This window comes from Mycoplasma aquilae ATCC BAA-1896 (assembly GCF_048074525.1).
GTDB lineage: Bacteria > Bacillota_I > Bacilli_A > Mycoplasmatales > Metamycoplasmataceae > Mycoplasmopsis > Mycoplasmopsis aquilae.
In genome coordinates this window covers 115,343-173,013 of sequence record NZ_CP182208.1, presented here as the reverse complement: position 1 = coordinate 173,013, position 57,671 = coordinate 115,343, and the positions used below count along the sequence as shown (strand labels likewise).

The 57,671-nt window shown below is 30.5% G+C and carries 66 protein-coding genes, 2 tRNA genes and 3 pseudogenes (2 of these 71 running past the window's edge); 12 read left to right on the top strand and 59 right to left on the bottom strand.

The window, feature by feature from the left end:
- On the top strand, positions 1 to 162 hold the 3' portion of the coding sequence (gene rpsO, locus ACM0IS_RS00840) for a 30S ribosomal protein S15 (RefSeq protein ID WP_416741809.1). Its footprint begins 105 nt before the window's first position; the window shows 162 of its 267 coding nt (coding positions 106–267); its start codon lies beyond the left edge, outside the window; it ends in the stop codon at positions 160 to 162.
- A 43-nt stretch (positions 163 to 205) separates the two neighbouring features.
- On the opposite strand, the gene ACM0IS_RS00835 is transcribed toward rpsO, so the two are convergent.
- Both ACM0IS_RS00835 and ACM0IS_RS00830 read right to left on the bottom strand, forming a co-directional pair.
- Complete coding sequence (locus ACM0IS_RS00835; RefSeq protein ID WP_416756384.1) at positions 206 to 1,054, bottom strand: ABC transporter permease; 849 nt, start codon at positions 1,052 to 1,054, stop codon at positions 206 to 208.
- Positions 1,055 to 1,990: an ATP-binding cassette domain-containing protein gene (locus ACM0IS_RS00830; protein ID WP_416756383.1), complete on the bottom strand. Its 936-nt coding sequence runs from the start codon at positions 1,988 to 1,990 to the stop codon at positions 1,055 to 1,057.
- Positions 1,991 to 2,272: 282 nt separating this feature from the next.
- Between ACM0IS_RS00830 and ACM0IS_RS00825 the strand changes: the two genes are divergently transcribed.
- Entirely contained in the window at positions 2,273 to 3,400 is a 1,128-nt protein-coding gene (locus ACM0IS_RS00825) for a DnaJ C-terminal domain-containing protein (RefSeq protein WP_416756381.1), read from the top strand.
- A 27-nt stretch (positions 3,401 to 3,427) separates the two neighbouring features.
- On the opposite strand, the gene rsmG is transcribed toward ACM0IS_RS00825, so the two are convergent.
- The 3 genes from rsmG to ACM0IS_RS00810 form a co-directional block, all read right to left on the bottom strand.
- Positions 3,428 to 4,120, bottom strand: a complete 693-nt coding sequence (gene rsmG / locus ACM0IS_RS00820) for a 16S rRNA (guanine(527)-N(7))-methyltransferase RsmG (protein WP_416756380.1) — start codon at positions 4,118 to 4,120, stop codon at positions 3,428 to 3,430.
- Positions 4,104 to 5,090 (bottom strand): ribose-phosphate pyrophosphokinase, encoded by a 987-nt coding sequence (locus tag ACM0IS_RS00815; RefSeq protein ID WP_416756378.1) that lies wholly within the window; start codon positions 5,088 to 5,090, stop codon positions 4,104 to 4,106. The genes rsmG and ACM0IS_RS00815 overlap by 17 nt, the downstream gene beginning before the upstream one ends.
- Before the next feature lie 97 nt (positions 5,091 to 5,187).
- Complete coding sequence (locus ACM0IS_RS00810) at positions 5,188 to 7,485, bottom strand: SGNH/GDSL hydrolase family protein (RefSeq protein ID WP_416756377.1); 2,298 nt, start codon at positions 7,483 to 7,485, stop codon at positions 5,188 to 5,190.
- 104 nt (positions 7,486 to 7,589) lie between these two features.
- On the opposite strand from ACM0IS_RS00810, the gene ACM0IS_RS00805 reads away from it, so the two are divergent.
- Positions 7,590 to 7,919 carry a transposase gene (locus ACM0IS_RS00805; RefSeq protein ID WP_416756376.1) on the top strand — a complete coding sequence of 110 codons (330 nt, stop codon included), beginning with the start codon at positions 7,590 to 7,592 and terminating at the stop codon, positions 7,917 to 7,919.
- Between the two features lie 209 nt (positions 7,920 to 8,128).
- On the opposite strand, the gene ACM0IS_RS00800 is transcribed toward ACM0IS_RS00805, so the two are convergent.
- The 8 genes from ACM0IS_RS00800 to rpmF form a co-directional block, all read right to left on the bottom strand.
- The gene (locus ACM0IS_RS00800) at positions 8,129 to 9,055 is read right to left on the bottom strand and encodes an NAD(P)/FAD-dependent oxidoreductase (protein ID WP_416756375.1); all 927 of its coding nucleotides are present in this window, start codon (positions 9,053 to 9,055) and stop codon (positions 8,129 to 8,131) included.
- A 50-nt stretch (positions 9,056 to 9,105) separates the two neighbouring features.
- On the bottom strand, positions 9,106 to 10,089 hold the full coding sequence (lgt, locus tag ACM0IS_RS00795; protein WP_416756374.1) for a prolipoprotein diacylglyceryl transferase: 984 nt from the start codon (positions 10,087 to 10,089) through the stop codon (positions 9,106 to 9,108).
- A complete protein-coding gene (gene hprK / locus ACM0IS_RS00790) occupies positions 10,082 to 11,023 on the bottom strand; it encodes an HPr(Ser) kinase/phosphatase (RefSeq protein WP_416756371.1) in 942 nt (313 codons plus the stop codon). The genes lgt and hprK overlap by 8 nt, the downstream gene beginning before the upstream one ends.
- Positions 11,024 to 11,086: 63 nt before the next feature.
- Positions 11,087 to 13,933, bottom strand: coding sequence for an excinuclease ABC subunit UvrA (gene uvrA, locus ACM0IS_RS00785; protein WP_416756370.1), 2,847 nt, complete (start codon positions 13,931 to 13,933; stop codon positions 11,087 to 11,089).
- A complete protein-coding gene (gene uvrB / locus ACM0IS_RS00780) occupies positions 13,926 to 15,941 on the bottom strand; it encodes an excinuclease ABC subunit UvrB (protein WP_416756369.1) in 2,016 nt (671 codons plus the stop codon). Before uvrB ends, uvrA begins: the two co-directional genes overlap by 8 nt.
- A 97-nt stretch (positions 15,942 to 16,038) precedes the next feature.
- Positions 16,039 to 16,992: a Holliday junction branch migration DNA helicase RuvB gene (gene ruvB / locus ACM0IS_RS00775; RefSeq protein WP_416756368.1), complete on the bottom strand. Its 954-nt coding sequence runs from the start codon at positions 16,990 to 16,992 to the stop codon at positions 16,039 to 16,041.
- Complete coding sequence (ruvA, locus tag ACM0IS_RS00770; protein ID WP_416756366.1) at positions 16,967 to 17,566, bottom strand: Holliday junction branch migration protein RuvA; 600 nt, start codon at positions 17,564 to 17,566, stop codon at positions 16,967 to 16,969. The genes ruvB and ruvA overlap by 26 nt, the downstream gene beginning before the upstream one ends.
- A 125-nt stretch (positions 17,567 to 17,691) precedes the next feature.
- The gene (gene rpmF / locus ACM0IS_RS00765; protein ID WP_416741824.1) at positions 17,692 to 17,892 is read right to left on the bottom strand and encodes a 50S ribosomal protein L32; all 201 of its coding nucleotides are present in this window, start codon (positions 17,890 to 17,892) and stop codon (positions 17,692 to 17,694) included.
- A gap of 147 nt (positions 17,893 to 18,039) precedes the next feature.
- Here rpmF and ACM0IS_RS00760 point away from each other — a divergent pair, with 147 nt between their 5' ends.
- The 7 genes and pseudogenes from ACM0IS_RS00760 (at position 18,040) to ACM0IS_RS00730 (ending at position 21,659) form a co-directional block, all read left to right on the top strand.
- Entirely contained in the window at positions 18,040 to 18,963 is a 924-nt protein-coding gene (locus ACM0IS_RS00760; RefSeq protein WP_416756365.1) for a nucleotidyltransferase, read from the top strand.
- 17 nt (positions 18,964 to 18,980) lie between these two features.
- Positions 18,981 to 19,496: a transposase gene (locus ACM0IS_RS00755; RefSeq protein ID WP_416756364.1), complete on the top strand. Its 516-nt coding sequence runs from the start codon at positions 18,981 to 18,983 to the stop codon at positions 19,494 to 19,496.
- Positions 19,427 to 19,794: pseudogene (locus tag ACM0IS_RS00750) on the top strand (transposase). Before ACM0IS_RS00755 ends, ACM0IS_RS00750 begins: the two are co-directional and overlap by 70 nt.
- The gene (locus ACM0IS_RS00745) at positions 19,694 to 20,155 is read left to right on the top strand and encodes an IS256 family transposase (protein WP_416755871.1); all 462 of its coding nucleotides are present in this window, start codon (positions 19,694 to 19,696) and stop codon (positions 20,153 to 20,155) included. The pseudogene ACM0IS_RS00750 and the gene ACM0IS_RS00745 overlap by 101 nt, the downstream one beginning before the upstream one ends.
- A 285-nt stretch (positions 20,156 to 20,440) precedes the next feature.
- Positions 20,441 to 21,160: a hypothetical protein gene (locus ACM0IS_RS00740; RefSeq protein WP_416756102.1), complete on the top strand. Its 720-nt coding sequence runs from the start codon at positions 20,441 to 20,443 to the stop codon at positions 21,158 to 21,160.
- Positions 21,055 to 21,354 carry a hypothetical protein gene (locus ACM0IS_RS00735; RefSeq protein ID WP_416756363.1) on the top strand — a complete coding sequence of 100 codons (300 nt, stop codon included), beginning with the start codon at positions 21,055 to 21,057 and terminating at the stop codon, positions 21,352 to 21,354. Before ACM0IS_RS00740 ends, ACM0IS_RS00735 begins: the two co-directional genes overlap by 106 nt.
- Before the next feature lie 29 nt (positions 21,355 to 21,383).
- Positions 21,384 to 21,659, top strand: a complete 276-nt coding sequence (locus tag ACM0IS_RS00730) for a hypothetical protein (protein WP_416756361.1) — start codon at positions 21,384 to 21,386, stop codon at positions 21,657 to 21,659.
- A gap of 281 nt (positions 21,660 to 21,940) precedes the next feature.
- On the opposite strand, the gene ACM0IS_RS00725 is transcribed toward ACM0IS_RS00730, so the two are convergent.
- The 19 genes from ACM0IS_RS00725 to upp all read right to left on the bottom strand — a co-directional run bounded on the left by ACM0IS_RS00725 (position 21,941) and on the right by upp (position 37,604).
- Positions 21,941 to 23,182 (bottom strand): hypothetical protein, encoded by a 1,242-nt coding sequence (locus ACM0IS_RS00725; RefSeq protein ID WP_416756360.1) that lies wholly within the window; start codon positions 23,180 to 23,182, stop codon positions 21,941 to 21,943.
- Entirely contained in the window at positions 23,139 to 24,074 is a 936-nt protein-coding gene (gene holA / locus ACM0IS_RS00720; protein ID WP_416756359.1) for a DNA polymerase III subunit delta, read from the bottom strand. The genes ACM0IS_RS00725 and holA overlap by 44 nt, the downstream gene beginning before the upstream one ends.
- A 3-nt stretch (positions 24,075 to 24,077) precedes the next feature.
- Positions 24,078 to 25,031 carry a ComEC/Rec2 family competence protein gene (locus tag ACM0IS_RS00715; RefSeq protein WP_416756358.1) on the bottom strand — a complete coding sequence of 318 codons (954 nt, stop codon included), beginning with the start codon at positions 25,029 to 25,031 and terminating at the stop codon, positions 24,078 to 24,080.
- Between the two features lie 365 nt (positions 25,032 to 25,396).
- Complete coding sequence (locus ACM0IS_RS00710; protein ID WP_416756357.1) at positions 25,397 to 25,906, bottom strand: MAG0490 family ComEA-like DNA-binding protein; 510 nt, start codon at positions 25,904 to 25,906, stop codon at positions 25,397 to 25,399.
- Positions 25,907 to 26,343: 437 nt separating this feature from the next.
- The gene (locus ACM0IS_RS00705) at positions 26,344 to 27,417 is read right to left on the bottom strand and encodes a YhjD/YihY/BrkB family envelope integrity protein (RefSeq protein ID WP_416756356.1); all 1,074 of its coding nucleotides are present in this window, start codon (positions 27,415 to 27,417) and stop codon (positions 26,344 to 26,346) included.
- A complete protein-coding gene (gene gatB, locus ACM0IS_RS00700) occupies positions 27,401 to 28,822 on the bottom strand; it encodes an Asp-tRNA(Asn)/Glu-tRNA(Gln) amidotransferase subunit GatB (protein WP_416756355.1) in 1,422 nt (473 codons plus the stop codon). The genes ACM0IS_RS00705 and gatB overlap by 17 nt, the downstream gene beginning before the upstream one ends.
- Positions 28,815 to 30,140 carry an amidase family protein gene (locus tag ACM0IS_RS00695; RefSeq protein WP_416756354.1) on the bottom strand — a complete coding sequence of 442 codons (1,326 nt, stop codon included), beginning with the start codon at positions 30,138 to 30,140 and terminating at the stop codon, positions 28,815 to 28,817. Before ACM0IS_RS00695 ends, gatB begins: the two co-directional genes overlap by 8 nt.
- Positions 30,140 to 30,442, bottom strand: coding sequence for a glutamyl-tRNA amidotransferase (locus ACM0IS_RS00690; RefSeq protein ID WP_416756353.1), 303 nt, complete (start codon positions 30,440 to 30,442; stop codon positions 30,140 to 30,142). The genes ACM0IS_RS00695 and ACM0IS_RS00690 overlap by 1 nt, the downstream gene beginning before the upstream one ends.
- Positions 30,443 to 30,450: 8 nt before the next feature.
- Positions 30,451 to 31,326, bottom strand: coding sequence for a pseudouridine synthase family protein (locus tag ACM0IS_RS00685; RefSeq protein WP_416756352.1), 876 nt, complete (start codon positions 31,324 to 31,326; stop codon positions 30,451 to 30,453).
- A 55-nt stretch (positions 31,327 to 31,381) separates the two neighbouring features.
- Positions 31,382 to 31,954 carry an SMC-Scp complex subunit ScpB gene (scpB, locus tag ACM0IS_RS00680; protein ID WP_416755614.1) on the bottom strand — a complete coding sequence of 191 codons (573 nt, stop codon included), beginning with the start codon at positions 31,952 to 31,954 and terminating at the stop codon, positions 31,382 to 31,384.
- Positions 31,944 to 32,708, bottom strand: coding sequence for a segregation/condensation protein A (locus ACM0IS_RS00675; RefSeq protein ID WP_416755616.1), 765 nt, complete (start codon positions 32,706 to 32,708; stop codon positions 31,944 to 31,946). The genes scpB and ACM0IS_RS00675 overlap by 11 nt, the downstream gene beginning before the upstream one ends.
- Complete coding sequence (locus tag ACM0IS_RS00670; protein WP_416756351.1) at positions 32,692 to 33,465, bottom strand: lysophospholipid acyltransferase family protein; 774 nt, start codon at positions 33,463 to 33,465, stop codon at positions 32,692 to 32,694. Before ACM0IS_RS00670 ends, ACM0IS_RS00675 begins: the two co-directional genes overlap by 17 nt.
- A gap of 10 nt (positions 33,466 to 33,475) precedes the next feature.
- Entirely contained in the window at positions 33,476 to 33,790 is a 315-nt protein-coding gene (locus ACM0IS_RS00665) for a 4'-phosphopantetheinyl transferase superfamily protein (protein ID WP_416756350.1), read from the bottom strand.
- A gap of 19 nt (positions 33,791 to 33,809) precedes the next feature.
- Positions 33,810 to 35,180 (bottom strand): hypothetical protein, encoded by a 1,371-nt coding sequence (locus tag ACM0IS_RS00660; protein ID WP_416756349.1) that lies wholly within the window; start codon positions 35,178 to 35,180, stop codon positions 33,810 to 33,812.
- Between the two features lie 373 nt (positions 35,181 to 35,553).
- A complete protein-coding gene (locus ACM0IS_RS00655) occupies positions 35,554 to 35,913 on the bottom strand; it encodes a DDE-type integrase/transposase/recombinase (RefSeq protein ID WP_416756348.1) in 360 nt (119 codons plus the stop codon).
- Positions 35,914 to 36,141: 228 nt separating this feature from the next.
- Positions 36,142 to 36,585 (bottom strand): hypothetical protein, encoded by a 444-nt coding sequence (locus ACM0IS_RS00650; protein ID WP_416756347.1) that lies wholly within the window; start codon positions 36,583 to 36,585, stop codon positions 36,142 to 36,144.
- A 170-nt stretch (positions 36,586 to 36,755) separates the two neighbouring features.
- Positions 36,756 to 36,830, bottom strand: a tRNA-Gln gene (locus ACM0IS_RS00645).
- A gap of 5 nt (positions 36,831 to 36,835) precedes the next feature.
- Positions 36,836 to 36,919 (bottom strand) — tRNA-Tyr (locus ACM0IS_RS00640).
- Positions 36,920 to 36,980: 61 nt separating this feature from the next.
- Positions 36,981 to 37,604 carry a uracil phosphoribosyltransferase gene (upp, locus tag ACM0IS_RS00635; RefSeq protein WP_416756346.1) on the bottom strand — a complete coding sequence of 208 codons (624 nt, stop codon included), beginning with the start codon at positions 37,602 to 37,604 and terminating at the stop codon, positions 36,981 to 36,983.
- A 199-nt stretch (positions 37,605 to 37,803) separates the two neighbouring features.
- Between upp and ACM0IS_RS00630 the strand changes: the two are divergent.
- Both ACM0IS_RS00630 and ACM0IS_RS00625 read left to right on the top strand, forming a co-directional pair.
- Positions 37,804 to 39,399 (top strand): annotated as a pseudogene (locus tag ACM0IS_RS00630) (IS1634 family transposase).
- Between the two features lie 346 nt (positions 39,400 to 39,745).
- Positions 39,746 to 41,395, top strand: a complete 1,650-nt coding sequence (locus tag ACM0IS_RS00625) for an IS1634 family transposase (protein ID WP_416756345.1) — start codon at positions 39,746 to 39,748, stop codon at positions 41,393 to 41,395.
- Between the two features lie 278 nt (positions 41,396 to 41,673).
- On the opposite strand, the gene rplO is transcribed toward ACM0IS_RS00625, so the two are convergent.
- From rplO to ACM0IS_RS00490, 27 genes and pseudogenes are all read right to left on the bottom strand, one after another.
- Positions 41,674 to 42,108 (bottom strand): 50S ribosomal protein L15, encoded by a 435-nt coding sequence (gene rplO, locus ACM0IS_RS00620; RefSeq protein ID WP_416756647.1) that lies wholly within the window; start codon positions 42,106 to 42,108, stop codon positions 41,674 to 41,676.
- A gap of 9 nt (positions 42,109 to 42,117) precedes the next feature.
- Complete coding sequence (gene rpsE / locus ACM0IS_RS00615) at positions 42,118 to 42,753, bottom strand: 30S ribosomal protein S5 (protein WP_416754687.1); 636 nt, start codon at positions 42,751 to 42,753, stop codon at positions 42,118 to 42,120.
- A gap of 2 nt (positions 42,754 to 42,755) precedes the next feature.
- A complete protein-coding gene (gene rplR / locus ACM0IS_RS00610; RefSeq protein WP_416741790.1) occupies positions 42,756 to 43,106 on the bottom strand; it encodes a 50S ribosomal protein L18 in 351 nt (116 codons plus the stop codon).
- A 24-nt stretch (positions 43,107 to 43,130) separates the two neighbouring features.
- Positions 43,131 to 43,670: a 50S ribosomal protein L6 gene (rplF, locus tag ACM0IS_RS00605; protein WP_416756344.1), complete on the bottom strand. Its 540-nt coding sequence runs from the start codon at positions 43,668 to 43,670 to the stop codon at positions 43,131 to 43,133.
- A gap of 12 nt (positions 43,671 to 43,682) precedes the next feature.
- Positions 43,683 to 44,078, bottom strand: a complete 396-nt coding sequence (rpsH, locus tag ACM0IS_RS00600; protein ID WP_416738626.1) for a 30S ribosomal protein S8 — start codon at positions 44,076 to 44,078, stop codon at positions 43,683 to 43,685.
- A 2-nt stretch (positions 44,079 to 44,080) separates the two neighbouring features.
- Positions 44,081 to 44,266 carry a type Z 30S ribosomal protein S14 gene (locus ACM0IS_RS00595; protein WP_078746939.1) on the bottom strand — a complete coding sequence of 62 codons (186 nt, stop codon included), beginning with the start codon at positions 44,264 to 44,266 and terminating at the stop codon, positions 44,081 to 44,083.
- Positions 44,266 to 44,811 (bottom strand): 50S ribosomal protein L5, encoded by a 546-nt coding sequence (gene rplE / locus ACM0IS_RS00590; RefSeq protein ID WP_416741787.1) that lies wholly within the window; start codon positions 44,809 to 44,811, stop codon positions 44,266 to 44,268. Before rplE ends, ACM0IS_RS00595 begins: the two co-directional genes overlap by 1 nt.
- A 1-nt stretch (position 44,812) precedes the next feature.
- Positions 44,813 to 45,145 carry a 50S ribosomal protein L24 gene (gene rplX, locus ACM0IS_RS00585; protein ID WP_416741786.1) on the bottom strand — a complete coding sequence of 111 codons (333 nt, stop codon included), beginning with the start codon at positions 45,143 to 45,145 and terminating at the stop codon, positions 44,813 to 44,815.
- Between the two features lie 19 nt (positions 45,146 to 45,164).
- Positions 45,165 to 45,530: a 50S ribosomal protein L14 gene (rplN, locus tag ACM0IS_RS00580; protein ID WP_416754682.1), complete on the bottom strand. Its 366-nt coding sequence runs from the start codon at positions 45,528 to 45,530 to the stop codon at positions 45,165 to 45,167.
- Positions 45,530 to 45,799 (bottom strand): 30S ribosomal protein S17, encoded by a 270-nt coding sequence (rpsQ, locus tag ACM0IS_RS00575; RefSeq protein ID WP_416741784.1) that lies wholly within the window; start codon positions 45,797 to 45,799, stop codon positions 45,530 to 45,532. Before rpsQ ends, rplN begins: the two co-directional genes overlap by 1 nt.
- Before the next feature lie 2 nt (positions 45,800 to 45,801).
- Positions 45,802 to 45,996: a 50S ribosomal protein L29 gene (rpmC, locus tag ACM0IS_RS00570; protein WP_416755536.1), complete on the bottom strand. Its 195-nt coding sequence runs from the start codon at positions 45,994 to 45,996 to the stop codon at positions 45,802 to 45,804.
- On the bottom strand, positions 45,996 to 46,418 hold the full coding sequence (gene rplP / locus ACM0IS_RS00565; protein ID WP_416754680.1) for a 50S ribosomal protein L16: 423 nt from the start codon (positions 46,416 to 46,418) through the stop codon (positions 45,996 to 45,998). Before rplP ends, rpmC begins: the two co-directional genes overlap by 1 nt.
- Positions 46,418 to 47,071, bottom strand: a complete 654-nt coding sequence (gene rpsC / locus ACM0IS_RS00560) for a 30S ribosomal protein S3 (RefSeq protein ID WP_416741781.1) — start codon at positions 47,069 to 47,071, stop codon at positions 46,418 to 46,420. Before rpsC ends, rplP begins: the two co-directional genes overlap by 1 nt.
- 1 nt (position 47,072) lies before the next feature.
- The gene (gene rplV, locus ACM0IS_RS00555; protein ID WP_416756342.1) at positions 47,073 to 47,414 is read right to left on the bottom strand and encodes a 50S ribosomal protein L22; all 342 of its coding nucleotides are present in this window, start codon (positions 47,412 to 47,414) and stop codon (positions 47,073 to 47,075) included.
- Positions 47,414 to 47,692 carry a 30S ribosomal protein S19 gene (gene rpsS, locus ACM0IS_RS00550; protein ID WP_416738616.1) on the bottom strand — a complete coding sequence of 93 codons (279 nt, stop codon included), beginning with the start codon at positions 47,690 to 47,692 and terminating at the stop codon, positions 47,414 to 47,416. The genes rplV and rpsS overlap by 1 nt, the downstream gene beginning before the upstream one ends.
- Positions 47,692 to 48,537 (bottom strand): 50S ribosomal protein L2, encoded by an 846-nt coding sequence (rplB, locus tag ACM0IS_RS00545; protein WP_416756341.1) that lies wholly within the window; start codon positions 48,535 to 48,537, stop codon positions 47,692 to 47,694. Before rplB ends, rpsS begins: the two co-directional genes overlap by 1 nt.
- Positions 48,538 to 48,643: 106 nt before the next feature.
- Positions 48,644 to 49,117 carry a 50S ribosomal protein L23 gene (gene rplW / locus ACM0IS_RS00540; RefSeq protein WP_416756340.1) on the bottom strand — a complete coding sequence of 158 codons (474 nt, stop codon included), beginning with the start codon at positions 49,115 to 49,117 and terminating at the stop codon, positions 48,644 to 48,646.
- Positions 49,117 to 49,812: a 50S ribosomal protein L4 gene (gene rplD / locus ACM0IS_RS00535; RefSeq protein ID WP_416756338.1), complete on the bottom strand. Its 696-nt coding sequence runs from the start codon at positions 49,810 to 49,812 to the stop codon at positions 49,117 to 49,119. Before rplD ends, rplW begins: the two co-directional genes overlap by 1 nt.
- Positions 49,813 to 49,982: 170 nt before the next feature.
- A pseudogene (rplC, locus tag ACM0IS_RS00530) lies at positions 49,983 to 50,606 on the bottom strand (50S ribosomal protein L3); the annotation flags it as partial.
- 27 nt (positions 50,607 to 50,633) lie between these two features.
- Positions 50,634 to 50,942: a 30S ribosomal protein S10 gene (gene rpsJ, locus ACM0IS_RS00525; RefSeq protein WP_416754667.1), complete on the bottom strand. Its 309-nt coding sequence runs from the start codon at positions 50,940 to 50,942 to the stop codon at positions 50,634 to 50,636.
- 201 nt (positions 50,943 to 51,143) lie between these two features.
- Positions 51,144 to 51,485 (bottom strand): thioredoxin family protein, encoded by a 342-nt coding sequence (locus ACM0IS_RS00520; protein WP_416756337.1) that lies wholly within the window; start codon positions 51,483 to 51,485, stop codon positions 51,144 to 51,146.
- A 70-nt stretch (positions 51,486 to 51,555) separates the two neighbouring features.
- Positions 51,556 to 53,208, bottom strand: a complete 1,653-nt coding sequence (locus ACM0IS_RS00515) for a ribonuclease J (RefSeq protein ID WP_416756336.1) — start codon at positions 53,206 to 53,208, stop codon at positions 51,556 to 51,558.
- Positions 53,209 to 53,331: 123 nt separating this feature from the next.
- Entirely contained in the window at positions 53,332 to 54,765 is a 1,434-nt protein-coding gene (gene pyk, locus ACM0IS_RS00510; protein WP_416754661.1) for a pyruvate kinase, read from the bottom strand.
- Between the two features lie 180 nt (positions 54,766 to 54,945).
- On the bottom strand, positions 54,946 to 55,881 hold the full coding sequence (locus ACM0IS_RS00505; protein WP_416756335.1) for an MAG1430 family protein: 936 nt from the start codon (positions 55,879 to 55,881) through the stop codon (positions 54,946 to 54,948).
- Positions 55,868 to 56,461, bottom strand: a complete 594-nt coding sequence (yihA, locus tag ACM0IS_RS00500; protein ID WP_416756334.1) for a ribosome biogenesis GTP-binding protein YihA/YsxC — start codon at positions 56,459 to 56,461, stop codon at positions 55,868 to 55,870. The genes ACM0IS_RS00505 and yihA overlap by 14 nt, the downstream gene beginning before the upstream one ends.
- Positions 56,454 to 56,885 carry a pantetheine-phosphate adenylyltransferase gene (gene coaD, locus ACM0IS_RS00495; protein WP_416756332.1) on the bottom strand — a complete coding sequence of 144 codons (432 nt, stop codon included), beginning with the start codon at positions 56,883 to 56,885 and terminating at the stop codon, positions 56,454 to 56,456. The genes yihA and coaD overlap by 8 nt, the downstream gene beginning before the upstream one ends.
- On the bottom strand, positions 56,875 to 57,671 hold the 3' portion of the coding sequence (locus ACM0IS_RS00490; RefSeq protein WP_416756331.1) for an acetate/propionate family kinase. 397 nt of this gene lie beyond the right edge of the window; the window shows 797 of its 1,194 coding nt (coding positions 398–1,194); the start codon falls outside the window, past its right edge; the stop codon is at positions 56,875 to 56,877. Before ACM0IS_RS00490 ends, coaD begins: the two co-directional genes overlap by 11 nt.

Genomic DNA, 57,671 nt, shown 5'->3' with positions numbered 1-57,671 from the left:
GAGTTATTAAAACCACACTTCTTAAACAACCCTAAAGACAACCACTCAAGAAGAGGTTTCTTAGCTAAAATTTCTCAACGTAAAGTGTTATTAAAACACTTAAAAGAAAATGACTTTGACGAATACAGCAAAGTTATTGAAGCTCTAAACATTCGTAAATAATGAGTGTTTTAAAAAACAACAAGCTAAAACTTGTTGTTTTTTCTTATCTTGATTTCTTAGCATTGAATCTAAAAACGTATGAGAAAGCAATTGAAACTACCGCAAATATTGAAACATAGACGAATGCAATTCAAGGTTCGATTATTTTTCCAACTAGTGCAATTTCATAGTATGATGGTGAATGTGACATAAAAGTCATTCCTGACATTGCGTAATATCTAAGTAGGTTTGTAATTTGTGTCCCTGGTAATACAGATAAGACGTATTTTAAACCTGTTGGGAATAATTCAAGTGGTACAAAGGCTCCAATAAAGAATCCTGACATTGAAGAAATCATTCCCATTAATGCTGAATAAATTGCAACATTTTTAACAAAGCTGAAGATAAATGTGAAAATTGCTGAATTTAAGATGGCTCCTAAAATCACTACACCAAAAACATTAAATGCTGAAATGACTGTAAATAATTTAATTGTTCCATTTATAGCCATATAAGCAATAAATAGTAGATAAAGCACAATGCAAATTAGTACATTTAAGAGAATGTTAACCATTAAGTAACTAAAACGAATTAGTGAGGGCTTAATTGGTGTAATAGCAAGATCGTTGAAAATTTTCTTTTCAGCATCTTGCACAATAAAGACAGCTAAAGATAGTGCAGTTGTAATAGTTGATAAACTTAATAAACCAGTGAGCATGGAAGCATCAACAAACATATCTTTTTCTAAACTAGATATAGGTAGTTGCTCTACTTGTTGAGAAAATAGATATTTACCAAATAATATGAAACAAAAGACAGTGATAATTGGCGAAATAAAAGTTGTTAAAATTTTTCTCGGATCTTTAAAGAAGAGTAAAAAGTTTCTTCTAACTAATCAATGAAGTTGAAACATTTATTTTTCCTCCTTGTTACTTTTAGTTACATTTAAAAATACATCATCCATAGAACCTTTAATCAATTCAAAATCGCTTAGGATTGGGCCATATTTCATAACAAATGATTGAGCAGCTTGGTTTGAAGGAAATTCAACAATATATCTGTTGTTTATATATGAAATCGTCCCACTATTATCTGCAATGATTTTTTCTAAAACTGAATTTTGTTCTTGATAAATAATAACTTTGGTTTTACTATATTGATTTTTTAATTCGGCTGGAGTACCTTCGGCTAGCTTGTGACCTTTTTGCAGTATTATTGCATAATTACAGAAGTTTGCTTCTTCCATATAGTGAGTGGTTAAAAGAATAGTTAAGTGTCTTTCAGCTTGAATTTTCTTCAAAATTGATCAAACTAATTCACGAGAATTAGGATCCAGTCCAGTAGTGGGCTCATCTAAAAATAAGATTTCAGGCTTATGTACAAGTGAACGTGCAATATCCACCCTTCTTCTTTGACCACCTGATAGAGATGCATAACTTTTCTTTAATAAATCTTGCAATTGAAAATCATTAATTACGTCTTGAACTAAATTTTCAACTGGAGTATCTTTAAAATATTTTTTGTACATTGCTGCACGTGACATTAAGTTATCGTAAACAGTCAGTTTACCATCTAAAATTGACTCTTGGAAGACAATTCCGATTTTACGGTTAATTTCATGTGCATTAGATTTATCAAGATCGTGCCCGTCAACAATAATTTGACCTGAATCTTTCTTAGTAATCCCTAAAATAATGCTTAATGTAGTAGTTTTACCAGCACCATTTAGTCCTAAAAATCCAAATAGTTCTCCTTTTTTAACTTTAAAACTTAAGTCATTTAAAGCTTTATTTTTCTTAAAGGATTTATTTAACTTCTTAATTTCTAATGTATATTCATTTGATTCCATAAATTGTTTTCTCCTTTTTATAAATTTTAATATTAAAGCAAAAAAATCTAACTTATTTTTGAAAATATTAGTTAATCATTGAATCAATGTAGAATTTTGCACTTTTTAGTGCAAATTAGGTTAGTTACAAATACTCCTCTAAATATTAATACTGATAATTTAATCTTTTTATAGTTATTATTATAGGCGTTAGATAACTATTTTTAGATTTTATATCAGGCTCAACTTATTTTTATAAAAAATTAGCAAATGAAGTAAAAATATGCTAAAATATAAAACATTATGGAAAAAGATTATTACAAAGTACTTGGAGTAGAAAAAACAGCTACTGAAAAAGAAATTAAAACAGCTTATAGAAAACTTGCTATGCAATACCACCCTGACAAACTTAAAGATGGATCAGGTGATGAAAAAATGAAAGAGTTAAACGAAGCTTATCAAATCCTTTCTGATCCTGAAAAAAGAAAGATATATGATATGCATGGTGCAGATGCAGCCAATGGAAAAGGATATGCAGGTGCAGGTGGATTTAATGGTCAATATCAATCAGGTGGATTTAATGCTGGTGATTTTCAAGATATTTTTGAAAACATTTTTGGTGGCTTTGGTGGTGGAAGAAGAAGTAGAGCTTCTTCTCGCACAATGAGACAAAAAGGAGATAACTATAACTCAGTGTTAAATGTTTCGTTCATGGATGCAATTCATGGGACAACATTAAAACAAAAACTTGATAAATGGGAATTATGCTTACATTGTGGTGGAAGTGGTGCTGAAAGTGCAAGCGATATCTCAACATGTAATGACTGTAAAGGGGAAGGTTATACAACAAAAGTTGTAAATGGCTTCTTTGGCCAACAAATGGTGCAAGAACCATGTCGTACATGTTCTGGGACAGGAAAAATAATTAAAAATAAATGTATTCACTGCCGTGGTGAAAAATATTTAAAAGTTCAAAAGACTGTTACAATCAAGGTTCCTGAGGGCGCTGATTCTGGACTAACACTAAAACTTGCAGGATATGGTGCTCCCGGAACTAATGGTGGAGAACCTGGTGATATGATGATTCATGTTCAAGTACAAGGACACCCATATTATCACAGAGAAGGACTCGATCTAGAACTAGATTTTCCAGTTTCATTTATTGATATAATGCTTGAAAATAGTGTGAAAGTTCCAACACCTTGAGGCGATGTTTCAATCAAACTTAAAAAGAGCTACACTGATGAGAAAACTATTAAAATTCCTCAAAAAGGTGTTAGATATAAAGGATCACAAGGTGATTTACGTCTTAAATTAAGAGTTATAATTCCAGATCTTGATCGCAAGGATCGCAAAGCTATAGTAGAAACTATTGTTAATACAAACGATACTTCAAATGAAAAATTTGTAAACAAAGTAAATATGGCTTAAAATAATACAAAAAATAGAGGGTGGCCTCTATTTTTTCTTTATATCTTTTCATAAATAAGGAAATTCTTTTGGTGTTGAACGGTGTTTTGTAATTGTAAGAATGAAATTATCACGTTTCACATCAGGCTTAATGAATTCTTTTAAGTCTATAGTGTAGTCAAGTTTGCTTAGAATTTCACTAGCTTCTTTTAATTCATCATGAACTTTTATTCCTTTTAGAAGTGCCATATTGCCTTTAACTTTTACTAAATGAAATGAAGACATTAATAATGCTCTAACGTCAGCTACAGCACGGGCTGTAACAACATCAAATAAATTCTTTTGTTCTTGTTCTTCGGAACGCATTTTTAAGACTGTGGCATAGTCTTGTAAGTTAAGGTTGCTAATTACTTCGTTTAAAAAGTTAACTCTTTTTCCAATTGGCTCATAGATAGTTACATGATTATCAGGTTTAGTAAGCACATAAGGTATCGATGGGAAACCAGCTCCTGCACCAATATCTAAGATTTGGCCATTATGTAGCCCTTTGGTAATTTCTTCCATAAAATAAAGCGATTCTAAGATTCCCTCTTCTCACAAGCGATCTCCTGTAAAGCCAGTTAGATTCATAACTTTATTTTTTTCTTCAATTAAATTTGCATATTGTTCAAATAATGAAAAATCTCACCCATGTTCATTACATAATTGTTGGACTTTTTCTTTTTTAGTCATTTTGTCCATATTTATTTATTTCTTCTTTCATTTGTTGATATACACTAGTAATTGAGCTACCTTCTAGTGTTGCGTTAATTACTCTTCCTAAAAAGTCTCCAAGTGAAACAATTTCTAGCTTAGTGTATTTTTCAACTAATTCAGCATTATCAATACTATCAGTAACAATAACTTTTTCTATATTAGGATTATTTTCAAAAACATCAAACCCTTTAGTAAAAATACCATGGGTTGCCATAACAATAATACGTTTTGCACCATGTTCTTTTAAAGTATCCGCTGCTTTAATGATTGTACCACCGGTATCTATAATATCATCAACAATAACAGCATTTTGACCTTCTATATTACCAATAATTCCCATAACTTCTGTTTGGTTAACACCAGTACGTCTTTTATCAATAATACAAATTTTTATAGTATTTGCAATTAATTCTGCAAGTTTTCTTGCTCTAACTGTTCCACCATGGTCTGGAGAAACAACTGTAAATGATGTATTAAGTTTTTTAAGAGCCATAGCAAGAGGATATTGACCTCTTAAATCATCAACTGGTATATCAAAGAACCCTTGAATAGAAGGATTGTGTAAGTCAACACAAGTTAATTTTGTAACACCGGCCGTTTGCAATAAGTTAGCTACTAATTTAGCTCCAATTGGTTGTCTTCCACTTACTTTTCTATCTTGACGTGCATATCCGTAGTAACTTAAACAAACATTTATAGTTCTAGCACTAGCACGTTTAAGTGAATCAATAAATAATAATAATTCCATTATATTGTCATTTACAGGACGTGATGTGCTAGCAATAATAAAAACATCTTTGTCTCTAACGGTGTCAGCAGCCCCAATCATAACTTCTCCGTCAGCATAAACTGTACGGTTAATTTCAGATAGTGGAATTCCAATTAGATCTGAAATTGTTTGTGCTAATTTTTGGGCATTTTTCATTCCAAAAATAACAGTTTCTTTTTTGTTCATTTAAAACCTCTTTAATTTAATTCACTTGAATTTTACAGTTTTTTTTAGGCTATTTTTTAAATAAATGAAAAATCCAGTCAAAACTGACTGGATGATGTTACCTAATGTATCATAAGATTTTGAGCAATGATTTCTTGTCTTTTCAATTGAGTTTGGTAAAGATAAATAATAAGTATCTTCTAATTTTATGATTGTATAAAAGCTTGCGCTTGAGACTAGAGATAAATTGTTGATAATCCTTGCTTGATAAGATATCTTTAAAAACAACTTTAATAGTAGAGTTAATAAAGTCTAAAGCTTTTAATAAGTTTTCATCAGCTAACATAAGATGTAAAACATTTTCAAATAGCTGATTAAATTCTATACTAGTAATTTTATCACTTGTGCTATTGAGCACTCATTTATCAGCTAAGGTAAATGTAATTTTCTTTAAAGGTTTTTGTGCAAACCATAATCTTACTCATTTTAAAATATATCATGATAGATCTGTGTATAAACGCATATAGTGCTTATTGCTAGAACTATTAGTTAGTACATATATTAATTTATCATATGATGTTAATTGATTACTGTGTCTTATTAGTTGCTCTAGCACAATTAGAATCAAGGTCGGAATATCATTGGTAAATACATTAATTTGTGGCTCTTCTTTTAACTCTTTTTTCAATTGTGCTATTTCTGCTTCATAATTTCAATTAAATTCTTTGGATGTTGAAATAGCTAAGTTAGATATCAGGTTAATAACTTTTGGAGCAATATAGGTGGCTAGATTATAAATAATAACCTTAGTAATTTTAATAAATTGTTCTTTATCATACTGTACTAGACTTGAATTAAGCAATGTATAAATGGCTTTGAGAATTAGATTTTTATTTCTAAAAATGCTAAAAACAACTTTCAATATATCATCGCCGGTAATGGTTTGTGTATGAATTAAATTATCTAAGCCTTCTTGCAGGTTATTAAGCACATCAGAAAGTAGGTCTGATTTAATTCCTGATTGCATAATTTGATTAATTAAACTATCTATGTCAGTATATTGTTCAATATATTTAATTAGTAGTTTATCAGGATCTAATTCAGCATATAAATCAGTATTAAATATGTTACGTGAAATTTTAGTCGAGCTAGCTAGGATTCAACCTGTAAATTGAGATAGACGTAGAGGATAATTTTTATAATTTCTACGTGGAATCATATTTCTATCAAATTCATTAATATTATCTAAATAATCCTGTGTGCTAGTCCCAAAGATATCTAATAAGTTAGGATATTGCTCAAGTTGATATTGATAAAAACTATAATCTGATAGCCAATAAGTTTTATTAAAATCATATTCTGTTAAATTGTGAATTGTTACTTGTTGAGTAGATAATTTAATATATAAGTCCATAGCCATCTTTTTATAAGCAATATAACTTGGATGAATATCATAATAGATAGCACTCATTTGGCTAGCGTGTGCATGTCAATAATCGTTATTATAAAGTGAAACATAGTTGAGCCCTGAGCGATAGCTAATTGTCTTTAAGTTATTATTTAAAAGACCAATTAGGCTTTCAAGTACATTAGTTCCTGAAGAAGAGATATTATCAAGCTTAAAGATATGTTCTTGTAAAGCGTTTTGTAGCATTAGAAATGGTACAGGATAAGCAATAATATTAATGTTTGCATCGGGAGCTGCTAATTCTTTGATACGGTTAACAAATTCTTGCAGTGAATTTGTCGCTATACCCATAATGTTGTTATAGCCATCTTTTAAATAATTGCTAAAGATTTGATATCCATCTTGAGAATCAATACTATCCAAGAGTTCTTGAGTTTTGTTATTAAAAATGTATCAAAAAACTAAATAAAAGAAATCCATAGCTCCTATTGTAATGGTAATTAAATTAGCTTGCTTAATATCTAAAAGCACTTGCTTATGGGCATATCCTTCTTTTTCGAGTGCATCTTGAACAATATTATTTGTTTCAATTTTACTTTCATCATCTTCTAAATAATTTATTCAATCTGTAATACTGGTACCTGAAACTGCATAATTTGCAAAATGTGCTAAATTATTTGTTTTAGCCAATATTTCAGCAAAATATGATCCAAGTGAGCAACCATTAACAACTTTACCATCAACAAATTGTCCGGGGTAATCTTTATCGATAAACCCATCGAATCCTGCTGAAATTGAATCGCCTAATGCAACATACCGTATAGGCTTATCAAGTGATATAACATTAGGTGAATATTGTTTATTCAGCTCATTTATATCAAGCTCCAAGCCATTTAAGTATTTGTAACTTATTTCGTTCCGGAGTTGACTTTTGTCACTTTCGATCTTGTCAGAAAGAACTTTTGCCATCATTTCTAATAATCTAGCTATTAAATCTTTTTTGATCATCTCTATCCCTTAATTAAATTATACAAAAAGTAGCCCATAAGGCCACTTTGTAATTTATTTTTTCAATCGGAACTTCAAGACATGACTTATCACCAGAAGAAGTGGTGAATATTTATGCAAAACAATGACAAATAGAAGAAAACTTTAGAACAATGAAGTCATCACTTCAAGTTAGACCTATGTATGTATGAACTGATGATCACATTAATGCGCATTTAATTTTGTGCTTCATATCTCTTGTTATTATAAAATTTCTACTTCACAAGATCAATACAGTTCTTGCAAGCACAGGAGTTATTGATAAATTTTCTAATGATAGACTTATCACAGCAATAAAATCAGATGAAAAGGTAGTGAAAGTTGTGAATAGTGAAGTTAAAGAAGAAATTTATATTAAAAACGCTCAAAACTCAGACCATATTTCGGATTATTAAACAATCGAAACGATATTTATAAAAATGTACAAGTAATTTAATGTGTGAAAAAACGAATAGCCCAATAATATAGGATTATTCGTTTTTTTGGTCCTTAAAACTTCGAAACTCAGGAAAAGTTATTCATACTATTATTTAATTATTTCATATATAGATTTAATAAAAAGAAAGAAAAAATGTGGAAATTTCCACATTTATGAAAAAAGTTCTTATTTTTCAGTATTTACGAGGTCAACGATTTTCTTAGCTGCAATAGCACCATCACTTGCAGCTGTAACAATTTGACGTATTTCCTTAACTCTAATATCTCCAGCAGCAAAGATGCCAGGAACTTTAGTTTGCATATTTTCATCAGTTATAATAAAACCTTTAGAATCAAGAATATCTAAATCTTGCAAGAATCAGGCTGTTGATTCCATACCGATGTAAGGGAAGAAAGAAGAAATTTTTATTTCTTGTTCATTTCCATCTTCATCCTTGATAAGAGCACTTTCTAATGCATCTTCTCCTCTAAGCTCAAGCACTTGTGAGAAACGATGAATTTTAACATTAGGAATCCTATATAAGTCTTGTACAAGACGTCTTTCAGCTGTAAAGTCTCCGCCTTTTATTACTAGGTGCACTTCTGAAGCTATACTTGAAAGATAAGCTGATTCTTCAACAGCTGAGTTACCAGCCCCTAGTACCATAGTTGGATTCTTGCCAAATAATGGCCCATCACAGATAGCACAAAAACTAACACCTCTATTCATAAATTTATCTATGTTCTTAATAAAGGTTGGTATTTTATTTTTCATACCAGTAGCAATTAGAATAGTTTTCGCTTGTATCATTTGTCCACTAGCTAGATAAATTTCTTTGTGAGTAGTATCTATGTTTTTAACTTCTACTACATCACCATAGATATATTTGGCTCCATATTTTTGTGAGTGATCAAAGAATTCTTGAGCCAATTGCCATCCTTCAATCATTTCTGTTCCTATTCAATTTTCAACTTTGCTTGTGGCAGAAAGTTTTCCACCAGGAGTGCTTTTTTCCACAAAAGCAACAGAGAGATTTGCTCTAGAGGCGTATAGGGCTGCATTTAACCCAGCTGGTCCACCTCCAATAATTACTAAATCATATGATTCGTTCATATATACTCCTTTGTTTTTCTTATAAAAAAAGCATTTAGATAAATGCATTTTTATTTATGAATTAATTTTGTTTTTATTTGACATACTAAGTATTTAAAACTTGTTCTGTATACATAGTTGTTGTATTGTTCTTTATTTTTGATTTCGTATGTTCATTTATATTTAGCAAAAGTTTTATTGTATTTAACTAAGCCAAAGAATTGGAAGTAGATAAATAGGATTACTCCTAAGATAATAAATACTAATGCTACATATGAGTAAAGATTATATGATTCTTCTCTTAAAGGTTCCATAGCAGCACGAGTTACACCATATCATAATAAGTATAATGCACCAGTTGCTCCTGGTTTAAAGACACCAAAATAGTTGAATACTCAACAAAGAAGAATATAACCAACTAAGTTAGCTAGTCCTTCATATAAGAAGAGTGGATATCTATAAGCCCCTACAAGTCCTAATGCATCAGTTGTAGCATCTGAAATGTACATGTTTGAGGCAAAAGTAGAGCCTAAAGAAATTACGCTGTAGCCACTTCAGTCAATTCTTCCATAAACTTCATGGTTAGCATAATTACCAAAACGACCAACAAATTGCCCAACTAAAACAGCAGGTAGAATATAGCTAAAAGCTTTTCTTAAATCAACATATTGACGTTTTGAATATAAGTAAGCAATATCTAGAAGAGCAGCTAGAATAACTCCCCCTTGAATACTTAGACCCCCTTCTCAAATCGCATATCAATGTGAGTTGGGGAATGGATTACTTGGATTATAAATTAAACGTTCAATTATAAATCCAAGACGTCCTCCAAAGATTCCGGCAGGAACTGTGATTATGATGACTACAAATAAGATATTTAAATCTCATTGTTCTTTATACCAATAAAATAATACTGTAAGGATAGCAAATAAGAATCCAAACATTATCATTAAAGAATACAGGTGCATCTGATAAGAACCAATATTAAATAAAATTGTAGGGGTTCCTTCTCTGATTGCAGCTGACGGTAAAAATGAAGGTAAATTACTATTCATTATTCTCCTTTTCTGCTCTTTCATATAACATGTCAACTACGTTCATACCAGCATTTCTAGCTAAATATGTATTGACAGCAGCTTTAATTAAGGAAGCAGCTGAGCCCCCTTCTTTAATTGGGATTTGCATTTTCTTAATTGATCTACCAAAAACTGGATATTCTAAATAATCTGTCCCTAAGCGATCGAAGTCATTTTTGCCTTCTTGACGTACTAATTCAATAACTAAATCAATAATTGAAGATTTAGCTACTGAAGAGACTCCATATAGCTGGGTTATATCAACTAGCCCAATCCCTCTAATTTCAAGGAAGTTACGAGTCATTTCTGGTGAAGAACCTATAAAAATGTTACCATTGTCTTTAATTAACACAGCATCATCAGAAATAAGCACACTACCTTGTTGCACTAATTGTAATGCAGCTTCCGATTTTCCAATCCCTGATTCACCAGTGATAAGTACTCCAGTACCACCAATTAGAACTAATGTTCCGTGTACTTGTGTAACTTCACCAAAATAATTATTTAAATATGAGCCAATGTTAGTTGAAATATACGAAGTTGACATGCGAGCCAACGCCACAGGAATTTTGTATTTGTTTGCAACATCTATTACTCAGTTAATAGCTGGCTTGTTAAATCCTTTTGAAAGAATGACAATGGGTGGCTTGCGAGAAAACACTCATTCTAATGATTCATAAGACTTAGTCTTACCTATCAAACTAAATCAAGTTGATTCTGCTGTCCCCCAAGCAATAACATTTTTTGAAATACGATCATTTTCAAAGTGTTCTGCTAACTCTAAACCTACACGTTTAATTGCTGGCAAATAAATATCATTATATTCAAGTTCGACATCTTTGTCATTAACTATATTTAGGCCAAAAAACTCAATAATTTTTTTGACGTTCATTTTCTTTTTATCTTTACTCATAAACTTCCTTAAATAAAATCTATTAAATTATATATAGTTATTATCTTATTTTTAATAAGATAATTAATTTTTTAAAATTTTAGCTAAGAATTCTCCAGTATAGCTTTTTGGACTTTGAGCAACTTGTTCTGGTGTTCCTTGAGCAACAACTTGTCCTCCATGAATTCCACCATCAGGGCCAAGGTCAATTAAATAGTCACAAGATTTAATTACATCTAAATTATGTTCAATAACAACTACTGTATCACCATTATCAACAATTCGATTTAAAATAGCAATTAATTTTTTAACATCATGCGTATGTAATCCGGTTGTTGGTTCATCAAGCACATAAACAGTCTTACCTGTAGGTTTCTTTTGTAAATAAGTTGCTAGTTTAACTCTTTGTGCCTCACCACCACTTAATGTGGTTGACATTTGCCCAAGTTGGATATATCCAAGTCCAACATCCATTAAAATTTGTAATTTTTCAATGATTTTAGTTTTATGTTTAAAGAATTCAAAGGCTTCTTCAACAGACATATCTAAAATTTGTGAAATGTTTTTATTATGATATTTAATTTCAAGAGTTTCACGATTATATCTTTTACCATCACATTGATCACATGGCACAAAAACGTCTGGTAGAAAGTGCATTTCGATTTTAATGAATCCATCACCACTACATTTTTCGCATCTTCCGCCCGGCACATTAAAACTGAAACGTGATTTAGTATAACCACGTGCCCGAGATTCTTCAATATTTTCAAAAATATCCCGAATATCATCAAAAACACCAGTATATGTAGCTGGATTTGATCTCGGGGTTCTTCCTATTGGAGATTGGTTGACAGCTATAACTTTATCAATATTACTTAAACCTTGAATCGAACTAAACTTAGCTTTTTTATGATTAATCCCATCCAGTAGGCCTAAAGAATATTGAATACCACGAACAAAGATTTCATTTATTAGTGTACTTTTGCCAGAACCAGAAACACCAGTAATTCCAACTAGCATTCATAGAGGTATAGTAACATCAATGTTTTTCAAATTATTTTCTCTAGCACCTTTAATTGTAATTTCAGTTTTATTGCCTTTTCTACGACTAAGGGGCACTGGGATATTTCATTCATGAGATAGGTATTTTCCAGTAATTGAATTAGGATTGGAAATAATATCTTCTAAATGTCCTTGTGCAACAACTTGTCCACCATGAATTCCGGCTTCAGGGCCGATATCAACAATATAATCAGCTGAATACATTGTATCTTCATCATGTTCAACCACAATTAGTGTGTTACCAATATCAACCATTTTTCTAAGTGTATTAATAAGCTTTAAGTTATCTTTTTGGTGTAGACCAATAGAAGGCTCATCTAGGACATATAATACTCCTGTTAGGTTGGAACCTATTTGGGTTGCTAGTCTAATTCTTTGTGCTTCTCCTCCACTTAGTGTTTCAGCACTACGGTTAAGAGTTAAATAATCTAATCCTACATTTTTTAAGAATGAAAGACGATCAATCAGTTCTTTTGTAATGAGGTTTGAAATTTGTTTCTCTTGTTCACTTAACTTGCCTACTAAACTTTGAACGTTTTCTAAACATTGTTCAACTGACATTAATGTATATTCATAAATGTTTTTATTATCGATTCGTACAGCTCTTGCTGCTTGGTTTAAACGAGATCCTGAACAAACTGAACAAGTAAAGGAACCCATGTATTTATTTAAATAATCACGTCTGCGATCTGAGGAAGTTTCATAGTAAAGTTTTTCAATTTTAGTAACTATACCTTCAATTTGACGATCACGACGAATTATATTATTTGAAGATGATTTTAAAGCGTAAGCAATTGGTTTAGTTGAACCATACATAATAATGTCACGTTCTTGTTGTGTTAATTCATCAATTGGAGTGTTTTTATCTATGTGATAGTGCAATAAGAGCTGGTCAAATTCTTGTCATTCTAAATTTGCTGTATTAATAGTGTTTTCGAAGTATTTAATAGCACCTTCATTTATTGTTCTTCAAGGTTCAGGAACTATAGCATCAAAGTCTGCTTTAAACTCTACACCTAGACCCTTACAGTTTTCGCACATTCCGTAAGGAGCGTTGAAAGAAAACAATCTAGTTTCAATTTTAGGCATATTAAAGTCTTTATATATACATGAGTGCGTTTTTGAAAATGAATAAATTTTATTATTTTCTACATCTTCAATTTTAATTAATCCATTTGAATGTTCTGCTGCAATGTCAATAGCTTCTGCAATTCTGACATAATTTTCTTCATTAAGTACAACACGAGTTATAACCAAATCAATATCATGCTTATTATTTTTTGCAAGCTCAATTTGATCATCTAGTAAATAGAATTGACCATCAATTTTAACTCTAATAAAACCATCTTTGTGTAACTTTTCAAGTAAGTTAGCATGGGTCCCTTTTTCACCCTCAACTAGAGGTGCATAAATAATGAGCTTTGAGTTTTCTGGCAATTGATAGATTGAATTTAATATATCTTTTGTAGTTTGAGAACTAATTTCAATATTATGATTTGGACAAAATGGTTTACCAATCCGAGCAAAGAGTAATCTGAAATAATCATAAATTTCAGTTACAGTTCCAACTGTAGATCTTGGATTATTATGCACAGTTTTTTGCTCAATTGAAATAGATGGTGAAAGCCCTTCGATTTTATCTACATCTGGTTTTTTAGTTCCTCCTAAAAACATACGAGCATATGATGAAAGAGAGTCAACATATCTACGGCGTCCTTCTTCATAAATAGTGTTAAAAGCTAATGAACTTTTACCACTGCCACTTAGACCTGTAAATACTATCAATTGATTTTTCGGAATGGTTAAATTAACGTTTTTTAAATTATTTTCTCTAGCCCCTTGAATAATTAATTTATCTTCTTTACTCATTTTGGTCCTCCTCAATTTTATGTTTTTCATCTACTTGTAATTCAAGCAAGATATCACGCAATTCAATGGCGCGTTCGTAATCTAATTCTTTTGCAGCTTGTTCCATTTGCTTACGAATTTCATCAATAGCTTGTTGTTTTTCTTTTTTACTTACTCGACCCTTTGATTGGCTCTTAGTTATAATAGCTTCAATTGCATTACTGATATCATGACCTTGAATAGGCTCAGGAATAGGCTTGATAATTGTTTTAGGTGTAATATTGTGTATCTTATTGTATTCTAGTTGCATTGTACGTTTTTCTAAGTTATCTTCGATGCACTTTTGCATACTTGGAGTAATTTTATCTGCATAGAAAATAGCTTGTCCATTTACGTTTCTTGCTGCTCGTCCAGTGATTTGGATTAAGCTTTCTGCATTACGCATAAACCCTTCTTTATCAGCATCCAAAACAAGAACTTTAGAAACTTCTGGAATATCCATACCTTCACGCAATAGGTTGATAGCAACAACCACTTCGTAAGTACCTTTACGAAGTTTTCTTAAGATTTCATTTCTAACAAATGTATTAAAATCTGAGTGTAAGTAAGCAGACTTAATGCCTTTTTCAAGTAAGTAAGTAGATAAGGTTTCAGCTTGCTTCTTAGATCATGTAAGAATTAATGTGCGTGAATTAGTTTCTCTTTGTTTAATTAAAGTGTCATAAATATCTTCAATTTGATTGTGAGTAGGCTTTACAATAATTTCAGGGTCCACTAGTCCAGTTGGGCGTACAAAGAGCTTAGCTACTTTACCTTCTGATTTATTTAGCTCATAGTCTCTAGGTGTTGCTGAAATATAAATTTTATAAAAATCAAAGTTATCTTCTCATTCTTCAAAATTTAGAGGTCTATTTTCTAGGGCTGAAGGTAATCTAAAACCATAATTTACAAGGTTTTCTTTTCTGCTTCGATCTCCAGCATACATACCACCAACTTGTGGGACTAATTTGTGTGACTCATCAATAAACATTAATGCATCCTTAGGGAAATAGTCTAGTATGGTATAAGGTCTTTGACCAAAATCCCTACCATCTAGGTACATTGAGTAGTTTTCAATACCCTTGCAGATCCCGAATTCCTTCATATCATCCATATCACTTTGGATTCTTTGGGATAGGCGAGAAGCTTCTAATATTTTGCCTTCCTTTTGGAATTGGGCAATACTTTTTTCTAATTCTGCTTGAATTTTAGGGATAATTACATCATAAATTGAATTTTCTGTTGCATAAGCATTACCAGGTGAAAGTACATAAATCTTGGGTTTTTGTTGTACTTCTTTTGTCAACGGGTCTACAACAGCTATTTCTTCAATTTCATCACCAAAAAAAGTTATTCTAATAGTTATTTCTTCATTGTCAGCTGGACGCACAAAAATAGCATCACCTTTGACAGTGAAGTCTCCAGCTTCCTGAACAGTATCATTTCTATCGTATTTAATTTGAATTAGTTTATTAATAAATTCCTTAATAGAAATAGGTTGATGTATGTAAAATCTAAAGAAAGAATCTTTATAGACTTCTGGGTTAAGCGCACCATAAATAGCACTAACACTAGCGACAATAATTACATCTTTTCTAGTAAGCAATGAATTAATAGCACTGAGACGCAGAATTTCGATTTGTTCATTTGTTTTTGAGTCTTTATCAATATAAACATCAGTTGCAGGAATATATGCTTCCGGTCTATAGTAATCAAAATATGAAATAAAATACTCTACAGCATTTTCGGGAAAGAAACTTTTTAGCTCACTATATAGCTGTGAAGCTAATGTTTTAGTATGTGATAAAACAATAACTGGACGATCAAATTCTTTGATCACATTAGCAATTGTAAAAGTTTTTCCAGAACCCGTTACTCCTTGAAGTACTTGTTCACGGTCGTGATGTTTAATTCCATCAACAAGTTGTTGAATTGCCTTAGGTTGATCACCTGATGGCTGATAATTTGCATGTAATTTAAATATTCCCATAATTCTTTATATTATATTCTTTTATCCTATTTCTCAAAATTATAAAAAGTCAAATATTAGCTAGTAAATATAGCAATATTTGACTTTTTTATAAATTTTAGTATAAATTTTGCCTAATTAAATAGTCAATTCCTTCAGAAGTAATCCGTCTACCTTTGGAACTTTTTTCTACTAATTTTAACAATAGTAAAGGAGGCTCAATTTCATTTACTATGCTTTCCTTAGTATGTAAAAGTAAGCCTGTAATTGTATCTAAAGCAACATACTTCTCCTCAAATCCTTCCTTAAGTACTTCTAAGTATTCAATATGGTCTTTAGTTAACCCGAACTCATAAAGATCAAGATATTTAAAGGTCTTCTTAACTATTCTTTTATTAATTACACCTTTATTATGAGCTAATGCAAAATCATTTATCCGTTCGAGCAAGTGATTAGCAAGTCGAGGCGTACTGCGTGAGTAACTTGCAACAATTTTTAAAATATCATCTGTTACATCAATGGCTAGTTTATTTTTAGATATGCTTAGGATTTTAAAGATATCTTCAGGGGTATAGTTAACAATTCTACCAACAAAACCGAAGCGATCTTTAAGAGGTTGAGAGATTTCATTTAATTTAGTTGTAGCGCCAATTAATGTAAAGGGCTTAATTTTCATTCTTACTGCACGTGAGTTGCCATCCGCACCTACTATTAAGTCAAAAACAAAATCTTCCATTGCACCATATAAGAATTCAATAACATTTTTATTTATACTATGAATCTCATCTATGAATACTACATCCCCTTCGTTAATGACTGAAAGCACACTGATTAAGTCAGCTTTCTTTTCAATATTAGCCCCTTGAATATAGTGAATACGAGATTGATTTTCTTTTGCAATCAAGGTTGCTAGTGTGGTTTTACCCATTCCGGGTGATCCATAAAGTAAGATATGATCTAGAATTTTGTTTTGAATTTTAGCACTTCGCATCATAGCTTGAAGTGTTTTAACTAATTTATGTTGCCCAATAAATTCACTAAATTTATTAGGCCTCAAGTCTAGATATGTCATTGCTTTCGTTAGCTATGAGTTTAATGCTTTCTTCAATCATATTATCTATGTTATCTGTGAATTTAATTTTCTTCATTGCTAAATCAATTTGACTCTTTTGGAAGCCTAATTGTTGTAATGTCTTATTTAATTCTTCACGTAGTTGTGATTTTTCAGCTTTCTTGTTATCTGCATTTGAAATGATCTTTGATCATTTTTCAGATAATTGCACACAAATTAGATTTGCTAACTTTTCGTTAATAAATTGAATAGAAGCCAATTCTTGATAATTGCTGTTTGCAATTAAACGAGCAATGTATTCTCAGCCTTTGTCAAGTAAAATCATCGCAATCTTAGGTCCGATCTTTTCAACAGATACTAAGTCAATGAACAATAAGCGTTCTTTAAAATCTTTAAATGCGTATGTGCATTCATTATATTCAGTTCGATGTTCATACAAATAGATTTTTGCTTTCTGTCCAACTTCATATCTAGACTCGTCAGCTACAGTCATGAGATATCCTTCTGAGCGTGACTCTAGTATGATGTTATTCTTGTTTTTATAAACAATTTCTCCAATAATATATAGTTTCATTATTTACCTTTCTTTCATCTCTCATTATTTAAATTATTTTTGAGCTAAAAAGAACTAAAAGTAAACAAAAAAGCACTATTTCCAGTGCTTTAATTATTTATAAGAATGATTAATTAATAAAGTTATTATTTATTTCTGTCGTTTAATGCAACATAGCCTTCAACTTTTTTACCTTTGTAAAATCCACAAAATTGACATACAACATGTTGTTCAATTTTTTGACTGCAGTTTTTGCAAGATACAAGGTTAGGTGTATCTAAAGCTGAGTGAGTGTTTCTTTTGTGTTTACGTTGTTTAGACGTTTTACGTTTTGGAACAATAGCCATTTTACCCCCTTTGAAGTATGTATTAATTAATAAGCTAATTTATTATATTATAAAAATTAAAATTTAAAAATATTTAATTAGTAAAAATAGTTATTAATTTTGTAAAAATATCATACTTATTTTAAGCAATCTAATTATAATTTATTTGTGAAAAAAAATAAGAAAAATCGCGTAGGAATAATTGCTGAATATAACCCGTTTCACAATGGACATATTTATCAAATTAACTGGATCAGAAAAAACATCCCAAATGCCTATATTATAGTAGCTATGTCAAATAAATTTACCCAAAGAGGAGAAATTGCCTGTGCTAGTTTTAGCGCTCGCAAAAAGGCTGCGAGGGATTTTGGAGTAAATAAAGTTGTTAAGATGCAAGATAGAGACGTAATTCAAGCAGCACATATTTTTGCCCAATCAGGCGTTAAATTATTAGCTAAATATAAGATTGATTATTTAGTTTTCGGATCAGAAAGCAATGATGTTGAAAGCTTAATTAATATTGCTAAAGCAATTAAATCAAATCCGACTGAATATAATGCTTTAGTGAAAAAATATCTAAAGTCAGGTGGCAATAGTTATCCTAAAGCAAACAACTTAGCAATTCAGGAATTAATGGGACAAAATATACAAATGCCAAATGATATTCTTGGCCTTGAATATGTTAAAACTATTATTAATAATGATTTTCTAATTCAACCAATTAGCATGCAAAGAACAATAGAATTTCATGCTTCAGAGGTAAAATCATCATTCGCTAGTGCTTCTAAAATTAGAGAGATGATCAACCAACATGAAGATATTTCAGCTTATACTCCTATGCGATTAGTTTATGATGCAAAGAGGGATATTTCAGCTACTTATCCTAAGTTTAAAAAAATAATAATAAAACAATCTGCAAGTAAATTAGCTCAATATAAACTTGTTGATGAAGGCATTGAGAATTTATTTAAAAAACAAGTGGAATTAAATAATGACTATAACAGTTTTATAGATGCTTGTGTTTCAAAAAGATATACTCGCAGCAGAATTCAACGAACTTATCTTAACATACTACTTAAGATAAAAAAATAACGATACTATCCAAAATCTTGTGTAAATTTAAAATTACCCAAAAAAGGGTAAAAAGAAAAGATAAGTTACCTTATAATTTTTTTGAACAAGAAAGGAACTTATCTATGAATAATTTTAAACTATTAAACCAAGATTTTATTAAAAACTTTTCTAAAAGTATAAATAGTATTGATGACTTTATGAAACTAATGCTTGAACAATACAAAAACGATATTCAACATATATTAAACGAACTATTAAAAGATGGATTAACTGAATTTCTTAAATACGAGAAATACAAAAGAGCAGATACTGATAATTATAGAAATGGGTACTACACAAGAAAATTATTATTAGAAATCGGAGAAATTGAACTAAATATTCCTAGAGATAGAAATGGGGATTTCAATAATAAACTAATTAAAAAATATCAAAGAACACAAGAAGAAGTGACAAAATTAGTCAAAATTTTATTTAAAAGGGAATGGATTATTCAGATATTATCGATGTCACGACTGATTTATTTGGAAAGCAGTTATCTAAACAATCTATAACAAATATAACTGATAAATTTTTGGTAAATGTTGAAGAATTTAAGAAAAGACAACTTAAAAAGAATATAAAGTTGTCTACTTGGATGCAACATTTTTGAGCATTAAACGTGGTACATATAGCAAAGAAGCTGTTTATATAGCACTCGGTATAAGCCTTGAAGGAAATAAAGAGGTACTAGCTTTTGATATTAATCCTAATGAAAGCGCAAACAAGCTGAGATGAAATACTTCAAGATATAAAGAATCGTGGTGTTGAGAACGTCGAACTTTTTGTTACTGATGGATTAGCCGGAATTAAAGATGTAATCTTCAAAAACTTTCCATCTACTAAATTTCAAAGATGTTGAACGCATATATCTCGTAATATATCTACAAAAGTGAAACCATCAGATAATTTTGAAATTATCCAAGACTTAAAATTAATTTACAATCAAACCGATGAAGAACAAGCTATTCAAAAATTCAATTCATTTTTAAATAAGTGAAACAAGAAATACCCAAACATTACAAGAGGACTCCTTAAAATTGCGGATGATTTATTTGCGTTCTATTCTTTTCCTTATGCAATACGAAAATCAATATATACGACTAACTTAATAGAAGCATTAAATTCACAAATAAAAAGACAATTAAAGGGTAAAAACAATTCTCCACAGTAGAAGCTGCGGAGAAAATACTTGTTGCAATGTTTGAAGAGTACAATTTTAAGAATTCTCAATACTAAAAATTAAAAGATGACATTCCACTAAAGGTAAAGTGGAGCTGTCATCTTTTTGGTTCCTGTTGTAAAATTAGTGTACAAAAACAAAAGAAAGGAACCAATTTAATTATATGATAACTGCAACTAAAATGCACAAGAAAAATATAATTTGTGTTGAAACAGAAATAAGAATAGACAATTTTGATAACACAAAAAACAAATTACAAAATGCGAACATTTTATTTTGAGACCTTACAAGGATAAAACATTAAAGACTAAACTTGACAATGAACTTAACAAAGCTAGAAAGCAAAACACTAATTATTTCCAATTAAGTAACTTATCTTGTTTGTTTGATAACTTACAGAGATACAATAGCTTAATTGAAATCTCTAAAGTGATGAATATAAATATTAAAACAATCAAAAGTAACATCGAAAACGCTGCTGAAGAATACAAATATACAACAACAGCAAAATGTAAGAGATGTAAATCAAAGATGATGACTGTTACATATTTATCGCTAGAAGAATGAACTTATACAAAAATTGCATTAGCTCAGAATATTTATGAGTCAAATGTAATGAAAAGTTGTGAAAGATTAAAACCAATACAAGACTTTTTGATTGAGTGAAGTAATTTAAGAAAGAAATACAAAAAATTAAGAAAAGAAAATCCTGATATGGATCTTGGTGAAAATATTAAATATACCATGCAAGTATCAGCAGCTCGTTTATTAGATGAATATACCAAGAAATATAAAGGTCAAAATGTGTTTATCCCTACACTAAAGACATTTTATAATGCAATAGACACTAAATTAGATATCGACTTCAGTATGTTTGTGGGTAAAAAGGAATGAGCAATTCATCATTTGACAAATCTCAAAAGAAGAAAAAACGAAAATACACAAAGTCAAAAATTCAAGGCGCAACTTCTATTCATAATAGAGATGAAAGCATAAACAACCGCGAAGAAGCTGGACATTACGAAATGGATACAGTTGTGTTTAATAAGTCTAGCAAACTTATTTTAGTAACTGTTTATGAAAGAAAATCAAGATTAGGATATGCGATGCTTTCAAAAAGAGATGCTCAATCAGTTGTTAAAACTGTCCAAAAATCATTAAACTTTATGGTCTTACAATTAAGACATTAACAATAGATAATGGCTCTGAAAACACATTATTGCACACAATTCCAGGAATAGGAAAAATCTATACTTGTGACCCTTATTCTTCGTATCAAAAAGGTGGAATTGAATGTTGACACAAAGAATTACGAAAGTTTATTCCAAAAGGAAAATATTATTCCTGAATAAATGATCAAAACATAATGAACATTTGCCATATTATCAATAGCTCAAAAGAGAATATAAAATTCCGGGTAGTTTATACACTGTGCGCATGAGTGCATATGAATTTTATTCAACATATTGTTAAAAATAGCAAACTTTTAAAATAACCTCATCAAATTTTTATGGGTGAGGTGCCTTTTCTACTGCTTTTTTTATAAAAAACCTTTAAAATTAAAACAACATTGGTTTTACAATCAAAATTAGACCTTTAGTGGAAAATCATATTTTTAATTTATAGAATTCTCAATACAAACATTGTGGGTTTAAAAACATTTAATAAATTATGTATAATTTGTATACCATAAGAATTATAAAACTTATCTTTACAAATTTACACAAAATTATTTATAGTATCAAAATAACGAGAACATAGAGTTCTCGCTTCGAATTATTTAATTCGATTTCATTTATATCCATAAGAATGAACTTCCTTATGGATTTTTTTTCACATGATTTTTATGTGTTGTCTAATATTTTGATATCTAAAGCTGAATTTGAATTCAGAATCACCAGTATTAATATACTTATAGGTATTAGCTTTAAAACAGTAGGTTACAATTTTTGCTACATTACCTGGTTGATTATAATGCAATATATCATTGCGTTTGTAAAGGGTTGAAATGAAATAACTGTTAATATTATCTTGTAATAAGAGATAGTCAAATAAGTTTACTTTTCACTCATCTTCTTTATTTTCAAACGCAAAGTAATAACAATAATTTTTTGATGAGACAGAAAGATTTTCAAGAATTATGCGCACTTGAGTATCTTTATATGATAAAGATCCACTTCGTGTTGATAAAAACTTGTTTGAGTTAAATATTACGTTTAAATCTTTCTTATATAATGACTCAATATTTTTTATGATTTCACTAAATTGAGGTGCTAAAACTACATCAGTATAAACTTCTAATGGTTTTAACTTCTTGCGTAAGTATAAAGCTGCTTTATTATTTGATTCATAGATGTTTACATCTATGTGAATGGTGTTAATAACTTTTTGAAATGTATTTACAAGAAACTTGTAATCATCTGTAGCTACTTGGTTTTGTTTATTTTGGCAAAAATCAAATAAATTACTAATAAAGAAACCTTCAATTTCAACATATTTTGATAAACCAGCATAAATTTTATTTATGTGGTTATATAATTCATTTTCAGCATTATCTTTTTTAAGTTTTATAACTTGCGTGTAGAGTAAATCGTTGTATTTTAGAGATGAGTGATTATCAACATTTTCTTTAACTTCAAAGTTATTAAGATCAACTCTGCTTAGTACATCTGAAAAAGATGCAATACTATGAAAGTCTAAGGTAAAGTAGAATTTTGTATTTAACTTTGCTGCCTTTGATAAAAATAGATGCAAGTTCTTGATTCTCTTTTTAGCCAGGTTCTCATTTTCATCATCTAGTAACATAAGATGATAGTTATAAAAATTATACAAATCAGGTACTACTATGCCTACCTCATAGTTAAAAGCACTTAGTTCCCCTAGTTTCTTTAAAATATTTTCAAAATATTTTACCGAAACAATTAATTCATTATTTTTAAGGATTTCTTCGTCTAGGAAAATAAAAGAATTAATTTTACTTTCCGAAGTTTTTTGTCAAGAAAGATTGGAATAAATCATTTGAGTCTACCCCCATAGTTTTAATTTTGTAGTCAAGGTCGCCTAACTCAGTGAGAATTCTTCTCACATCATTTGCCTTATAGTTATTTGCAATTCTCTCAATCACAAATAGTCGTTTTAATGAAATGTTTAGCTTGCTGGATAATAAATCGCGCTGTGTAATAGCTTTAGAATACGCAAAATATCTATTTAACAAGCACATTGTATTACTAATGGTATATATTAACTTAGTTACATCTTCACCTTGTGCACTTAATAGGATGTATTTTGAATATATTTCATACAAATTATTTGTCCCTAGAGCATTTGAAAAGTAGAATGGATCATCAATTGGATATTGTGTGATAAAACTATCAATTAACGCCTTATTAATAGGCTCATTTAATAGTGCTAATTTATCAATTTCATTCTGCGCTATAACAATATCATTAGGGATTTTTGTTAGAAAATATAATAAGTCACTATAATTAATTTTTAATCCATATTCAGCAAAACGTTTATTAACTCATTGGCTAAACTCTTTTTCATTATAAGAATGAAATTCGAATTTATATTCAATGTGTAAAAGTGAAAGGAATTTGTTGTCTGTTGGTTTAATTTCTTCTAGATAAATTAAACATTTTGTTGTTGACTGATTGAATAATTCAGCCAACTGTTCAAGGGTGATTTTGTTATTTTTAAGGAAACTTTTTTCTTTATAAAATTTAGGATTATAGAAAATTAAAAGTTTGTCTCCCGAGAATAAAGAATTAGATAGCAATATATTACTAAGGAAGTCTAAGTCGGATAAGTCTTCCTTTATTTCAAATATAGAATCTGGCCTATATTGCTGCTTAATTTCTTTAATTTTTTGATTAATAAAATATTGATTTGTTCCAGTGATAATCGTCATATCTTAATTATACTTTCTTGTTTCACTTTTTTTGTAAATTAATGACTGTTTCAGCAAGATTAAGTAGTCCAATACATATAGTGCTAAAAGATAGTTACTATTTGGGAGTTCGACCCGTAAATTAAAGCTATGGAGCAAACTGATTAATTTACTTAGCAGATAGGAAATGGGACCACATATGAAGGTTAATGGAAAAAATATGGCAAAAAAGATAATTGCAAATTGAAAAACAGGAGTCAAAAGCAAGATATAAAGAAAGCTTAAAATGCTAAATGCATGTTGTTGCACAGATATTATAGTGACTGATAAAAATCACGAGAGAAAGTAAATCTTTAATAAGTATAAAGCCTTCATATATGTGATGTTTTTGTGCTTTTCTTCTTCAATTTTAGCTTGTCCTTGACTATAAAGCACTAAAGAGAAAGTTAAAATAAAGGATAGTCAATAACCAAGGTTTAAGACATTTTTAGGTGAGTATAACAAGTAGACAAAAGATATTCAAAATAATATCTGATGCAATGATACCCTATGGTGTCAGTGCTTTTTAATTAAAAATTGTTGAATTAATAGGAAGGTAAAAGCACGAAATACCGAAATCGACTTCTTAACAAAGAAGAAATAAATAATTATTAAAATCGTGCATAATATTTTACTTTTATCAATCTTATAAGTTAATAATTTTATTAACCCAAAGATGGTAGCAAAGTGTAAGCCACTAACAACGATTAAGTGCACTGCCCCCATATCCTTAAGCGATTGAATTATTTCATTATGGACCTGAATATTAAAACCAAAAAGTAACGGAATTATTAATTGATAATACTCTAGATCTTTTTGCAAATAATATTTAAAAAACCAATATCTGACATTTCATCAATGTTCTAATTTGGTATAGTGAGTAACTTTGAGAATATAATAAATATTGTTTGACGCATAATAATTTGAATTATAGTCCATAGGCATTAATTTACCACTAGCATAAAATTGCGAATACAAGGTAATATCTGGATATAGGTCACTTTTTCATACTACAAGTTTGCGCAAGTATTGATCCTGGATATAAACATTTTTCTCAGTTACATCAATTACTGTATAACGTCCACTTACTTCCTTAAACTCATATCAATTAATAAAATAGATATAGTTATGTATATTTCAAAATATAAATCAAAGAAATAAACATAGTCATATAAGCCACATAAACTTTAAATTTATACAAGCAATATAGACTATTAAAATTGCAATTGGAATAGCTAAGAGTCATTGATTTGTATCTACCATTAAAGCAAAAAGAGATAAGCAAATAAAGAAGTTGATCCACATTATTCTAAAATTAAGAATTTTTTTAATTTTAGAAAAGTTTTGTAGCCAACGCCCTTTATTGATTCAATATCTTTTCATGTCACTGTATCCTGCTTATGTTTCTCGTGATAGTCAAATAAGATCTTTGCATATTTTTTATCTATCCCAAAAGCAATAAAATCGCTCATAGATTTAATATCGCTTCAATATAGTGTTCAATCATATTTAGGAACAAAAACTATTTTTTTATCATCAGCATATTCATCTAACTTAAATTTATCAAATTTTGAGCCAGTCTTAGCTTGTGCTAAAAAAAATAATTCGCGATATGTGAGTGGAGTTAATGATTCGACATGTGTATGCAAAACATTGCCACTAAGTCGATAGTGGTAAATTTTTTCTGGTTTATCTTTTTTGTTTTGGCCTTCAGAGATCTGCCCTTGGTTTAATCTTTGAGAAAGGACAAAACCTGAAATGGCGCCAGCTAATGAAAGCCCAATTAAATAAAGTCAGATTTTTTTCTTTTGCATACATTTTATATATTAAATTTAGCTAAAAAAGTACTCAAATTAAACAAAATCCTATAAAAGTATAAAAAAGAACCACAGATACCTGTGGCCTTATATATTATATGTATAAAAATAAAATACTGGATGTGTAAGAATTTATAAAATATATTAAGATATATAAGAAATAAAAAACAAGTTGTAAAATAAAAAATAAATATGTATATATAAATGATTTGCTTAAAATGCGACTTTTTTAAGCACAATAACTTAGTACAAAATAATAAATAGTTTACTATTTAAGCAGTATACAGGACATTCTCATGTCCCATAGATATAATACACTATTTTTTTCTAATCAGAAATAATATTTTTTACATTTTATTTTTTTTAATCCCTATGATATAGGAGTAAATAAAAATATCATGCCAGAATATACTAGCATGATAAATGAAATAAATTTAAAATAATCATTGTCTTTTGTTAATTGTGCGTGTACTAATATAGTTTTTATAATATGCATTATTAAAGGTAATTCCTAAAAACATAAAGTAAACAAATCAGTTTATAAAGAAGGCTATTGTGAAGAAGAATCCAACAACCCCACCGAATTTATCATAGTTGAAATAACTATTAATAGTATTGAATAGTAATACAAGTAAAATGGTTGGAGTCGCAGATAACATAGCTCCTTTATAGATACTTTTTAAGTTCAATTTAAATGATGGTATGAGTTTAAATAACATAATTAATAAAACAAATACAAAGATAGTTGTAAATGTGAAATATACCACTAAATTGAGCCAATTATTAGGTTTCGGGTCAATGCGCTTTTCTAGCATAATATCAGCTGTAGCAAAAGCTCAAAACAGTACCGAAACACATAGCACTATAAAAAATCCTTTTATTTTATTTCCTCAGTAAGTCCCCATTTTATAATGTTCATAAATATAGTTGGCTGAAGAAATTAGCTTACCATATCCTGTACTTGAAATGTAAAGCGATGAAAGGAATAAAAGTAAGTTTGGCAAGATAGTTTTAGAAGAAAAGCCTGCACTTTGGTCAGCAACAATATTAATTAAATAAGATTGTGACCCAGGTAAGAATCTCCCTAATGTACGTGAGGAGAATTCAGTGGCAAAATCTTTGCCCACAAAGTTATAAAAGGATGGGATATTGCTTGCAAAAAGATTAAGTAGGTAAACAATATAAATTACAGGCACAAAAGAGATTAGAAGGTAAAAAGCACTTGAGAGTCAAATGAAGTTATATTCTTTGCTATTGAAGTTTGTATAAACATTATCAATAACCTTAATTCTCTTACGATTTTCACTATCATTTCTTGCTCTTAAAAGCAACTTAGCAAAGAAAGTGATTAAAATTTTCTTTATTAAGAACTCGTATAAAATCAAGAAAATAACGAAACGATCAGGAAAAATTAAGTTTTGATGGAATTGCTTTTTAATATAGCGATTTTTATTTTTGCTTTTTGTTAGCTTGTAATAAAAATCATTTTTTTTACTTTGTCATTTCATTTAATAATTCTACAACAATTTGGTTTGAAAGTACTGGGCTAACTTGACCACCAGTTTCTTTCATTAATGCACCTAGAATAAACTTAATAACTCTTTCAGGACGAGTGTTATATTCAGCTAGCATCTCTTTGTTTTTATCAATTATTTGGATAATGTGATTTTTAATAATTACTGGATCAGTAATTTGTTTAAGGTTATGTTGTTCCAATAATTGTTCCAAATCACCTCGGTAGTTAACTAATAAAGGTATTAATTTTTTAAGTGACTTACCAGAAATAATCTCTTCTTGAAGTAATTCTAAAGCTTGAGCTAATAATTTAGGATCAATGGCTAATTGAGTAGTGTGTGTAGACATTGAGTTAGCTAATGAAACAACTTCAGCAAAAAATACCTTTGATAATTTATCTTTATCCTCATAAGGAATTGAATCAAAATATTTACTTAAATCATAATCGTCAATAAGACTTTGAATATAAATATTTTGAATACCATAGCTAGTATATCTAGCTAGTTTTTCATTAGGTAATTCATTGATTTTAACGCTATCAATAAATTCCTTTGAAAGCTTAATGATAGGAATATTTGGATCTGCAAAATACTTGTAGTCAGTAGTTCCTGTCTTAGTACGCATGACCACTGTTTGGTTGTTGCTATCATCAAAACGTTTAGTTTGTTGAAGAATTACTTCACCGCGAAGTAATTTTTCTCTTTGCAATTTAATTTCATATTCAATCGCTTTCTTAATATTAGAAGTTGAGTTCATATTTTTAATTTCAACTTTAGTTCCAAATTTTTCAACACCATAAGGTCTAAGTGAAATGTTAATATCAGCCCTTAATGAACCTTGTTCAAGCTTCCCTTCAGAAATTTCTAAAGCAAGGACAGTCTTCTTAATCATATCTACATAGTTAGCAGCTTCTTCGGCTGTACGAATAACTGGATAGGTTACGATTTCAATAAGTGGAATACCAGCACGATTATAGTCTAATTTTGTGCCAGCTTCATCATGGTGTTGTCTTGCGGTATCTTCTTCAAGGTGAATTCTTTCAATTTTAATTGTTTTAGGGCCAAAGCTAGTAGGAATAACTAATGAACCATTTTTACCAATAGGTCTGAAGAATTGAGTAATTTGGTAGCCTTTAGGTAAATCGGGGTAGAAATAGTTCTTTCTATCAAAGTGTAATTCGTCATCAATTTCCATGTCAAGAGCCTTAGCAAGAGCTACACCATATTTAACAGCTTGCTTATTAACTTGAGGTAATGTCCCAGGGTAAGCTAGGTCAATTTGATTTGCTTTAGTGTTGGGAATTGCATTAAAATCAATTCCTGCAGGTGAAAACATTTTAGTTTTGGTTTTTAATTCAACGTGAATTTCAATACCAATAATTACTTCAAAATTATCCATTGATTTCTCCTCTTAATTCTTCAAGATATTCAGCATACCCTAATAATTTTTCATCACTATAAATAGCTGATTCAAGTGCAAAGCTGTATGGCATATGTTGATGCATACCAAGTGGTATTGTAATTGAAGGGTTTCCAGTTAAGTTAGCTCCTGTTAATATAAAGTTCATTACCTTATTTGTTGAAGTATCTTCATCAAATTTTGGAGCAATTCCTGAATAAGCTGGGAAAAGTACACAGTCATATTTATTGTGTAATTCTGCATAGTAGTTCTTAATTAATCTACGTGCTTTTTGAGCCTTAATAAAGATTTCTTCTTGATTTTCTGTATATAAGAAGTAGCTTCCTAAGGCTAAACGTTCTTGCACCATTTTTCCAAACTTTTGAGATCTAGTATTAAGCATAATTTCTTCTCAAGAATCACCATTTACTCTACTACCAAAACCAATTCCAGTTAAGTTAGCTAAGTTAGAACTTGCTTCTGAGAAGCTTACTACACGGTAAACGATATTAATAGCGTTTAGAACTTCTAAATTAGGCTCAATAATTTCAACTTCTGTTCCATTGGCCTTGATTTTTTCGATAAATTGTGCCATTGCTTGATTTACATAAGGTTTGACAAAAGGACTAAAATCTAAGAAAGCAATCTTATTCGGCTTTGTCTTGGTAGCGTTAGTAATTTGAACATCAACGCTAGTCATATCCTTATAATCTTTTCCAAATAATGTTTGAGCAGCAATTATAGCATCATTAACATTGTGTGTAAAATAAGCTACAGTATCTAATGATGAAGCATAAGCAAACATGCCATATCTACTAATAGCCCCATATGATGGCTTAAACCCAACTAAACCATTAAAGGCAGCTGGTAGTCTAACACTATCACCAGTATCGCTCCCTAATGCAAAACCAATATTAGTGGTCATTGTAGCTGCTGATCCTGATGATGAACCACCAACAAATCTTTCTGGGTCACGCGGATTAACTACAAGCCCATAAGCACTATATGTACCAGTTCCGCCAAGAGCTAATTCATCATTATTAACTTTAGCTATAATTCTAGCATTCGCATCAATTAATTTTTGAACTACAGTGGCATTATAAAAAGGTTGAAAATTATCAAGTATTAAACTAGAAGCTCTTGTAGGAGCATCATTTGTTGCAAAAACATCTTTAATTGTTGCAATAACATTATTAAATGTAGCTTCTTTTTCTTGGTAAACTTTTTCTGGGTATAGGTATGCTACAGCATTATTAGTATCGTTTTTTACTTCGCTATAAGCTTTTGCATAATTTCCTTTATTGTGATATTGTCTCATTATTTTACCACCTTTGTTAGTGCAACAAATTCTCCGCTAGTTGCTGGAGCATTAGTTAAAATATTAGCTTGATTAATTGAATATGAATCATCTTCAACATCTTCACGTAACAGATCAATGTGTAAATCTTCATTAATTCTTTCCATTGGTGTTAGATTTTCTAAATTTAAAGCGTTGAGCCCTGCAAGGTCTGCTTGAATTTGCTCTCAAGAAACTAAAATTTTATCTAAAACATCATCATTTGGGCGCAACATTAAAGATTGCACAATATCTATTAATTTTTCTCTTGAAATTTGCTTCATTTGTACTCCTATTTTTTAAAGTTAGGTAATGAAAATACCTCATAGTTGTTTAGGTATTTTAAATCACCAGTAATATTTTGAAATTTTAAACTATATGAATGTAATTGTAATCTTTTAGCATTTGGACCATGGTATTTTCTATCCCCATAAATTGGATATCCCAAGTATTTCAATGTTACTCTAATTTGGTGTTTACGACCAGTAACAAGTTGAGCAACTTTTTTGTCATCTTCCATGTAGAATAAAGTAGTTGTAATTTTTCCATTTTGAATTTTTTTAGGACTAACTTTCATACGCTTGTTAGGCTCATCCTTAGCTGAGTATAAAGTAATTTCTAATGGATTTATACTAGTGTATTTTTCTAGGTTTATATTACTTCAAAAAGTATATTTCTTAATTAGGTTATCTGAGTGATCATTAAAATATGAAACTGTTTGATAATTTTTTCCATATAGAATAATACCACTGGTTTCTTTATCTAAACGCCCAATGTGAGAAGGCTTAAAACTATCTACAGGTTTAAAGTTAAGGTAAGTTAAGACTTGATTATCAAGGCAATTATCTTCTCCATGAACTTCTACACCAGTTGGCTTATCAATGATTAAAATATTCTCATCTTCATATAAGACCTTAAAATTAGGTTTAGCTGTACTTACTTCAGCCTCCTTAAATTCAGCGCTATCTTCCAAAATTCCATAAATTGAAATTAAATCGCCCTCATTAATGATTTGATTTTTTGTGATTTTTCTATCATTGTTTATTTTGATATCTTTCTTACGGAAGATTTTTTCTATACGACTTAGTGGTAATGTTGAACAATATTTACTAATTACTTTAAATACACTTCTACCAGCGTCATTTTTTGTCGCTTTTATTTCTAGCATAAAAAACCTCTTTATATTATTATATTATTAAAAAAGAAAAATTGGCTTCGCCAACTTATTCTTCACGTTGTGATGAAAATAAATCGAAATCGCTGTTTTCGTTTTCAACACCTTCTACGTAGTTGAATTCGTTTAATTTAGGTAAATCACGCATACTGGTTAGTTTGAAGTGGTCGTAAAATTTGTTAGTAACACCATATAAAACTGGGTTTCCAGGTGTTGGTGCAATTCCAACTTCTTCGATAACACCTTTAACAAGTAATGTATTAACTACTTGATCAGATGCTACACCACGAATTACTGAAATTTGACTACGTGTAACTGGTTGCTTATAAGCAACAATTCCTGCAACTTCGATTGCAGCATTAGATAATCTTTGTTTTTTAACAATTGAGACCATTTTTGAAACATAATCCTTAAATGTTTCTCTGGTTGCAAATTTATAAACTTCATTAAAGTTAACAACTTTAATTCCGAGTTCCATATCATTAAAATAAGCATGGAAATCAGACATAACTTTTTTAGCTTCTGCTAAGGTAGCTAAAGAGAAGATATCTTTCACTTGTTCAAGTGTTAAACCATCATCTCCTTGAATATATAATAAAGCTTCTAAAATTTTATTTTTCATTGTAAAGCTCTCCTCGTTTAATAGTTATTTCACCAAATTCTTCTTTTTGTTCAATTACTAAGACTTGTTGTTTAGCTAATACTAAAACAGCAAGTAGGGTAACAACAAAGTGATTTAGAGATGGCTGTGTAAAGACCATTTCAAAAGTTAATACTTCATGTTCCTTAAGTAATTTTTTAATAAATGGGAATTGGTCAGAAGGTGATAAGTTAAATGTTTCTAATTTAGTTGTTCTTAAGTGTTGCGCATAAACTCTTTCAAACATTTTTCTTAAAACTGAAATAAGTTTAACTGGGTTAGAATGACCATCTAATCTTGAATCATCACTATCAACAATAAAATCATCTACGTTTGAAGGCGCTTTGATAAACATGTCTTCACGGTCAGATTCAAATGTTCTTAGCGCTTCTTTAATTTCTTTGAATTGTTGATATTCAACAAGTTGTTGAATCAATTTGTTCTTTTCTTCAACAACTTCAGCAGGTTCCTCAGCTTCTGGATCTTGTAAAACCATGCTAGCTTTAATTTTTAATAAAGTAGCAGCCATAACTAAGTAGTCACCGGCAATATCGATTTCACTATCTTTTAATTGATTAATAATTTTTAAATATTGATCAGCTAGTTCAACTAAGTTAATATCAAAAATGCTGATTTTTTTATCTTTGATAAGAGATAACAGTAAATCTAATGGTCCATCAAAATCTTGTAATTGAAAGGTGTATTCGCTGTAGTAAGGATTAGTTTTGAGCGCCATCAGTATCAACCTCTTTTAAAATTATTGAATGTACATGAGCTGCGACTTTTGCAGAATCTTGAGTAATAAAACTATTAGGTTTTAGTGGTGTCAAGAATTTTACTGTTACTGTTAATCTGCCTTTACGCTTACTATTATCAGCTTCCTGTGAGTGTAAAATCGCTACAGGTTGAATTGTAAGATATTCTTTCTGTGCAAGTTTAAAAGGAGCTGCTTTAAACTCACCAAGTGGTTGATCTAAAACCCTAGTTCCTTCTGGGAAAATCACACCATAGGTTTTGTTTAATTTAATAAATTCTGCAAATTTATTCATTTCCACTAAACTTTGTTTAATACTATTGCGATCAACAAAGAATGTATTTAGTAAATATAACGCACTCTTAATAAATTTAGCATCAGCTAATTCTTTTTTAGCAACAAAGGTTGGGATTAATTCTTTAGCACTCGCTTCATAAGTTTGCTTTTCTAAAGCCACAAGCATAATAAGTGGATCAAAAAGTGACTTATGATTTGGCATGACTAAAACGCTACCAGATGCAGGTAGATTATCGTAATTTTCAATTACAACATCAATGTTGTATAGTTTTAGAATTTTTTTGCTTAGTTTTAGTAAATATTTATAGCGCTCAATAGATTGCATTTGATCAGCGTCTTTTCTATATTTACGATATTTAATTTTTAAGTTTAAAAAGCGTGCAGCTCATAATGGAGATAAAATAATTTTCTTAAAAGTTATGTTTAATGCAGTTTTTTTCATAAAGGCCTTTCTATTGTTTAGCAACAACAGCTATAACAAAGTCATCAGCATAGCTAATTGAAATTAAAAAATCTTTAAATTTTCATAGTTTAGATTCACTGTCTTTTTTAATGTTGACTTTTCTAAAATCGATATAAGTGTTATCAGCTTTAAAAATCGCTTCCTTGATAGCTCATGAGCGTGCTAGAAATTTAGCCTTTGAATCGGGTGTATCAAGTTTATTAAAGTGAACTAATTCATCAGCTGATAAAACGCGATTTCAAAATATTTCACCTTTATTTAAAAAACGTGAAATATTTGTAATATCTATTCCTATACCATTCATGTAATGAATTATATAAAATTTATTGATTATTGGTAATAATGGATACAAGCAATTCTAAAAATTTTTTATAATAACGTAATTTGTCCAATGTGACTGCAGGAGAGGTTGAAACTTTATAAGTAGCTGCATTTATTCCGCTTAGTGATTCATTAAATTTTAATATTTCCACTACATCTTTCAAACTATAATGGTGATCTGAACAATAAATGTTTTGCATAATCGCATTAATACGAGCGACGATATCACTTAAAGCTGCCTCTACAAAAAGTAAATACAATCCTAAGCAATAAATTGATTTTGGTGTGTGGCCTCTAGTTGAAGTTTCTGAAAGATAGTTAACTTTATCTAATATGTATTGGTTTCATTCTAGGTCTGAATTATAAACTGGCAGTAGCTTTAATTTTTTTAAAACCAATTTCTTGCTGCTTAAGAAAAATTTGACATATGTTTCTTGAAATATTTCAAAACAATGTTTTTGATTTTGCGGTGAGTATCAAAAATCAATAAGTAAGTCACGTTTTACTGTTGAGACTTCATTAGCAGTTGGCACAAAATAACAATATAAATAGTATTTTTTATAGTTCATAGAGATTATTTTGAGCAAGAAAGGCCGATCCATAAGATTATTATTATACTGTTGCATTAGTTTTACAGATAATTTACGCCCTTTTGTATAAATGTTTTTATAAATGTCATGTAAGTTGTTTAAGCGCAAGCAAAAATCAATATTTTCTTTATTTAGAGCTTTAAAAAGATCTAGTGAATAATTAGCAACTATGTAATTAGATAAGTTGGCAATTTCTTGAAAATTTGTATAAGAAAATGGGCGATTTAACGAGTCCAAAAGAAGGACATCATCGTCCATTGTATCTTGCGTGAAAAATTTAGGTGATCAAAAGAAATAATTATAACTTTCATCATTATTTAAATCAAAATTATAATTACCTAAAGAAAAGCTTGCATCATTTTTAATTAATGTCCCATCAAAAAGGCGTTCGATGTAACTAACGGGGTTGCTAAGCGCTCTTAAATCTAATCTATCACAGTATTCAACAACTGGTTCACCAATATATCAGTAAAAGACATCTAAAAAATCATCAAAAGTTTCTTTTGAAAAAATATTTTTTAATTCTTTAACAAATGGTAAATTTTGAATAATGTCATGATATTTACAATTTAATACAACATTATCAACTACAGGCACAATTGGTGATGTACATTCTTTATTATCATGTCTTTCAACTAGCACCATTGGTCATATATTCAATGCTTGTTTAAGATCAAAAATCAGATGTTTTTTGCCATTTTTAACTGCTTTAAATCTGGCATCAAGACTCTTAATACCATCAGCTAATAATGTTAATATTAATATGTTCGTTCTCTTTAACATTTATTCTCCACTTTATATTATATAACATTGCGACTTTTACGAAGCAAGAAAGTTATCGTTTGTTAAAATTGTTTATTAAAAAAATGAACGACCACTTAAAGTTATATTATATTAGGATAAAAATTTTAGACACATAGCGCCATATGATTAGAAATATCATATGGTGTTTTATATTCTAAATTTCTTTGTGGTCTTTCTGTGTTATATCAAAACACGAATGAATTAATTAAATTATAAACTATTTCATATTCTAAATTGGATGTATTATAAAAGTCAAAAAGTTCTCTTTGAAATATTGAAAATAAGAATTCTGATGGCCTATTTCTTAATGAATTGCCCTTTGGAGACATTGATTGAGCTATATTAAGAGACTTTAAAAATTTGAAAACATTTTGTTTGCATATTCGATACCATGATCAGAGTGAAAAACACTTGGTTTTATATTATATTTATCGATGCATGCCTGCAATAAATTTATACTTGCTTGTGCAGTTCTATCAATAGATAATGTTCAGCCAAGTATCGCACCAGAATAAGTTTCAGTAACCACATGTAAATAATGTCAAACACCATTTACTTTCACATATTTAATATCTGCATGTAAAACTTCTCCAAAATAACTTGAAACGAAATTTCCTTTAATCAAATCTGGAGCCCAAACTCTATCATATTTTTCTTCCTTTGGTGGTTTATCTTTTCTTCTATTTTTATATGCATTTGATTTATAACCCAAAGAATCAAAATTAATTCTAAAAGCATAAGTTGAAATTTTATGCCCTGTCTCATAGACGTATTTGTGAAAAAGTTTATCTCTTCCAATAACATTATTTGATAATTTGATTTGTGTTTTTAGCCAATCAATAACAGTATCATCTAAATATTGATTTCTTCTATCTATTTTTTCTGCTTTTTCATATGTGCTGTAAATAGATGTTCTGTTTACATGAAATACCTCAGCTGCTTATTTATTGTTATGAAATGATTGATTTTTTTGCTTTCTTTCTTTTATCTTTTGAATGATTACATTTGGATTAATACCATTTTCCTCTAATATTTCTTCCATAATTTCTTGATATAAATTTCTATCATGATCATCGAATTCATTAATACTTCTACGTTTAGGTGGCCTACCTGATGCTTTCCCTTTTTTAGAAGATTTTCCGGTTTGAGATTCTAATTTTGTCATATCAGTATTATATATGTTAATTCAATATTTGATATATTTGTATGCGTATCGATATGGATTAACATTACCTTTTCTTCTAGTATATGAAGTGTATACGTCTTTGTATCTTTCTTCTCAAAATTCTTCAACAAATTCTATTTGAGCATACTCAATTCCTTTATTTAAAGCAAGATTAATATATTTTAATTTTTGATCTACAGTGAATTGTTTTCTTGACATAAAAAACACATTCCTTTCTTAATTTTGGAATGTGTCTTAAAATTTTCTCCTAATATACCACTTAAAGTTATATTAATCCTTGTATTTAGATTGATATTAATAGGTGGCACTGCAGTTTTTTAATTTTCATTTTTTAAAATTGCATAAAAAACACCTTTTTCAAGGTGATATGGCTGCCCCAGTTAGATTCGAACTAACGCATCGCGGAACCAAAACCCGCTGCCTTACCGCTTGGCTATGGGGCAATTAATGGTGGGGGGAGAGGGATTCGAACCCCCGAATCCTAAGAAAGTGGGTTACAGCCACCCGCATTTGGCCGCTTTGCTATCCCCCCATTTGAATTGCTATATTATTATATAGCAACTTTTTAAAAAATATAGAATTTTTTTATTTTTTTATTTTGTACCAAAGATGCGATCTCCAGCATCCCCAAGTCCAGGTCTAATATAATTGTTTTCATCTAAGTAATCATCTTGTGCAGCTAAAAAGATATCGACATTTGGATGCATTGATTGAATTTTCTTAATACCTTTTTCAACCCCCACTAAACAAACCAATGTAATATCTTTAAAACCTTGCGACTCTAGTTTGCAAATTGCATCTGAAGCTGATGTCCCGGTAGCAAGCATAGGATCAACAACTATCATTTTGCTATCTAGGCTTACATTCGGAATCTTATAAAAGTATTCAGTTACTTGTTCTGTGCCTTCATTGCGGTACATTCCAATGTGCCCTACTCTGGCTTGAGGGATTAAATTAACAATCCCATCAACCATTCCAAGTCCAGCTCTTAAAATCGGAATAATAACTATTTCTTTATCATAAGCATAACCAATATATTCACTTTTAAGTGCAGTGGTAATTCTAATATTTTTAGGTTGATAATTGCGCATGATTTCATACACCATCAAAGATGCAATCTCATTTAAATTGTTTCTAAATTCGCTATGTGTAGTGCTTTCTTGGCGCATTTTTGTTAGTTTGATATTAATCAAAGGGTGATTAATTACTGTGATCATATTACCTCGTTTATTTCTTTTTCCTGCGTTTCCCACTTGGGCCAAATATAGTCACTTTTTAGGTGGCTATATTTTTGAAAAAAATATAAATATTATGCTACTATGCTACTAAATGTGGTATAATATATTCATGAAAAAGAAGAACCTACATGAAATAAATTGAATAATTTCAAGATCTAAAAGACAAAAAGGAACTTATATATCTGTTGGATATCAAAGCACAAACAAAACAGGATATGCTGTAAGATTCGGGATAGGATATGAAGAAGATTTTGATAAATACCAAGAAAATTCAGTCGAAAAAATAAAACAAATTATAAAAACTCTTCCTCTCTCAATGACAAAAGAAGAGGTTATTAATGAAATTAATAAAAGATCAAAAATAAAAGCCCTAAAATAAATGAGACATATGAAAAATTTGTTGGATTCGACTTAATTTCTCGATTAATTGATTATTTTGATATTTTCAAGGATTGTAAAACTACAAAATCAGTAAGTTTAAATGATGTTGTAAAGCAACAAATATATCAAAGAATTAAAAATCCACTAAGTGTTTATGCTACGTACAAAAATGCAACTAAAGAAAAACAAGATTTTTATTCTAAAAATTCGTTTTATAGATCACTAGAATATATTGCTGATAACAAAAATCAAATACTTAAGCAATATAAATGAAACCATGAAAAATGAGTACAAAAGAGATGTAAGTATAGTTTGATTTGACTCAACAACAGCTTATTTTGAAACATTTAGTCGAGATGGTTATAAGAAACCAGGTTATTCAAAAGATGGAAAATTTAAAGAAGACCAAATCGTTATTGGACTCGCCACTGATAGTAATGGTATACCAGTGCACTACAAAGTTTTCCCCGGAAATACAGCTGATTCATCCACTTTTATTCCTTTTATACTTGAACTGCAAAAATATACAGCATAACCACAGTTACTGTTATTGCTGATAAAGGAATGTCTGTAAATAAAAATATAAGATTTTTAGAAGATAAAAACTAAATTACATTATTTCATACAGAATGAAAAAAGGTTCAAAAGAATTCAAAGAATATGTTCTTAGCGAAAAGGATTACATTAATGAAAATGGACTCTTATATAAGAGCAGAGAGATAATATCTCTATACCGTAATGGAAGAAAAAATGGTCACACTAGAAAACAAATAATCACTTTTAGTGAAAAAAGAGCAAAAAAGACTATGAAGATAGAAAAATTCTTATTGATAACTTCAATAAGAAAGCTAAAAATGGAAAAGTGTCATATGAAGATATGGTTGGAGGAAAGAAATATCGTTTCTTTAAACCAACAGATAAGTCAGGTTTTTATGAATTAGACTATGATAAAGTCCTAGAAGATGAAAAATTCGATGGATTTTATGTTTACGAAACTAATAGAGTTGATCTTAAAGAAACTGAAATCGTTGAGCTATATGCAAAACAATGACAGGCTGAAGAAAACTTTAGAACATTAAAAGGCGCATTATCATTAAGACCAATGTATCTTTCTACATGAAAAAATATACAAGGATATATTTGTTTATGTTTTCTTTCTTTAGTAATGTTAAAATTCCTTACCTATAAAATTAATGATTTTTTAGGTCTTGCTAAGAAGGATAAAATGACTACATCTAGAATCATTACTATGATTAATGATGTTAAACAAGTTGAACACTATTTTGACAAAAAACTTATAAATACAATCGAAATTAAAAACCCAGCCTTACAACAAAGCTGGGAAGACTACCAATTAATATTAAATATTTTTAATCATTTAAATATTAAATAAAGTTTCAAGCCAACTACAGCATTCACTGTGGCTGGTTTATTTTATTATGCTACTGCTGGGAAACGTAGGAGATGCAATCTCATTTAAATTGTTTCTAAATTCGCTATGTGTAGTGCTTTCTTGGCGCATTTTTGTTAGTTTGATATTAATCAAAGGGTGATTAATTACTGTGATCATATTACCTCGTTTATTTCTTTTCCTGAGTTTCGGAGTTTGAGCCTGAAAAAACAACAATTATTTTAAAAGTTTTACGTTCATATATCAAAGATATATGGACTTTTTTAATTCTTCTAAATTTTATTATTTTTCTACTTGTATTACTTGTATAAAGTGCTATAATATGAATATGTCAGATAAGTTCATACTAATAAAACACAAAAGAAAAGATCACACATATATTTCAGTTGCCACATCAAATGGATATGGGAAAGGATATAGTAACCAAGTTGGAATTGGAAGATTAGAAAAACTCGAAACATTATGTTCGGACCCGATAAATGTAATTAAAAATGTATGTGAGACTTTAAATATTGATGATTCAAAAGAAAAAATTAAGCAAAGCATAATGTTTGCATTAAATTCTTCTCAAACCGAGGTATACAATGTGAATTATGGTATTAATACACTTTACAGTGTAATTGATAAATTTGAGATTTTTAATGCCCTGCCAAAAACAAGACATAAAGACCTTGAAAAACTTTTAAAATACACAATTGCTAGCAGAATCATTGATGCGAAAAGTTACATATTAATGCATAAAGATAAGTATAAATATGAAGGTGCTCCAGAAACAAGTAAAGATGGATACTATACACTACTAGATCTGGTTAATCAAAATAAAAAAGCAATTCTAAATAAAGTTAATGAAAAAATAATGAAAAACACAACAAGAAAAGTTGAATTAGTTTTCTATGACTCAACAACAATGTATTTTGAAAGTTTTTCCCGTTCAGGATTAAGACACAGTGGATATTCAAAAGATGGAAAATTCAAAGAAGACCAAGTGGTGGTTGGAATGGCAACAGATGGAAATGGAATTCCAATTCATTTTAAAACCTTTAAAGGAAATACAGCAGACGCAAACACATTTATCCCATTTATTTTAGAAATGCTTAAAACATACGAAATTAAAAATGTAACCATTATTGCTGATAAAGGAATGTCAACTTCTAAAAACCTTAGATTTCTAGAGCAAAAAGGAATAGATTATGTAATTTCTTATAGATTAAAAACAGGAACTAAAGCTTTTAAAGAATACGTGCTCGATGAAAGTAATTATCAAGGAAATGAAGAATTCAAATTTAAAGAGCAAGAAGTTGTTTCACTCTTTAATAAAAAAAGACCTAATGGTATAGTTAGAAGAAGAATTGTTACATTTAGTAAAAAAAGAGCAGCAAAAGATAAAGCAGACAGACAAATATTAATTGATAACTTTAACAAGTTAAAAAACAAAAATGGATTAGTTGAAGCAAGCAAGCTAACCAGTGGTAAAAAATATAGATTCTTTAAGAAAATTGGAAGTTCATTTTATGAATTAGATAGCCAAAAATTAAGTCAAGACAGTCAATTAGATGGATTTTATATTTATGAAACTTCAAGACATGACTTATCACCAGAAGAAGTGGTGAATATTTATGCAAAACAATGACAAATAGAAGAAAACTTTAGAACAATGAAGTCATCACTTCAAGTTAGACCTATGTATGTATGAACTGATGATCACATTAATGCGCATTTAATTTTGTGCTTCATATCTCTTGTTATTATAAAATTTCTACTTCACAAGATCAATACAGTTCTTGCAAGCACAGGAGTTATTGATAAATTTTCTAATGATAGACTTATCACAGCGATAAAATCAGCTGAAAAGGTAGTGAAAGTTGTAAATGGTGAAGTTAAAGAAGAAATTTATATTAAAAACACTCAAAACTCAGACCATATTTCAGATTATGAAACAATCGAAACGATATTTAAAAAATTTGTACAAGTAATTTAATGTATGAAAAACGAATAGCCCCATAATATAGGACTATTCGTTTTTTGACCCATAAAACTCCGAAACTCAGGAAACGTAGGAGATGCAATCTCATTTAAATTGTTTCTAAATTCGCTATGTGTAGTGCTTTCTTGGCGCATTTTTGTTAGTTTGATATTAATCAAAGGGTGATTAATTACTGTGATCATATTACCTCGTTTATTTCTTTTTATTATACACAATCTTAAGCGTTATTTTAAAATAAAAAAACCAAGCTTGCGCTTGGCTTGAAATGATTATTATAATTCGTTGATTGTTCCACCAACTTTAGCAAATGCTTCTTTAGCTGAAGCAGATGCTTTGTGAACATAGATTGTTAATTTCTTTGTTAATTCACCATTACCTAAAAGTTTAACAGGCATTTGTCTTTTGATTAAGTTTGTATCAAATAATGTTTCTAAAGTAATTACATCACCATCGTTGAATTTTGCTTCTAAATCAGATAAGTTGATAATTTGATATTCAATGTGGTTAACGTTTGTAAATCCACGTTTACCAATTCTACGGAATCAAGGAGTTTGTCCTCCTTCGAATCCTAGTCTGTGACCCTTACGTTTGTTTTGTCCTGATTGTCCTTTACCAGCTTGTTTACCTTTACCAGCTGCGTGACCTCTACCTTTACGGTGTTTGTCAGGTCTTGAACCTTCAGAAAATTTTAAATTATTTAATTTTATAGCCATATCTTATTGAAAATCCTTTACTTGTTTATCTCTGATTTCTGCAATTTCTTCAACTGTTCTTAAGTTTTGTAATGCTTTTACTGTTGCTTTAACTACGTTAGATTTTGAACGTGATCCGTATGTTTTTGTTACGATGTCTGTGTAACCAGCTAGTTCTACAACTGCACGAACTGTACCTGAAGCGATAAGTCCTTTTCCTTTAGGAGCTGGTTTTAATAATACACGTGAAGCTAAGAATTTAGCATTGATTTCGTGTGGTAATGTTCCGTTTACAACTGGAACTGATACAAGGTTGTTTTGAGCGTCTTTGATAGCTTTTCTAATAGCATCTGGAACTTCGTTAGCCTTACCGTGTCCAAATCCTACAAGACCTTTTTTGTTTCCTACAACAACGAATGCTGAGAAACTAAATCTTCTTCCACCTTTAACAACTTTTGTAACACGAGCAATGTCAACAACTTTTTCACTAAATTCTGATTCAAATCTTTGAGCACGTGGTTTTCTATTTGCGCCAGCATTACGACGTGGACGTTGTTGTTCTGCTTCGTTAGCTTTTCTTGGAGCTCTAGGAGCTCTTTTAGCTACAACTTCTTGTGTACCTGCAACTTCTGTTGCTTTAACTTCTTTATTGTTTTCCATAATTAGAATTTAACTCCTTGTTCTCTAACTGCGTCTGCAAAAGCTTTTACTCTACCGTGGTATAAGTATCCACCACGATCAAATACAACTTCTTTGATACCTAATTTAACCATTTCTTGTCCCATTCTTTTACCTAATTCAGCTGCTGATGCAATGTTACCTGCATAAACACCTTTTTGAAGTGTTGTAGCTGATAATAATGTAACACCTTTAGTGTCATCAATAACTTGAGCGTAAAAGTTTTGGTGTGATTTAAACACATTTAAACGTGGTCTTAAAGCTGTACCACTGATGTGTTGACGTAAACGAACATGTTTAACTTTTCTAGCTGCGTTTCTTGATTTTGCTTTCATAATTGTAACCTAACAACCTCTAAACTATTTAGAAGCTGTTTTCCCTTCTTTACGTCTAATTTTTTCGCCTTTGTATGAAATACCTTTACCTGAGTAAACATTAGGTTTTCTAATAGCTCTAACTACAGCAGCAAATTGTCCAACGATTTCTTTATCGTTTCCGAATACAGAAATTTCTGTTGGTTTAGCAACTGTAACTTTTAATTCAGCTGGTATCTTTTTAGATACTGGGTGTGAATATCCAGCATTAACAACGATTTCATTTCCTCTAAGTTCAGCTTTGTACCCAACCCCTTTAATTTCAAGATCGATTTGGAATCCTTCTGTAACTCCTTTGATCATGTTTGAAATTAATGAGTTTGTTGTACCGTGTAATTGTTTGGTGTGTTTTTCTTCGTTTGCACGAACTGTTGTAACTTGGTTGTTTTCTACATTGATTGTGATTAAAGGACTGAATTCTCTAACAAGAGTTCCGTGTTTTCCAGAAACAGTAACTTTGTTTCCTTCAACAGTAATAGTTGTTCCAGCAGGAACGTTGATAACACGATTTCCAACACGAGACATACTAATTACCTATTATCAAATGTAAGCGATAACTTCACCACCTACATTTTCCTTTCTAGCTTCTTTTCCTGTCATAAGTCCTTTTGATGTAGAAATAATAACTGTACCAAATCCTGAAATAACACTTGGAATTTCTTCAGCTTTAACATAAACTCTAAGACCTGGTTTTGAAACTCTCTTAAAGTCAACGATAGCTGATTTATTTTTCTTGTATTTTAATGTAACAACAATATTTTTATCTACGCCTTCACCTTCGATTGCGTATGATGCAATGTACCCTTCATCTAAAATAAGCTTAACGATAGCTTCTTTTTGTTTTGAATAAGGAATTGTAACTGTTTTATGTTTTCTAATGTTAGCGTTCTTAATACGAACAACTAAATCTGCAATTGGATCTGTAATAAACATAATTATCAACTCGCTTTCTTCATACCTGGAATCTTACCTTCGTGAGCAAGATTTCTAAAACAGATACGACATACTTTATATTTTCTTAATACTGAGTGTGGACGTCCACATAATTCACAACGTGTGTAAGCACGTGTTGAGAATTTTGGGTGACGTTTTGCTTTCTCAATTAATGCTTTTCTAGCCATTATTTAGCTCCTTTTTTGTCAAATGGTACACCGATTGATTCAAGTAATGTTCTTGCTTCTGCATCAGTTTTTGCGTTTGTTACAATAATAACATCAAGTCCCTTGATTCTACGAATTTTGTCAAATTCGATTTCTGGGAAGATGATTTCTTCCTTAATTCCAAGGTTGTAGTTTCCTCTTCCGTCAAATGCTTTAGGATTTGCACCACGAAAGTCACGAATACGAGGCATTGCCACGTTAATTAATTTGTCTAAGAAATCTCACATTCTGTCTCTACGAAGTGTAACTTTTCCACCCATAGGCATTCCTTCACGTAATTTTCATGAAGCGTTTGATTTTTTAGCTGTTGTTTGATATGGTTTTTGTGATGAAATTAATGTTAATTCATTTAAAACTTCTTCGATTGCTTTTGAATTATTAATTTCTTTTCCAGCAGTCATGTTTAATACAACTTTTTCAATTCTAGGAACTTCCATTGATGATTTGTAATTGTATTTTTCTTTTAAAGCAGGAACTGCTTTTTCTAAATAAACATTTTTAAGCATATTAGATTTCCTTTCCTGTCTTTCTTGCTACTCTTACTTTGTTTCCTTTAGCATCAATTTTGTATCCTAATTTTGAAGATTGGTGTGGTTTGTCTTTTGTTGCTTTTTTAACTAATAATTGCACGTTTGAAACATGAATTGGAGCTTCTTTTTCTGTAATTGAACCATCTTGGTTTTGTTGTGAAGGTTTGTTGTGTTTCTTGATAAAGTTTAATCCTTTAACAATAACTCTGTTTTCGTTGTGTAATACTTTTTCAATTGTTCCTGTTTGACCTTTTTCTTTACCGGCAATAACGATTACTTCGTCATTTTTTCTAAGTTTAATTTTGTTCATAATTTGTTTTCCTTAAATCCTATAATACTTCTGGTGCAAGTGAAACAATTTTAGGGAATTTTTCACGTAATTCACGAGCAACTGGTCCGAATACACGTGTTCCACGTGGTGTTAAATCTTCCTTAAGTAATACTACAGCGTTATCATCAAAACGAATGTATGAACCATTATCACGGTGTACTCCGTATGATGTTCTAACAACGACTGCTTTAACAACTTGACCTTCTTTTACCATTCCATTTGGAATAGCTTTTTTAACTGAACATACAATAATATCACCAATGTTTGCTACTTTCTTTCTTGACCCACCTAAGATACGGATAACTCCGATTTCTTTAGCACCTGAGTTATCAGCAACGTTTGCTTTTGATAATTCTTGTAACATTAGTTTTGTCCTTCTGTAGCTGCTTGTTTAACTTCAACTAGTCTGAAGTGTTTTGTTCTTGAAAGTGGTCTAGTTTCCATGATTAAAACGATATCACCTAGTTGAGCAACTTGATTTTCATCGTGTACTGCAAATCTCTTTGTAGATTTGAAACGTTTTGAATATAATGGGTGTGTTTTGTATGTGTCAACTGCAACAATAATTGTTTTAGCTGATTTACCAGCAGAAACAACTGTACCAACAAGTGTTTTTCTTGTGTTTCTTTCCATAATTATTTAGCTCCTTTTTTTTCATTTAAAGCTGTAAGAGCTTTAGCAATGTCTTTTCTAATAAGTGCAATTTTGTGTGTTTCTTTTAAATCACCTGTAACATTTCTGTATCTTAAAGTAAATAATTCTGCTTTAAGTTGAGCTACAAGAGTTTGTAATTCTTCAACTGATTTTTCTTTTAATTCGTTGTAAAGCATTATTTATCTCCTTCTTCTTTTTTAACGATTCTTCATTTAACAGGTAATTTGTGTCCAGCTAGACGTAAAGCATCACGTGCAACATCTTCTGGAACTCCACCAACTTCAAACATCATTGTGTCTACTTTAACTGCTGTATATCATAATTCTGGTGTACCTTTACCTGAACCCATACGAACTCCGATAGGTTTAGATGTTTTGGCAAAGTGTGGGAATATACGGATAATAACTTGTCCTTCACGACCCATTCTACGTGTAGCAGCAATACGAGCTGACTCGATTTGACGAGCTGTTACTCATGCTGATGTTGTAGCTTGTAATCCGAATTCACCAAATGCTACTGTGTTTCCTTTTGTAGCTCTACGTTTGTCGTGTTTAACAACAAATGGTTTTCTGTATTTTGTTCTTTTTGGTTGAAGCATTATTTATTTTCCCCTTCCAAAATTTCACCTAATGATACTCACACTTTAACACCGATAGCACCGTATGTTGTTCTAGCTGTTGCTGTAGCGTAGTCAACATTTTGTCTTAATGTATGTAATTTCATTTCACCTTCAGAATATCCTTCTGTACGAGCCATATCAACACCGTTAAGACGTCCACTAACTGATGTCTTAATTCCTTTTGCTCCAGCACGCATTGCATTTCTAATAGCAATCTTTTGTGCTGAACGGAAACTTTCACGGTTTTCTAATTTTGTAGCAATCATTTCTGCAAGTAATCTTGCGTTTAAATCAGGGTTTTTAAGTTCAACAACTTGAATGTTTACATTTAAGTTCTTGTTCTTTAAGTTCTTTTGTAATTGAACTGTTAATTCTTGAACATTTTTACCTTCTGTTCCAAGAATTGCTGCTGGTTTTGCTGTGTGAAGTACAACTGTAACTTTATTATCTCTGTTACGTTTAACTTCTACTTGACCAATTTGGTATTGACGTACTAATTTATCGAAAAATTTATAGATTTTAGCGTCTTCAACTAAATATGTTCCAAAGTTATCTTTGTCTGCAAATCATGTTGAGTTGTGTGCTTTTGTAACACCATAACGGAATCCATTTGGATTAACTTTTTGTCCCATATTAATTTCTCTCCTCTAATACTATTGATAAATTAGATGTACGTTTTAAGATTGAGTAAGCACGTCCTTGACTTCTTGGTTGGAATCTCTTAAGAGTAGGGCCTTCATTTACATAAACTTCTTTTACATATAATTTAGTTGCATCCATACCGTGGTTGTGTGTAGCATTTGCAACTGCTGATTCTAATAACTTGATAAAAATAGGAGCTGATTTCTTGTTAACGTTGTGTAGAAGTCCTAATGCAACAGTAACATCTTTTCCTCTGAAAAGGTTTGCTACCAATTTTGCTTTAGAAACACTAACTCTTTGTAATTTAACGTGTGCTTTTGCTTGTTGTGCCATTATTTCTTCTTACCTTTATCTGCACCATGACCTGAGAATGTTCTTGTTGGTGCGAATTCTCCTAATTTGTGTCCTACCATGTCATCTGTTACGTAAACTTCTAAGAATTGTTTTCCGTTGTGTACTGCGAATGTTAATCCTACGAAGCTTGGGAAGATTGTAGAACGTCTTGATCAAGTTTTAATTGGTTTTTTTGGTGCATTTCCTTCAACGATTGCATCTACTTTTTTAAGTAAGTGTTCGTCAGCAAATGGACCTTTTTTAAGACTACGTGCCATTATTTAGAATCCTTTCTTCTTCTTAAAATAAGTTTATTTGAAGATTTCTTAGTTTTTCTTGTCTTAACTCCAAGAGCTTTCTTACCTCAAGGTGTAAGTGGAGCTTTACGTCCAACTGGTTGCTTACCTTCCCCTCCACCATGTGGGTGGTCTACAGGGTTCATAACTGATCCACGTACTGTTGGTCTAATACCTTTATGTCTGTTGATTCCAGCCTTACCAACATTAACAAGTAAGTGTTCTTCGTTTCCTACAACACCAATTGTTGCACGACAACGAGCTAAAATACGACGTGTTTCACCTGATTTTAATCTTAACACTACGTATTTACCATCTTCGTCTTTACCTAAGATTTGTGCAGAAGTTCCAGCTGAACGAGCTATAACCCCTCCACCTCCTGGTTGCATTTCAATGTTGTGTACGAATGTACCTTCAGGAATGTTTGCAAGTGGTAATGAGTTACCTACCATAATATCAGCTTCTGTTCCTGAAACTACGATTTGTCCTAATTTAATACCTTTAGGAGCAAGGATGTATCTTTTTTCTCCATCTGCATATGCTAATAAGCAAATGTTTGCTGATCTATTTGGATCATATTCAATTGTTTTAACAATTGCAGGGATGTTATCTTTGTTACGTTTGAAGTCTACAATTCTGTAGAATCTTTTAACACGCCCTCCGTGATGTCTAACAGTAATCTTACCTTGATTGTTACGTCCAGCGTTGTTTCTTAAATTCACTAAAAGTGATTTTTCTGGAGCGTGACCTGATAAGTTTGTTCTGTAATCAAGAGAAGACATGTTTCTACGACCATTTGTCGTTGGCTTATAATGTTTAATCGCCATTGTGTCTTTTCTCCTTTTGCTTAAAAATAGTTGGGGGTCTGTCTTTTAAGCAAGCTTTTTTACCCCATTAAATTAAATTGTTTTCCGAAAGTTCATCGGAGTATTATTATTCTCCACCAACTTTACGTTTTGTAGTAGCTTTTTTAGCAACTGTTTTTGTTGCTTTTGTAGCTGTTGATTTTTTAGCAGCTAATTTAGCAGCAGCTTTCTTTTCAACATCAGCGCTTTTAGCAGCTCTGTCAGCTTTTGCAGCTTCTTTTGCTTTAGTTTCTTCAGCAACTAATGTTGCTTCTTCTTCATCAGCTGGTAAGTAGTTCATATCTGAACCAGCTTTTAAAGTAACCATAGCTTTCTTATAACGGTTTGTAAATCCGTGGAAACGTCCAACATTTTTAGGTTGTTTTTCAACTTTAATTGTTCTAACTGATTCAACTTTTACATTAAAGATTGTTTCGATAGCTTCAGCGATTTGGTGTTTGTTAGCTTTGTAATCTACTTTGAAAGTATAAACACCGTTAGCTCTTTGAATATCTGATTTTTCTGTAAGAACTGGTGCAATGATAACTCTTGTTAATTCCATTATTTAACTTTCCCTTCTAATAGTTTTAAGCTTTCATTTGAAATAACCATAACGTCTGCTCCGATTAATCTTTCAACTGTTAATGAGTTAGCTTTTGATAAAACAACGTTTGAGATGTTTCTTGCTGATTTGTAAACTGTTTCACTTTCAGTAACGATTAATACGTTTCTTAAGTTGCTTAAGTTTAATTCAGCTAATTTAGCAGCCATAGCTTTTGTTGATACTGCTTCTAAAGCAAGATCATCAACTAATACTGCATTGTCTTGAGCTAATAATGTTAATGCTGAAATGAATGCAGCAAGTTTAACTTTCTTATTAACTTTTAATGAGTAGTTTCTGTTGGCTGTAGGACCAAATGCTCTACCACCACCAACTCAGATAGGTGTACGTGTAGAACTTGTTCTTGCACGTCCTGTACCTTTTTGTCTTCATGGTTTTTTACCTGAACCAGAAACTTCTGCACGTGATTTAACTTTGTGTGTTCCTTGTCTTCTTGAAGCTCTTTCTGAAAGAATTGAATCGAAAATTGCTTGTTCGTAAATTTTTTCACTTGCGAATAATTTAGCAGGTAATTCAGCTTTGTAAGCAGCTTTTGTAACATTCTTGTCTTTAGCAACTGTTACTTTAGCTGATTTAGGAGCAGTAGCTTTTTTAGCTGTTGTTGCTTTTGTTGATTTTTTAACTGTTTCAGCCATAACTATTTATCTCCTTTTTCTTCAGCTTCTTGGATTAATGCTGATAATTCAGTTGAGTTCATTCCAACTGTAACTTCAATGTTGAATTTTTTAGCTTTTTCGATTAATTCGTTCATTAACATAACTTCTTCAATGTCAACAAGTTTGATTCCTTCACGGTTTGGAAGACCTTTAACAGCTTCCTTAACTACTACGAAAGATTTTTTAGGTCCTGGAATTGAACCTTTAATTAAAATTAAATTGTTTTTCACATCAACTTTAACGATTTCAAGGTTTTGAACTGTTGTTTTAACATTTCCAAGTTGCCCTGGCATTGTCATACCTTTAAACACTCTGTTACCTGCGATGTCCCCAAGTGATCCAGTTTGTCTAACAGGTTGAGATCCTCCACCTCCACCGTGAGATTTAGGTCCAATGTGTTGATTGTGTCTTTTAATTGTTCCGGCGAATCCTTTTCCTTTTGATGTTCCTGTAACATCTACTAATTCACCTGATGTAAATATGTCAGCTTTAATTTCACTTCCAAGTTCATAACCTGACATATCACGAACTTCTTTAACGAAGCGCTTAGGTGTTGTATCAGCTTTTTTAAAGTGACCTAATTCAGGTTTGTTAACACGATTTGCTTTTTTATCAAATACAGCAAGTTGAGTTGCAACGTAACCATTTTTGTCAGCTGTTAAAACTTTTGACACAACATTTGGTTGTACTTCTATTACAGTAACTGGAACACTTTTACCAGATTCTGTAAAAATTTGAGTCATACCAACTTTACGTCCTAAGATTCCTTTCATTTGTTCTCCTTAAATTGGGTATTAAATTTATTTTACTCTAACTTGAATATCCACACCAGCTGGTAATTCAAGTCTGTTTAATTTATCTTGTGTTTCAGCAGAAGGATTGGTAATTACAACTAATCTTTGGTGTGTTCTGCTTTCGAATTGTTCACGTGATTTCTTGTTAATGTGAACAGATCTTAAGATAGTAACTTCATCTCTTTTTGTAGGTAAAGGAATTGGTCCACTAACTTTTTCAGCACCAGCTGATTTTGCTACTGTAAAAATCTTCTTAGCAGCTTGATCAACTAATGAGTGGTCAAACCCTTTAACTTTGATATTTAGTTTACTCATGTGTTGTCTCCTTTTGTTCTTTTGAACAATAGCTCCTTTTAAAAAACCTAACTCGTCCTCGACAACTGAATCTTGGCAAGCTAGCAACCTTTAAAAATCACAGCTATAGTTGCTTTTGTATTATATTGAAAAAATAAAAAAACAGAAAGGTTTTTTCTGCTTATTTTTTTAACAACTGCTCTTGGTGTATCACGAAGGCTATTATGAGATTTTTTTACTAATTCAGTTGCTTAAAATTTGCATTGGCATGTACTCGTAACCACGTTCTAAAATCTCGTCACCTTGAAGTAATAACATAGTTGGTACCTTAAGTATTTTTCATTTATTATCATGTTCTCTAAATAATTTAGCTTCTTCAGCATCGATATTAATGAAAGTGATTTTGTTATTATGCTCATATTCATTTGCTACTGATTCAACAATTGGTTTCATCATCTTGCAATCGCCGCATCAAGTGGTTGTAAAATTTAAAAATAAAAGATGATCAGCAGGGTTAGTTTCAATAACAGCTTGTGCATCTTTTCAAGACATTTGTTTAAACATATTTTCTCCTTTATAAATAAAAACACATTTATCTGTATTATTTTACAGTATAAATGTGTTTTTTGAATTATTAAATTGTAGTTAATGTTAAAGCTACCATCGGGTCTTTATCTTTAAGTTTAAAGATCTTTTTACGGATAGTTTTTCTTAATTTTTCATTAACTTCTCTCATTGAGGTAAATGTTTTAGTCTTAAATACTTCAACAATTAAATCTGTAATTAATGCATTAGTTTCTTCAATTTCACTTTGGTCAATTACACCAATATAGCTGATATGTAATTGTCCAACAATTTTCTTAGTTTTAGGTGAGTAAAGACCATTAATAACTATAACTCCTTCTCTTCCTAAAGCTTCTCTTTCAGCAATAACTTCTGAAGAAATATCACCTACTCCAAAACCATCAATAATGGTGTTTCCAACTTCTTTAATCTTACCATTGTGACTAAATAACTTATCACCTTGGAAGTGCGCTATTTTCCCGTTTAGTAGCACAACTGGATCGATACTTTGTTTCTTGCCTAGTTCATCACAAATGAATTCACTAGCCCCTACTAAATAACGATATAAACCTTGAGTCGGAATAAAGTAACTTGGTTTAAGGTGTTTTACTAAATTTAATAAATCTTCTTTAGTTGGACGCAAATAGAAGTAATCATTATCCAATATTTCATAAATATTAGGTGTGATTTTTGCAACTAAATCCATCATTTCAGCATACTTAGATTCAAGTCCATTTACTGGAGGCGCCATAAGGATCATAGTATCATCACTATTAAGTTTTAAATAAACATCTTTTTCTGAAGCAATTCTTTCAAAACGATTATATAAACGTTCAGTAGCTGCTGTAACTAAAATAACTGCATTATCATATTTTGTTATTGATTTATAATCAACTACTTCAGGTAGCTTAACATTATCACTAAATTTAGAAATTAAATAAAGTAAGTCAGCATATGTTTTTCCATAAGGAATGATTGGGCGATTGTGTTTGATAGCTAGATCAATTACTTGTTGTATTGAAACCATTTCCTCACCATAAGCCCCTACAATTATTCGTTTATCTTTAGCAGTATTTTCAAAGGCAGCATTAAGTTTAGGGTTTGATTTATATTTATCAATTGCCCGACCAGTAACATTGCTACGTCCTGCATCAGTTACTAAAGCAATAACTGGCTTGTGACTAAAATAGTTAGCTAGAGATTTAAAATTAGTTCTTCCATAAATGCCTAAATCACCTTCTACATAGTTAAACATAAAGATGTAATCACCTGCAGCTGTAGAAAAGTTAAATCCAGTGTTCCCTGGCATTGAACCAGTTAAATTAAATGGAATAACATCTACTGACCCAATTTTAGTTTTACCTCTTAAAGTATTGATTTTAAAGCTTTTTTGATCAATTCCATATTTTGAAATTCTTTCAAGCACCATAACTTTATTAAAGGCTGAAGTATAAATTTGCAAGTTAGGAATTTTCATTAATAATCAAGGTAAAGCTGAGAACGTTTCATTCTTAATATCAGTAATAAAGATACCTTTAATTTTATCCTTATTTTTAATTAAATAACTAAAGTCAGGAATTAAAGTATCCACACCATTATTTGCATCAATTGGTACCTTTACGCCTGCATTAATTACATAAATATCATTATTATGGTCAAAAATATAGCAGTTCTTACCATTTTCGTCTTGCCCACCTAGAGCAAAAATATTAACATTATCCATTATTTTCTCCTGTTGTATTATTTTGTGATTGTATGAAAATTAATAATTATTTATTAACTAGCTTAATTATAACATTAAAGCAAAAAAATATCCGCCACAATTAGCGAATATTTAAATAGTTAATTATTTAACAACGTGTTCTGTAATAACATCGTTTTCAACAACTAAGAATTGGTCACCTTTTTGAATTCCGTATGGTTCAAGAGCTGTAACAGCATTTTCGTGATCTTTCTTAATTAATGGGAATAAAGCTTCAGAATCAACAGATGTTCAAACACTTGAGTATGATCCAAAAGCGTTTACTAATAATGGGTTGTTAACTACACCGATGATTGTTGAATTTGGTCTAAATTTAGCAACTTCTTTTAATAATGTTCCAGTTCTAGACAATGTAACAACAAATTTGTATTTTCCATCTTTTGTTTTTTCAGCAATTTTGTAAGCGATTTGTGAACGTTTGTTTGATTGGTCTGAATTTGCTCAAACTTTTTCAAGTTGCACATCATAGTAGTTTCTTGCGTAGAATTCTTTTTCTGCTCTTCTTGAGATAGCAGACATTGTTTTAACAGCTTCAAGTGGGAATAATCCGTTTGCACTTTCTCCTGAAAGCATTGTTGAGTCAGCACCTAATTCAACTGCATAGTAAACGTCTGTTACTTCTGCACGTGTTGGGTGAGGTGAGTTTTCCATTGAGTCTAACATTTGTGTTGCAACGATAACTGGTTTACCAGCTTCACGACATTTTCTGATCATCATTTTTTCATAGTAAGGAACGTCGTAGTAAGGAATTTCAAGTCCTAAGTCTCCACGAGCAACCATGATACCATCTGATGCTTCAATAATTTCATCGATGTTTACACATCCTAGGTGAGATTCAATTTTTGAGAAAATTTGAATGTGGCTTCCACCATTTTCATCAAGTAATTTTCTTAATTCTTTAACATTACGTGCTGAGTTAACAAATGAAGCAGCAACGTAGTTAATTCCATTTTCAATTCCGAATTTAACGTCGTTGATGTCTTTTTCAGCTAAGAATGGTAATGAGAAGTCAACACCTGGTAAGTTAACACGTTTGTTTGTCTTTAATTTGTGTGTGTTTTCAGCTTTAACTTTAACGTATCCTTTACCTACTTCTGTAACAACTGTTGATAATTTACCATCATCAATTAAAACTTGGTTTCCAACAGCTAAATCTTGTGCCATATCGTAAGCAACTGTGATTTCTGTAGCTGTTCCTTCTAAAGTTTGGTATTTATCACTTGTTGTGTGAATTAAAACTTCAGAACCTGATTGTACTACTTGAGCACCATCCTTCATTTTTCCGATACGAATTTCTGGTCCTTTTGTATCTAACATTAATGAAACAGGGATTTTAAGTTCTTGTGAAACTCTTTTTCCTAATTTGAATTTGTTTAATTGTTCTTCGTGTGAACCGTGGCTAAAGTTAGCTCTAATTGTTGTAACACCATTTTCCACAAGTGAAAGTAACATGTCGTAGTTATCACTTGATGGACCGATAGTAGCTACTAATTTAGTTCTTTTATCAGTAATTTTCATAATACTCCTATAAGTAATTTTTATATATGTATTTTATCACTAATAACAACAATTTTAAAAATTTATTTCTTACCTATTTTTAGGACTTAAAGTTTTTAAAAAATGCATTTTGGCGCATTTATGTCAATGCGCAAGGCATAGAAAAAACCTTGTTAATTTGAAAATTAACAAGGAATGTTATTAAGCAATATTTTTTTCTTCTGCTTTAAAAATATTATTAAAGGTTTGGATACCTTGGGCATCATTTTGTGGGTAAAAACTTCTTACCTTACTTAGGTCATTTTTACTTGCCGCAAGTACTTGATAACCATAAGTATAATGAATTTGAACAGTATTATTTTGGAATTCTAAAGTAACTTTATCTCAATCAATTGCTGTTACCGGAGCTAAGATAAAGTCGAAATATTTCTTAAACCAAGTTTCTCGATCCACGCTAGCTTGGCTAGATTTCGTTATATCCGCTAGCATTTGATCATAACTTGCTTTAAATTTAGCTACTGAATCAAAGTCATGTGTAATATCAGATTCTTTAGCAGAAATCGAAATAGTATTACTTGATTGATATGAGTTAAATTCAGGGAACTTTTTAAAACCTGAAAGTGTGTATACTTTAGTTACACTGTCTTGTAATGAAGCATCTTGTGCTTTCATAGCACTTGTAACTGGGTAAGTTACTTCAAGATATAAAACACCCTCAAAATCGTTGGCATATGACTTAAATTTAATTAATGAATAATCATCTTTATTAAAAATTGCTGCTAATGGTTTAGATTTATCATATAGATAAAATTTTACCTTTGGTTTTTTACCATCATTATCAACTACTTCTTTTTGAGTTAATAATTCAACGATTTTTAATTCTTTACTTCAAACACCACTATCTCACTTTTCTTTTTCTTCTTTTAATTCTTCTTGCAGTCGATTACTTGCGTATTGTGATGCTAAGACATCTTGTTTTAAACTAGAGGTTTTTTGCAATTGATACTTATCTAATTCTTGTACTAGAGTTAATTTCTTTTGTTGCTGTGCAATTGAAATAGATGTTCCAATTATCCCACCAAGTGCAAAGGCCCCAATTATTCCATAGGCTATAAATAGCTTATTACTTTTCTTCATAATTTTCTCCTGATAAGGTATCATTAATATCATTAATTAAGTCATTAATTCCTATTTTAGTTTCGCTTGAGACAATAAAATATTGAAATGGCCCATATAACTGCCTAGCAGTTTGTATATCCTTTAATAATTGATGTTTTTCCTTTTGTTTTAATTTATCTGCTTTAGTATAAACGATTTTAAAAGGCACACCAACACGAGTTAAAAACTCAATTGGTTCAACGTCAGTTTTAGTAATCCCATGTCTTGCATCAATTAATAAATATAAACATTTTAGATTGCTACGATTAATAATGTATTCATCAATCATTTTGTTCATTTCAACTAAGATAGAATTTGACACTTTGGCATATCCATAACCGGGTAGATCAACAAAGACTGCTCCATATTCATTTTGAAAGAAGTTTAAAAGTTGTGTTCTTCCTGGTGTTTTAGACACTTTAGCTAGTTTCTTATTTGAAACAATCGTGTTAATTAATGAGCTCTTGCCCACATTTGAGCGTCCCCAAAAAGCGATCTCATTATAGGGATGCTCGTATCAATTTTCTTTTTTAGTAGCTGATTTTACGAATTTAAACATTGAATTTTTCCTTATGTCTGATTAATCTAGATTGATATTTAATATCTTGGCAATCTGGGACTATTAATATAGTTTCTAGCTCAGGATTTAATTCTTTATTTCCACAAGCTAATTCTAATTCATATCCATAGTCGCTATTGTTTCTGGCGCTACGAATTAGTCATCGTACCCCTAGTTCTTTAGCTAGGTGTGCGGTTAATTTAGTGGTATTTTGTAGCACAATTACCCTAGGCTCGTTTTGGTACAAGTCTTTTATAATTTGATAATTTTTGCTAACCTGCGAGCAATTATCCTTATCAGGGTTTCATGTTACTACAAGGTAAAGTCAATCAAACAATTGCAAGGCTTTAGTCACAATTGCTTGGTGTCCTGGATGGAATGGATCAAATGATCCGGCATACAAGGCAGTTTTATTATTTAGCATAGATTTCTAATGCATCACGTGCAATAACTAATTCTTCATTAGTACGGATAACGAAAACTTTAACTTCACTATCTGGTGTAGAAATTAATGCATATTCATCAAATGGTGCAGTATTTGCTGTATTATCTAGCTTAATGTTTTTGAAAAATAGCTTATCAATTACCATTTGTCTAATTAATGCTACGTTTTCACCAATTCCAGCAGTAAATACTATAGCGTCTGGATTTCCACCAATTTTGTTAGCGTATAAAGCTGTATAGTCAGCAATTTTTTGTGCATATAGTTCTAGAGCGAAAGCTGCATCTTCATTTCCGTTACGAGCAGCTGCTGTAATATCACGCATATCACTTGAAACTGTTGAAACTCCGTATAAACCACTTTGTTTGTTTAGCACATTAGTAAATTCTTCAATTCCCATACCTGTTTGTTTGCATACGAATTCATGGATTGAAGGGTCAATATCACCACTTCTAGTTCCCATCATAATTCCAGCTAGTGGTGTTAGTCCCATTGAAGTATCAAATGATTTTGAATCTTTGATAGCACATAAACTACCACCATTTCCTAAGTGTAAGTTAACAAATGTTACAGTTTCTTTGCCTAGGATTTGAGCTAGTTTTTCTGAGATGTATTGGTGTGAAATTCCATGAGCACCATAACGTTTGATTTTGTATTGTTCAGTTAATTTTTTAGGGATTGCATATGTTGCATTAACTTTATCTATTGTTGTGTGGAATGCTGTATCAAAGTCAGCAGATAATTTAGCGTGTGGGAAAACTTTTCTAA